Below are 47,047 nucleotides of genomic sequence, written 5' to 3'. Positions count from 1 at the left end.
GAGCTTAGAGCTTAGAGCTAAAGCCTAATACCAAGAGCTGTTAAGCTTTGTTTTGCTCAGCTTTACATACAGCCGCAGTGAACACGACGTCAGTTGAGCTGTTAAGCGCTGTTTCAGCAGAATCTTGAATCACACCAATGATGAAACCAACCGCTACAACCTGCATCGCTACATCGTTTGAGATACCGAATAGGCCACAAGCTAGAGGAATCAGTAGCAGTGAACCACCGGCAACGCCTGATGCGCCACATGCTGAAATTGCAGCAACAAGGCTTAGTAGAATCGCAGTGAAGATATCAATCTCAATACCCATTGTGTGTACAGCTGCAAGCGTTAACACAGTAATGGTGATTGCAGCACCTGCCATGTTGATGGTTGCGCCTAGAGGGATTGATACAGAGTAAGTGTCTTCATCTAGCTCTAGCTTCTTACAAAGGTTCATGTTCACTGGGATGTTTGCAGCGCTTGAACGAGTGAAGAATGCCGTTACACCAGACTCACGAATACATTGCAGTACAAGTGGGTATGGGTTCTGTTTTGTCTTTACAAAGACAAGCAGTGGGTTAACGACAAGAGCAATGATAAGCATTGAGCTTAGTAGAACCGCTAGCAGTTGACCGTAGCTTGCTAGTGCATCGAAGCCCGTTGTTGCGAATGTAGCCGAAACAAGACCGAAGATACCGAATGGCGCAAGACGAATAATGAAGCGAACAATGTGTGAAACACTGTGGCTAAGGTCTTCGAAAACCGCTTTGGTTGTTGCAGATGCGTGGTGCAGTGCAAGACCAAGACCGATTGCCCAAGCAAGAATACCGATGTAGTTCGCGTTCATTAGTGCGCTAACTGGGTTATCTACAAGCTTGAATAGAAGCGTATGAAGAACTTCTGCAATACCTTGAGGAGGGTTAGCACCTTCAGCGCCAGCAACCAGTGTCAAAGTGGTTGGGAACATGAAGCTCAGTACTACAGCAGTCAGTGCTGCAGAGAACGTACCAATCAGGTAAAGCACAATGATTGGACGCATATGAGTATGCTGACCTTTCTTTTGGTTTGCGATAGAAGCTGCAACAAGAATGAATACTAAAATTGGGGCAACAGCTTTCAGAGCACCAACAAACAGACTACCTAATAGGCCTGCATCTTGAGCTGCTGAAGGAGAAACCATGGCGAGAACGACACCGAAAACAATACCAGCAAGGATCTGTAGAACGAGATTTCCACGAGCGATGCGGGCGAGCATGTTGTGATTTTGCATAAAATACCTGCAATTGTTAATTTATTATAGTGATGTATTTTTTTATAAAGTTGTACCAAATCCAACTATACACTAGTGGAATGGGCGGTCATATTAGCGGGATCTAAGAGGGTGTCTAGGAATAGTTTACTTTTAGGGTGATTGTTTGCGCTACGTGGTGTTTTTAGAGCTAAATGTTAAATTTTTGTACTCTTGTTGAGATATAAATCTGCATGATAATACTCATTCGGGTCAATGTTCTGGTTCTGGTGCCGTCAGAGTCGATTAGCAAGATCATTGTGTGCAGAAATGATCCCATTGGGTTCCTGTTGATATAAAGAAGACCTGTTAATACAAAGAAGCCTCGCTGATACAAAAAAGCCCCAGCCCAATGCATTAAAGAGCTCAGGAATTAATGAGCTAATACGCGATAGGGACATGGGGCTTATTTACGTGTTGTAAACCTAATCCAATAATCGGCTATTTAGACGATTTCTTGATATTACGGCTCTCTGACTGCACGGTTTTGTACATTTTAGAAAGCTGTTTACTGTTCGCTCTCTGCTCTGCCAATGAGGCTCCATTTCTTGCTTGCTCTCTCAGTAGCTTTTGATAGTTAGTAAATCGTCTTTCAGACAGTTCACCACTCTCAATGGCAGCCCTTATCTTGCATCCCGGCTCTGATTCATGATGACAATCAGAGAAGCGGCAGTGCATTGCTAACTCTTCGACGTCTGAAAAAGTTTCACTCACGCCTTCAGCGCAGTCTGCAAGTTGTAGCTCTCGCATTCCTGGAGTGTCGAGAAGCAAGCCACCTGATGCGAGCAAGTGGAGTGATCGTGATGTGGTTGTATGACGACCTTTACTGTCGTCTTCACGAATACCACCAGTTGCCTGCGATGCTTCACCTAGCAATGAGTTAACCAAAGTCGACTTACCCACACCAGAAGAGCCCATTAGCGCGACGGTCTTGCCGATTTTACACCAAGGTGAAAGTACTTGGGTTGAGTCTTGATCTAGGCTGTTGACCGCTTCGATCATCAGCATCGGGTCTAAGCTTTGTACCTGTTGTACTTTGTCTTCGTAGTCGTCACACAAGTCTTTCTTCGTCAGGACGATAACCGCTTCAACTTGTGCTTCATTTGCGAGTGCCAGGTAGCGTTCAATGCGACTCAGATTAAAGTCGTTGTTCAATGAAACCACGATAAACACTGTGTCGATATTGGCTGAAATATATTGTTCAGCCACACGACTGCCCGCAGCTTTTCGGCTAAAGAGCGATTGGCGTTCTAGTAAGCGATCGAATTGCAGTTCAGAGTTCAATATTACCCAGTCGCCAACGGTCATTGCCGGTTGGTTTTGGTGGATGGGTAGAACAATTTCACCTTGCTCTGACGCTAATGTATAGCCATTGCGGTGATGTGCGACGATACGAGCAATGACGGAGTGATCATAGTCTTCGAGTGTCAGTTGTTGTTGGAATACAGGTTGCCATCCAAGTTGTTGAAGTGACATTGGATGAGAAAATGCGTTTTGTGAATTCATGTCTATTTACCCAGACGTGCGAGCTTTCTTTTCTTGTGAGAGCATTAAAGTCTTATGAGAGCATTAACGTCTTGTAAGATCTCAGGTTGTCGATGAGATCGAAAAGCGTTGGTCAGTTCAAAAAGCGTCGAGACGTCAAAAATGTTTGAGCTTGGGTCGAATTCAAAATCGATAGGACCCCGGATTTGAGTCATGCTTTACAGGCATGCAGATATTGATCACTTACGATCAACAGTAAACCGGGTAAAAGTGTGCGGTAGCCAGCTGATGGCTTAATGTTGGTAGTTCGAGATTAAAGTTGGTTTAACCAAACAAATTAACGCGTTACTTTTACTGCCAGTTTTAGTGTTTTCATTACAATCATCTTCTATTCTCCTTGGTTTATTAATGTGTTCAGGCTTTGAATAAAAAGCGCGCTCAGTTTAACAAAAAGCCACGATGGCGAGAAGTCATCGTGGCTTAAATTATTTTATCAATTGTGAATACGATTAATGATGGTCGTGATTCATCTTTTTCATGCTGCTCATCACTTTCTTCACTGGTGCGTCGAAGGTTTGCGTTTCACCGTTAGCGAAAGTCAGAGTCATCTCGATTTGCTCACCTTCTTTTAGACCGTCTTTTAGGTCGAACAACATAATGTGCAGGCTGCCTGGTTTAAGTACCGCTTCACCATTTGCAGGGATTGTGATCTCTTGAACTTGGCGCATTTTCATAACATCGCCGTCAACGATAACATCATGAAGTTCTACTTTACCTGCTGTAGGTGTTGTTGCAGAAACAATAGCGCGATCTTTATCGCTGTGGTTTATCAGAGTCGTGAACACCGCGCTGTTCACTGCTGAAGGCGGGGTTGCACGAGCGTACGCGTCATGAACCATAATATCGCTACTAGCCTGAGCAAAAGGGGTGAGCAATAAGCCCGCTAGAGCAAGTGCTTTTAACTTCATGTTGTTGTCCTTAATTTTTATGTTTTTGGTCTGGGACCTGACTTTTTGTTCGAACTTTATTAGTTAAGTTCTTTGTTTTTACGTTTTACTGCGTCAGCTTGTTGATAGCCTCAACAATTGGTGCTGGCGTTAACGTATGCGGCACTTTGGTAATCAAGGTACCGTCGGGCTTTAAAAAATAAAAATATGAGCTGTGGTCAAGGGTGTATTCCAACTCTGAACCTTCCAGCTTGGTCTTTCTGAAAATAACACCGTAGTTGTGTGCAAGCGTGGTTGTCACATCCAAAGGACCACTTAATCCTTCAATCATTGGGTGGAAGTATTGTGCGTATTCGTATGAGGCTTCTGCTGCATCACGCTCAGGGTCGAGAGAGACAAACATCGGGCGAATCTTGGCTTTTGCTTCATCAGAGACTTGGTTAAGTGCTCCGGCCAACATAGCCAAAGAAGTGGGGCATACATCCGGGCAACGTGTGAAACCGAAGTAAACGATACGAATTCTGTCATCGGTTTGGTCAAAGATTTCCGTTGGTTGGTTGTCTTTGCCGAAAAGAGTCGTTGCGGAGAACTCTTGTTTTGCAGCGTGTTGTTCTTGAACTTCGTTTTGCCCATCAAGATAGCTTTTGACACCAAAGCCAAGTACAAAAGCGACAACCAATGCTAACGACCAATTTCTACTCATCTTGCCATCCTTATTGCAGGGTTTACAGTATCGACACCATCAGTGAGTTCACCGATCCATGTCATTTTATCTAAAGTACATACAGGTAAAATCACATCACCTTCATAGGTATTGTTGCCAATGGTCTTTAATTGAAAACGCGCTGATCCCATTTCCATTTCTAAACCTGTGAGCGATAACATCAGTGTCTCAGATGCAGCACCTTCCCAAACTACCTTTATCTTTGTGGGTAGAAGAGGTTGCGCGGTTTCTCGGTCAAGCGACATTGAAATGGATTCCTGCTCACACGATGTGGTTGAAAGCATGCAGTAATCATCCAAGTTGACGTCGGCAGTTGAGTGCTCCATCGCTGATTTAAACTGCTGAATTGCTTGCGGCCCATAAAAGCCTGCCACGAGAGCGATCCCAACAGCAGCAACCTTTAATGCAGAGTGCATGTCGTGTTCTCATTTAATTTTATAAGAGCGGCGATGTTATCACACCCCTCAATACGTGCTTGTATCAAAAAGCAATTTTGTGCGTATGGTAGAACTAAAAAAGCGAAGCCATTGGCTTCGCTTTTGTCTGTTTAATAGATATGTGAGCTTAGTATTTCTAAGCATTATCCGTTCTAAACGCTTTCCAGAAGCTGGCTGAATGATTAGTCAGCATTACGCTCTGCAAACTTCTCTAGTCCTAGAACCAATGCAATCGCAACAAACATCATCACAATAGCCATTACCAGCTGAGAAGGCTGAGAAGTTACGGCTTCAAAATCAAACGGTGACAGGTTTTCTTGAATCAGAGGAACTTGTTCACCTTTTGAGTTTGTGCGCCAGCTGATGGTCTCTTTCCAAGGCCAGATCTTAGGCAGCGTACCGATCATCAAACCGGTTAAGAATACCAATGTGAAGTCGCGGAATGAACGCAATAGCCAAGACAGTACATGTGAGAAAGTCAGCAGTCCGATCACACAGCCCGCAAGGAATAGCGCAAGTACATCGACTTGAAATGATTTAACGGCGCCAAGCACGGGGCCATACATGCCAATCAGGAGCAGAATAAAGCTGCCTGAAATACCGGGTAAAATCATCGCGCAGATAGCAATCGCACCCGCAATCAATACGTTGATGCTGGTTGGTTCCATTTGCAGCGGTTTAAGCACGGTAATGCTATAAGCGAAAGCAACGCCAAGCAGCAAAAACACGAAGCGAATCATATCGCGTTTCTCTACTTGCTTAAGAATATGGAAAACCGAGACCAAGATCAGGCCGAAGAAGAAAGACCACAGTGGAACAGGGTGGGTGACTAATAACCAAGAAATCAATTTTGCGAATGTCGCAATGCTCGTGAATACGCCCGCGAACAGTGAAATTAGGAAGAAACCATTGATGTGATTAAACGCGGCTTTGAAGCCTTCGCGTTTCCATAAGCCAAGTACGCTAGGGTTAATTCTGCGAATGCTTTCTAGCAGCGTATCGTAGATACCAGTGATGAATGCGATGGTTCCGCCCGACACGCCAGGAACAACGTCTGCTGCGCCCATAGCCATGCCTTTGAAAAAAGTACTTAAGTAGTTCATTGCTTCATAGAGTTGAGGATGATTTTGTGCAGTATACAAACTTTAGTGTAAAAAAAGTATGGATATGCTTTTGGGGAAAGGCTTTTATTACTCTATTAATTGTAACGTAATAAGTTGAAGTGAATATTTGCCTAACATTTAATATAACAACCACTTAGTGATCTGTCATTAAGAGCAGCTATGAAACTGATCTCTTATCGATATTGCATCTTGGTTGCATTATGCAAATGCACTTTGCAATTCGCATGATGAATTCATGGTTTTTATGCGATGCAGGGCTTATAAAACGTCGAATAAAAGTTGGCACGCTAACTGCATTAGATACATTGACCCTTCTTAAGCCGAGGGTCACCTAGCCAACTGACGTTGTTAGTGAACTTATGATTTGTTCACAAATATATAGAGCCAATCGCGATTATTGCGGTTGGCTATTTTTTTTGCCTGTCGTTTGGTAAGTTGCTATTTTCCCATGTTCCAAGCAAAAAAAAGCTAGCCACCATTGGCGACTAGCTTAAACTTTTCTCGAATCTCGAATCTCGAATCTCGAATCTCGAATCTCGAACCCGCTTTAGTACCCCATCAACTGCAGCAAGTTCTCCGCTGTGCTGATTGCTTCTTTACGGTTAGCAATGTTGAGCTTTTGGTAAAGGTTACGGATGTGAGTCTTGATTGTGGTACCCGCTACATCGAGTTCTTGAGCGATCTGCTCATTACTGAATCCTGAGTAGATCAGACCAAGTACTTGCCATTCACGCTGGGTGAGTGGGCTAGTACGCACAAGCTCAGGAATGTTCGGGTGATTAACCAAGTTCTCAACAAAGTCTTCATCGAAGTGAACCGAGCGGCTGCGTTGGGTCGCGGAAATATCTTTCATGATTTGTTGTGCGCGGTGACGTTCTAAATCACCTAAGCCTGGCTTGTTGCTCAACTTATCCAAGATATGCCCGATAGTCCCACCGTCTACCAAGAAGTTACCGACCATACCGGTTTGGTTAGTCATATGAAGCGCTTCTTCGAGTAGTATTCGTGCGCTGTCTTCATCGTTAATTTGTGTACGTAACACGGCTTCAACGATCAAGTTGCGGTTGGTGTCTGTAATCAGGTGCGAACGCTGGGCTTCACTCTTAAGGAAGGTCAGCGCTTCTTCTGCGTCTTCATACTGCTCAAGGATGATGTGAGCACGAACGATGTTTCGCCACTGAAGTTGGCAGAAGTGGTTACTTGCCGATTCAGGTCGAACAGCCACACTCAGCCAATCACGGATAGCTTCTTTATCGCCTTTTACTTGCCAGAACAGAATCAAAGAAAGAGAAGCATTTGCCGTCCAATCTACGTGGTAAGTCGATTGACGCAATAGGTGCTGAATCTGGTCGATAAATTTCGACGCTTTATCAATCTCACCACGGCTCAATGAAATACGAGCCAACATAGAATAGCTGTGCAGGTGTTTACTCGGAGAGTGGTGACCAAGGATATCTAAGCCTTTGTAGCAACACTCTTCCGCTTCATCTAGTCGGTTCCAACACCAGAAGATCTGAGCGCGAACACGCAGCAAGAATTCGTGCAGAGGTACGTATTGCAGCTGATGTTCTTCAATCAATTTGAATGCACTGTCTTGTAGCTCAAATGCAGCTTGAACATAACCTTGAGCAATCAAGATTTCGCTTTGTTGCAGAATCGCCCACAGGGCCTGATGGTAAACCTGATACTGACGTGCCAGTTTTTCTGTTTGTTGCATCATCGGTAGCGCACGGCTTAGGTTACCCATTACGTGATTCACTTCGCCTACAACCGAGGTTGCGACAATGCGGCTACGATAAACGGTGGTGTTCAACTGACTCAACGAAAGCTCAGCCAATTCCAATGCTTTCTCAGGCTCATTGCTGTTGATGGCAACTTGTGCGCGTAAGGCGTTGTATTGGCCTTGCTGCTGAGTATCGAGTTCAATGTTTCGAGCTTGATATTGAGTCTCAGCCTCTTCCAACAAAGTACCCACTTGGTCATAACGGTGCTGACTTTGTGCAAGCCAAGCACGCAACATCGAAAGCTTTGGCTCACTGTAAAGTTGGTCGGTAGTCAGTTGCTTGATCGCCATCTCTAGTGACGACAGCTCACCTTGGTTGAACATCGGCCAACCGTGTTCAGTCAGGATTTGAATGATCAGTTCTGGATCTTCAGCGCGCTGTGCGTGACGTAGTGCTTGGTGCGGTGTGTTTTGCTTGATCCACGCTTTTGCAGCACTTCGATGCAGTTCTGCTTCTTGCTGAGGAATTCGAGCTTGGCGCTCATGTGCGAGGAATTCACCAAATAGATTGTGGAATCGGTACCAGTTTTTCTCGCCTTCAAGCGGGTAGATGAATAAGCCAAATCGGTTGAGTGATTCGATCATACCCAGTGCGTCTTCACGCTGTGTAAGCGCGCAGACTAATTCGTCATTGAAATGATCAAGTACTGAACACTGCATTAAGAACTGTCGGGTTTCTTTATCCAGTAGATCGAATACTTCTTCAACCAAGTAATCCCAAAGGTGGGCATGGTTAAAGTGAGAGAATGACTCTGCGGACTGTGCAAGAGTGCGTTTTTGGTGTTGTGCTTGTAGCGCGATAAGTTGTAGTGCAGAAGGCCAACCTTCTACATAACTACAAATGCTATCTGCCGTGGTGTCATCAATGCCGTCGGCTACGCGTTGGTTGAAAAAGCGTGTGGTTTCTTCGGTATCAAACGCCAACGAGTCATTACCTAATTCGATCATTAAGTCACGAACGCGCAGGTTTGCTGTACCAAGTGGTGGCGTACCACGACTGGTGACAACCAACGTTAGGTTATCGGGCATGTGTTTGAGGAAGAAGCGCATGGCTTCGTGGATGTCGTCATTGTTGACCAAGTGATAGTCATCCAACACCAGAAAGCACTCGTGATGGAATTCCGACATCTCGGCAAATACTTCACTTAATAAAGAATGCAGCGATGAAAACTGTCGCTTTTCTGCCAGTTTTTGGGCATTCGGACAGGCATTTTGAGTCGCTTTATTAAGTGATTGAAGTAGGTAGTTGATAAAGCGGAAGGCATCATTGTCGCTATCATCAATGCTGTACCAACCCACATTAGGTTTATCTACCAACCATTGTGCAGCCATGGTGGTTTTGCCGTAGCCCGCTGGAGAGCGGAACAACACAAGCTTATAGCAATCTGCATTGTGAAGCAGATCGAGAACCCTAGGTCGTAGGATTGCATTATGTAAGCGGCCGGGACGAGTCAGTTTCGAAGGGATCCACATATCGAAGTTTTACACCTATTCCGTGGCTATGTTCTGGAATATCCCAATCTATCGTTGAGTGCACTCCAATGACATGAGCCTAATTACTTAAGTCTTTACTCATATTACGTGAAGCCAAACGTTACCGACTACGATCCTCCTCAGAAACCTTGCACTCCTGCATGTTTTTGGGTGTCTACGCCCTTTATTTGAGACTTTGCTCACGTTGCGGGTTGGTTTGTGAATGTGACTTCGTTCATCCCTACACGGGAATCAATGCAAAAGATGAGAGTTGGAAATTATTTTCGTGATCTGAAACTCAGATTTGGCAATGACTTTAAATGGGTTAAATAAAAGTCACATCAATTGAAGTTAAGTTATCGAACGGGAGCTTGTGATCTTAGTCACTCCAAGTTTTTGTTCGCAGTCAGAACATGAGAGTCAGATCACTAACCCTAAGTCGGTACGCCCCCTACGCCCTCCCATCTACTCCTAGTCAGTTGCATTAGCGGGAGGATGTTTAGTTTATGGTGACCATGCACGATATGTCACAGATGAATTAGAACTATTAAAAGCGAGATTTCTGAAATGAAACCAACTCAGCAAAAAACTTTCGATAAAGTGTCATTCCAAGAGAGTGTTAAGAAACATTTATCTGCAACCTACGCAACAACGATTGAAAACGCAGATAGCCGCGCATGGTACCTAGCAATGGGGCGTGCGCTAGCAGAACTCACAACATTTGATCTGTTAGAAACTGAAAATGACGAAAAAATTAAGAACGCGAAGAGCGTTAACTACCTATCACTTGAGTTTTTGATTGGCCGTCTAACAGGTAACAACCTGATCAGCATGGGTCTATACGAACAGATCACTCATGCAATGGAAGAGCTAGGTCAAAACCTAACTGACCTTCTAGAAGAAGAACGTGACCCATCACTAGGTAATGGTGGTCTTGGTCGTCTAGCTGCTTGTTTCATGGATTCTTGTGCCGCTCAAGAATACCCAACAGTAGGCTACGGTCTTCACTACGAATACGGTTTATTCAAGCAGTCTTTCCAAGACGGTCGCCAACAAGAAGCACCTGACGCATGGCGCGGTGTTGAAGGTTACCCATGGGAAGTGGCTCGTCCAGAACTAGCACAACACATTGGTTTTTACGGTCATGTAGAAGTTGAATTCATCGACGGTAAAGAAGTACGTACTTGGGTTCCAGGTATGGAAGTGAAAGCAATGCCTTGGGATCTACCTATCGTAGGTTACGAGTCAAACACGGTTTACCCATTGCGTCTTTGGGAATGTCAGGCAATTGCACCATTCTCACTAGCAAGCTTCAACAACGGTGATTACTTCGAAGCGCAACACTCGCTAATCGATGCAGGTAACATCACTAAGGTTCTTTACCCGAACGATAACCACGAGAAAGGTAAGACACTGCGTCTAATGCAGCAGTACTTCCATTCAGCAGCGTCTGTTCGCGATATTCTACGTCGTCACGAAGCAGCAGGTTTCTCTCTAGAAGATCTGCCTAAGCAAGAAACGATTCAGCTGAACGATACACACCCAACGATCGCGATTCCTGAGCTAATGCGCATCCTGATTGACGAGAAAGGTCTATCTTGGGATCAAGCATGGGAAATCAGTGCTCACACGTTCGCTTACACGAACCACACACTACTTCCAGAAGCGCTAGAGACTTGGTCTGAATCTTTAATCAATCGTCTTCTTCCACGTCACATGGAAATCATCTTTGAAATCAACCACCGCTTCATGCAAGAAGTTCGCAAGATGTGGCCTGGTGATGGTGAGAAGCAAGCGAAGCTTTCTATCATCCAAGAAGGTTTCCACCGTATGGTTCGCATGGCAAACCTATGTGTGATTGGTTCTTACAAAGTAAACGGTGTAGCTGCGCTTCACTCTCAACTGGTTAAGAAAGACTTGTTCCCTGAATTCAACGAAATCTTCCCAGGTAAACTGACTAACGTAACGAACGGCATCACGCCACGTCGTTGGTTGAAGTTCTGTAACCCAGGTCTATCTGCGCTAATCACGGGTAAGATCGGCACTGAATGGCCAGCAAAACTTGAGCAGCTAGAAGGCATCGCTAAGTTTGCAACAGACGCGAAATTCCAAAAAGAATTCATGGCTGTTAAGAAAGAAAACAAACAGCGCCTAGCTGATTGGGTTCAAGAGAACATGGGTATCGAGCTAGATACTAACGCTATCTTTGACGTTCAAATCAAACGTCTTCACGAATACAAGCGTCAGCACCTAGATTTGCTACACATTCTATCTCTGTACCACCGTATTCTTAACGAACCTGGTTTCGAGTGTGAGCCACGCGTATGTTTCTTCGCAGCGAAAGCAGCACCGGGTTACCACCTAGCGAAAGAGATCATCTTCGCGGTTAACAAGATTGCAGAGAAGATCAACAACGACCCTCGCATCGGTAACAAACTGAAAGTGGTATTCATTCCTGACTACCGTGTAAGCATGGCTGAAATCATCATCCCTGCAGCAGACGTTTCTCAGCAAATCTCACTAGCGGGTAAAGAAGCATCTGGTACGGGCAACATGAAGATGGCTCTAAACGGCGCGCTAACTATCGGTACGATGGATGGTGCAAACGTTGAGATTCGTGAAGAAGTGGGTGATGAAAACATCTACATCTTCGGCCTAGACGTTGATGGTGTTCAAGCTCTGAAAGCTCAAGGCTACAACCCATACGACTACTACAATGCAGACCCACTACTGAAAGCATCTCTAGACCTACTGACTGGCGATGAGTTCACTCCAGGTCAACCAGGCCTTCTACGTGCAACGTTTGATAGCCTGCTAGACGGTGGTGACCCTTACCTATGTCTTGCTGACTTCGCATCTTACGTGAAAGCGCACGAAGACATGGGCACGCAATACAAAGACCAAGCAGGTTGGGCTAAGAAAGCAATTCTTAACACAGCATTGGTTGGTAAGTTCACATCAGACCGCTCTATCCGCGACTACGTGAACAACATCTGGAAACTTGAAGCGGTTAACCGTTAATACTTCCAAAGTAGCCAAGGCAGTTTCTGCCTTGGCTCAATTAGCTTGTGAGCAAACGAAAGGCTTAAAGGTTTCGTTTATAAACAAGCTGCTTACAAACCGATTGTCACAAGCTAATTGATTAGTAAAAATTAAATTAACAACCCTACAAAATAGAAAGCGTCAGAACGTTTTCGGAGAGAGCGATGAAAGAACAGACCGTATTAAAACAAGTCGCAGAAATGGCAAACATTGCCGACAGTTACGTTAGTGCGTGGGGCGATGAAGCACAAGTATCAGACGAGACGATCACGTCTCTATTGGCTTCGTTGGGCTACGATACAAGCAGCGATGATGCACTGCTTAAGTCAGCAGAAAGAAAACACAAAAAAGATGTACTAGACCCAGTTCTTGTCTTGCGTGACGGTGAGCCAGTAGAAGTGGCGCTTAATCTAGGTGTAAGTGCTCGTGAAAGTGAGTTCAGCTGGCGCTTAGAAACCGAGCAAGGAGAGGTACTTGAAGGCTATCTTCAATCTCAAGTCATTCGTGACGAGCGTGCCGAGGGTGGCCCTTTAGTGTTTGCATTGCCAAGTGATTTGGCATGGGGTTATCACAAGCTCATTGTGAGCCGTAAGCGCCGTAAGAAGCCTTACGAGATGACACTGATTATTACGCCAAAAGCGTGTTTCAAGCAGTCACCAATCGAGCAAGGCAAAAAGCTTTGGGGACCCAGTGTTCAACTTTATACCCTAAGAACTCAGCATAACTGGGGTATTGGTGATTTCGGAGACCTAAAACAGCTTGTTGCGGATATCGCTTCTCGTGGTGGTGACTTCGTTGGTCTAAACCCAATTCACTCATTGTTCCCTGCGAACCCTGAAGGTGCGAGCCCATATAGCCCATCTTCTCGTCGCTGGTTGAACATCTTATACATTGATGTGAGTTCAGTTCCTGAATTTGCACTAAGTGCAGAAGCACAACAAACAGTCGGCAGCGCAGAGTTCCAACAGCGTCTACAAAAAGCGCGTGAAGCACACTGGGTAAACTACACCGAAGTGTCTGAGCTTAAGATGAGCATCTTGCCTCTGCTATTCGCAGAATTTAAGACTCGTCATCTAGACAAAAACAGCGACCGTGCACAAGCGTTCTTAGCCTTCGTAGAAGAGGGTGGCGATAGCCTGATGCATCAAGCGGCGTTTGATGCTCTACATGGTGAACTGCATGCAGAAGATTCTGGCATGTGGGGATGGCCGGTATTCCCTGAGAAGTACCGTACATTCGACAGCCCAGCGACACAGAAATACATCAAAGAGAACTTAGAAAACGTTCATCTGTACATGTACCTGCAATGGCTAGCAGATTGCCAGATCAACGATGCACAGTCTCTTGCAGAAGAGAAGGGCATGGCTGTTGGCCTGTACCGTGACTTAGCGGTAGGTGTTGCAGATTCAGGCAGCGAGACTTGGGCTGACGAAGGCAACCTAGTGATGGATGCGAGCATTGGTGCTCCACCTGATATTCTTGGTCCTTTGGGTCAGAACTGGGGTCTACCTCCGTTAAACCCAGAAGTGCTTCAAGAAACAAGCTACGACGCATACATCAAGCTACTTCGTGCGAACATGAAGCACTGTGGTGCACTGCGTATCGACCACGTTTTAGGTCTACTGCGCTTGTGGTGGATTCCAAAGGGTGAGAACGCAACTAAGGGCGCGTACATCTACTACCCAGTACAAGATATGCTGTCTATTCTGGCGCTTGAATCTCACCGTTACCAATGTAGCGTTATCGGTGAAGATTTAGGAACGGTACCGGATGAGATTGTCGACATCCTTGCAGATGCTGGCGTGCACTCTTACAAAGTGTTCTTCTTCGAAACATCAGAAGATGACGGTGGTTTCATCTCACCAAAACACTACGCATCACAATCGATGGCGGCACTGTGTACTCACGATATGCCAACGCTTCGTGGCTTCTGGCACTGTGATGACCTGAAAATGGGCCAAGAGATTGGCTTATACCCAGATGCAGAACAATTAGAAACCTTGTTCGATGACCGCCTAGAGTGCAAGCAAGGTATCTTAGATTCAGTAGCATGGCATGGTTTCCTACCAGAAGGTGTGGGCCGCGATGCGAGCCAAGTACCGATGGACTCTTACCTTGCTGAGGCACTTCAACTGCACGTAGCGGCTGGTGGTTCAACACTACTGAGCGTTCAGCTAGAAGATTGGCTAGAGATGGACAAGCCAGTAAACATTCCTGGCACGGTTGATGAATACCCTAACTGGCGTCGTAAACTATCAATGAACTTGGACGAAATATTTGCTCACGAAGGCGTTAATCGTATCGCTTCTAAGCTGACTGACGTTCGAGAAAAAGCCGGTAAGTAATGACGTGAGTGACTTGAAATTAGGTGGTTTTTTGCTTACGCCGTACGAAACTACAACCTCGGTCACTCAATAATGAATGCTCATCTGGTAGAATAAACCGTCGTTATATTGCCCGCACTAATAGCGGGCATTTTTGTATTATGTTTTTTGGATGTTTGGTTAGGGAGAAACGTTTTGGAACTAAGTTCGATTTCAAAGCAAAAACAAATATATACCCAACTATCACAGGCTTGTTTCACAGACCCATTCGCGTTTTTAGGGCCATACCTACCTTCTGAGCAAGGTGCATTACGTGTGTGGATTCCTGGGGCAGATAAAGTCGAGTTGATTGTTGGAAAGGAACCTCGTATTGAGTTAGCGCGAGAGGGTGAAAGTGGTTTCATTCTTAAGCAAGAGAGAGACTTACGTTTTACTCACTATAAGCTTGCGGTTGATTGGGCTGGCGTAGAACAGATCATCGATGATCCTTACCAGTACCACGATCTATATGCGAGTTATGAAGATCTTCATACACCGAAAGATATGTATCATCACATGGGGGCTCAGTTTATTACGCTAGAGCGTGATGGACAGACGATTTCAGGTACGCGTTTCTTGGTGTACGCACCGCATGCAACTGCGGCAAGCTTGGTGGGTAACTTCAACGCTTGGGATGGTCGCCGCCACCCAATGCAACGCCTAGATTACGGTATGTGGGGCTTATTCATTCCTGAACTGGAAGAAGGCGCTCAATACAAGTTTGAATTAAAAGGACCAAATGGCGAAGGCTTACCACACAAAGCTGACCCATGGGGTTTCTACTCTGAGCAATACCCATCGTTCTCATCTGTAACTTACGATCACGCTCGTTACCAGTGGCAAGATACTCAATGGCAAAATCGCCCGGTAACGCAAAAGCGCAAAGAAGCGCTTTCGTTCTATGAATTGCATGCAGGTTCTTGGAAGCGTAACGCTGAAGGTGAATTCTTAAATTATCGCGAGCTTGCGGCAGAGCTGATCCCATACCTAACGGATCTTGGCTACACGCACGTTGAACTAATGCCAGTTTCAGAACATCCATTCTACGGTTCTTGGGGCTATCAGCCTGTTGGTCTTTTTGCACCGACTAGCCGTTTTGGCTCTCCAGATGATTTCAAATACTTCGTCGATCAATGTCACCAAGCGGGTCTTGGCGTTGTTCTGGACTGGGTTCCTGCTCACTTCCCAAGTGATGATCACGGCCTAGCAAACTTCGATGGTACGCCATTGTTCCATGATCCAGATCCACGTCGTGGTTGGCATCAAGACTGGAACTCGTACATTTACGATTTAGGCAAAGAGCATGTTCGTCGTTTCTTAGTTTCTAATGCACTGTACTGGTTCGAGCAATTCCACATTGATGGCATCCGTGTTGATGCGGTTGCTTCGATGTTGTACCTCGACTATTCGCGTAGCCATGACCAATGGATCCCGAATGCGGATGGCGGCAACGAAAACTACGACGCTATCGCAACCCTTAAGTGGATGAACGAAGAAGTGTATAAACACTTTCCGAATGCGATGACGATTGCTGAAGAATCAACGGCTTTCCCTGGTGTTTCAGCACCGACTTTTATGGGCGGCTTAGGCTTTGGCTTTAAGTGGAACATGGGTTGGATGCACGACAGCTTGTCTTACATTCAAGAAGACCCAATCAACCGTAAATATCACCACGATACGATTACCTTCCCACTGGTTTACGCACACAGTGAGAATTATGTATTGTCTCTGTCTCACGATGAGGTGGTTTACGGTAAAGGTTCTATCCACAACAAGATGCCTGGTGATGAATGGCAGCAAACGGCAAACCTACGTGCTTATATGGGTTACATGTATGCGCAACCAGGTAAGAAGCTGAACTTCATGGGTGCAGAATTTGGTCAGACGGCTGAATGGAACCATGACGACCAGCTGCAATGGTTTTTGCTGGATTACGAGCGTCATCAAGGTGTTCAGCGTTTAACGAAAGACCTGAACAATCTGTACCGCTCTGAAGCTGCAATGCACGATCTTGATTTTGATCCGAAAGGCTTTGAATGGCGTCTACAGGACTCTGCTGAAGCGAGCATTCTTGCGCACGAGCGTATCAGTGAGTCTGGTGAGCGTGTATTAATTGTCTCTAACTTTACGCCAGTGCCTCACGAGCATTTCCGCTTAGGTGTTCCTGCAAAAGGTGAGTACTCATTGCTGTTGAATACAGACTCTGTGGACTACGCAGGCAGCGGTTTTGAAGTGAAGCTGACTGCTGAGATTGAATCAGTAGAAAGCGAAGGGCTAGACACTTCGATTGAGCTACGCTTACCGCCGTTATCGACCGTTTTTTACAAGCTAAATTAGGTCTATAAGTTGAGCAAGCCATCGCTGCTCACTTTTCTTAAAATCTAAAAAGGGAACCCTAGGGTTCCCTTTTTCTATTGCAGTAAGTTGGTTAACGTTACTTGAAATTGGTGAGATAGAACATTGAGCGTCCGACTACCATTTCAAGGATTCGAACTGAGTCGTTGCCAAAACTATCCAACATCTTTTCACGAAATTCGCCGTTCGAGCTGAGATTAAATTGTTCAGGATTCTTTATTTGCGAAGCATGGAAGAACATCAATTTAATCACGTATCGAAACTGATCATTATCTAGAGCGGCTTGCCAGGACTGGATAAACAACGCTTCGGATGAAAAGTCTAGACTGTCTATAACGATCGATAACATGTGTCCGTGAAGTACTGAACGAATAGCGCGTGTCGACGGATAATAGCCCTGAAGCGTCGTTAAACTAATGCCAATTTCTTGAGCAATCCTTGCATAAGTTAGTGCTTCATGTCCTTCAGCCAGAAAAAGGTTTAGTACGATTTCATCGTAGTGTTTTTGGTTTTCTAGTTTCTGTACTTGAGTAATTCGAGCCATTACAAATCTCTATTGAGTGTAACATTCTGTAAACAACATATATTAAGAGTTTCTTATAGATATCTCAAACGCTAGAGGTAAAAAAGCGTTAGTTTATCGTCAAAAGTCGATAGCTATAGCTCGTTCGCTTGAATTTTGACCAGGCTTTGAGTCCATACAAAAACACCGCCCTATTGAGCGGTGTGTTATTTAAAGTCTTTGTTTATCTTTGCTAATTCAGATGACTAGAACGGATACCAAAATAACTGCGGCTCTAGAATGCGTTTCGCAATGGCTAACACCACGATAAAAGCGATGACACTTAAACAAACAAAATCGATACGTTTCAAAGGTGCATAGCTATACCAAGTGCGTGCTTTGTGTCGACCAAAACCTCGTAATGTCATTGCGTTAGAGATCTCGTCTGCGCGGTCCAAGCTAGAGAAAATGAGCGGGCCTAGAACCTTAGCTACATTTTTGATTCGAGTAATTAGGGGCGCTTTCTTTGAGAGCTCTACACCACGAGCTTGCTGTGCATGCATGATATTGATGAAGTCTTTTTTAACTTCTGGCAAGTAACGCAGTGTTAAGCTGACCGCATAGGCGATCTTGTAGGGAACACCGATACGGTTGAGGCTCGCTGCAAACTCAGTTGGATGCGTTGTGAAGACAAAAATCAACGCTATCGGGAACATGCTCATGTATTTGAGCGTCACAGTAACCAAGTAAAACAGAGTCTCTTGGCTCAACGAGTAGTTACCCGGCAATGTCAGCAATAAGGTTTCGCTGCCGATGAGCTCAGTACCTTGCTGTGGAGCCAGTAGGTACATGAACAGAGCATTTAGGCTTAATACACTCGCCGTTCCTAATAACAAAGGCTTGTACACGCGTACAGGCACATTGGTCAGCTTTAGCAGGTATAAACCAGTCACAATAAGCAGTGCAATCAATCTTAGGTCGAACGTAGTTAAGACCACGGTTACCCAAGCTAAGAAGAGCGCAAATTTGGTGATGCCGTTAAGTGCATGAAGCGGTGATTTTGTATCAATGTAATTGATGCCGAATTTTACTTTTGATGCGTTCATTGAGCGCTTCTCTCGTAGTCGATGAAGTACTGCATAAACGCATTGGTGTCGTCGATTTTCATCATAGTCGCGAGTTCATAAATGCTGGTGGTACAAAGATTTGCACGTTCTAGAAGTGATGGCTGACTGAATACTTCCGTCATCGCGGCATTGGCAATCAGCTTGCTGTCAGCAATGACAATTGAGCGTGTGGTGTACTCTAGAACAAGGTGCATGTCGTGTGAAATGATCACGACGGTGATACCTAACTCGCGGTTAAGCTTTTGGATAAACGCCAGCATTGAGGTGTAGTTGCGGTAATCTTGACCCGCTGTTGGTTCATCCAAGATCAGAAGCTCTGGCTCCAGCACCAAAATAGAAGCGATGGTTACTCGTTTTTTCTGACCGTAGCTCAGTGCTTCGATCGGCCAGTGGCGGAACTTACTCAGCCCACACAACTCAAGAGCATGCTCTACTTTTTCTGTGATCAGCTCTTCTGCAATGTTGCGGTTACGAAGACCAAAAGCAATCTCATCAAAAATCATATGATGCGAGATCATATGATTTGGGTTCTGCATCACGACACCGACTTTCTGGCTTCTTTCAAAGATAGAAAGCTCAGATAGGTCTTCACCATTTAGATAGGAAGAGCCTGAATCGGCATCGATCACACCCATGATGAGTTTAGTGATGGTAGATTTGCCTGAACCGTTTTTGCCTAAGATTGAAACGAACTCACCCTTACCAATCTTAAAGCTGACATCTTCGAGAGCGTTCTTTTCACCATCGTAAGAGTAAGTCAGGCCGTGGACCTCAAGCAAAGGTTGGTACTGCTTCTCGGCAACTGGAGTCGGGCGCTCTGCAAACCAAGCCTGAACCGCAGGGCGGAATCTTTTGTAATCGAGAGCTTTGAGGTTTGATAGCTTATCTTCACTGGTCAAAGGTGCTTTCGCTGCCTTCAGAGCAGATAAATAAAGTGGTTCACGAATACCGTGTGTTTCAAGCAGTTCAGAAGCTAAGATTTCATCGGGTGTCATGTCCGCGACAATTTCACCGCGCTCCATCAAGATCACTCGATCGATATCGCGATGTAGTACATCTTCAAGGCGATGCTCGATGATGACTATAGTCTTGTTGGTTTCTTTATGCAGTTGGTCGATGATTTCGATAGTCGCTTTACCCGTTTTCGGGTCAAGGCTAGCCAAAGGTTCATCAAACAACAGGATGTCAACGTCATCAACTAAGATGCCCGCTAATGACACGCGTTGTTTCTGGCCGCCGGATAAATCATGTGGCGAGCGATCAAGCATATCTGCTAAGTCGACCATTTTTGCTGTCGACTTAACCAGAGGGTACATATCAATGTTCGACACTAACTGATTTTCCAGTGCGAATGCGATGTCTTCGCCAATACTCAAACCGACAAATTGGCTATCAGTATCTTGTAATACTGTGCCAACCTGCTCGGTATAGTCGTGCATAGAAAAATCAGAAATGTTCTTACCGTTGATCTCTAGAGAGCCAGTCACCTCACCTTTGATAGCATGAGGAATCAGACCGTTAAGGCATTGACCTAGGGTAGATTTACCACTACCGCTTGGTCCAATAATGACGATTTTCTCTCCTTTCTCTATCCTTAGATTGATATTTTTTAGCGTCGGTTTATCCAGCGACTCATATCTAAAAGAGAAGTTCGAAAATGCTATAGTCATTATCGCTTATGCCTCAGTCAGGTTACGGCTTTGTTTGTTGCGTTTAGCGACTGATTTTAGGATCAGTAAGCCAACAACAGCGATCAGAACGGTGTTACCCGCAGCAATGATAGAGAGTTGAGTGAAGACTTTAGTAAACGGTTCTGCATAAAGGATGGTATCTAGGAATGCAGAGCAGCCGTAACCAACCACATTACCGGCAAGGGCAAGTACCACAAACAGCGCGAAGTCCTTCATAGGCAACTCACCTTGCTGAAGGCGGTTCTTGGTCAATATCGGGAATAAGCCGATAACCATGCCTACGATACCTGAGCCTAAAACCCAAGTTAACCACACACCCCAGCCTGCGAACAGATCCGTTACCCAGTGACCGATAAAGCCAACTAAGAAGCCAACAATAGGGCCGAACAAAACAGAAAACAGTGCTAGAACTGCCATTGCTGGTTTCAATGTCGTGTTAGCAAACACTGGGACACCAAACATAGGTAAACCACCAATGCCGTACAGTGCCGCGCCAATGGCAATAACGACCACTGTTTTAGCTGAAAAGTTCATAGATAACCTCGAATACTGAAAGATAAAGCTTAATAAAGAACGAATATTCACCATTATTAATATGCGTCTCAATGAGAACGTTTTTTGGGCAAATATAAAAAATAAGGCGCGCATTATACAGCAGAACGCTTCCATAAGGGAAGGTAAGTGTCTAGATGTCTAAAATTCCATCTGAACACTTAAATATCGTGTAAAAAGCGCAATTTTACGGTTAATCAAGCAACAAAAAAGCCAGAGCGAGTCTGGCTTTTCATGCGTCTTAACAATGTGTTAAGCGGGTTCGTCACATATCTACGACCGTTTAGTGGTCTAGGTATAGTTAGTGGTCCAGATATAGATAGTTTTGCCAACTCTTCATGCGAATAAGGACCTTGCGCATGATTGAAACGTGGGTGAAGCTGTCAGAATAAACGGCAACTTCAACCGCGGTACCCATAGGTAAATGGTAGTCAGACAGGTCATCAGTGATGGTCATTTTAGCAAATACGCGTCCATTAGTACGAAGTGCATTGGTACCAATAAGTGTCCCGCGCGCTTGAATTTGACTCTCACCAATAGCTGGGATTATTTCATCAATGCGTCCTTTGAAAATCTTGCCTGGTAGTGCTCTGAATAAAAATTCAGCTTCGAAACCAGGATGCAGTCGTTGCAATGAGTTTTGTCTGAATGCTGCGATGTAGTATTTTTCTTCCGTATGGACAAATGTCATCACAGGAGCAAGAGGTAGCGGTACAGCCATTACGCCTGGACGCAGTGCTAGTTGTGTAACATATCCATCCGTTGGTGCTCTCACGACCGTTTGGTCAAGGTTGAATTGAGCCTTACGTAAGTCTGCAAGTAATCCTGCCACTGCGGTGTTCTCGCCACCAATTTCAGAATTTAGAGCGATCTGAGCTTGTTGTTGACTTGCTTCTGCTACTTTTACTGCTGCTTCCGATGCCTTATAAGCTTGTCTACGAGTATCCAATTGTTGTTCGGTAAACGCACCACTTTCAAAGCCACGCTTATAACGAGAAAATTCGCGTTGCGCTTTGTCTCTTTCTGCAATCGCTTTGATTTTAGCAGCTTCAGCTTCAGCAACTTGAGATTCAAGCCCAAGTGCTCCTTGGCTTGCTTCTTTTACTTTCGCTTCGAGCTTAGCGACTTCTGCTTCAAAAGGGATAGGGTCAATTTTAAAGAGGATGTCTCCTTTCTTTAAAGGAGAATTCGCCTCAACAGGAACCTCAATGACTTTACCTCTAACGCCTGAAACAATTGGAGTCGTTGAGTAAACTTGGTTGCCAAGTTGTGTGAAAGGATGGTTGTAGTTCATTAATAGGATCAATGTTCCTACGATGACCACACCACCGAGCACTGCGGTAGGCACTGTCCATTTGTTTAGTGGGATATTAAATACTTTGAAAATAGTGATACAAAGTGCCGCGTAGGTCATTATCAGTAGTAAATCCATTACTTAGCCTCCTGATCTTGAACGTTGTTTGACTCTTTTTTTGTGCTGCTTTGTTTAGTATTTGCTTGTTTGAGCTGTGCGATCTCTTCTTGAAGGGTGCTAACTTGATCGATTAAAACATCCACTCGGTGATGAATATCGTGCTGCTCTTCTTCGAGTTTTTCGAAGCCCCAGCCTCGGTCTTTCCGCCATAATGTTGCCCAAATCCATAGAAAGGGCCAAATTGTGTGCAAAGTGAATAGGCTAACCCAGCCTGAGACGTGAATTGCGTCTTGGTGAGGATGATTACGTTCTTTGGCTATTTCATAAGGGATATCGTGAATAACGATGATGCCGTAAAAGATGACTAGAGCAACGAAAATGAGTAAGCCGAGTGCAAAGTAGTCTAAAAACATAACAGATCCTTGTAATGTTAGATGTTAGTTATAAATATAGTACGCTATCATCCAAGTAATTGTTATAAAAATGATTTGCTGAGTTATAAATGATGAGTGTTCGCTTCTAATGTGAGCAAAATTATTGACGAATCTTATAAAATCTCATCGCGTTTGAAGAGGCTATTTCGGCTTTCTGGTTGGTATTTTAGCTGAAATGATGACAGCTACGATTCTAAATGACGTGCACAACCACAAAGGATAAACACGGATGTATATAGGTGAATTGGCGGCTATTGGTGCTGCGATTGTGTGGGCGTGTGCGACATGGATTTATGGACAGTTTGGTCATCGCTTCTCTGCGATGCAATTGAACATTGTTAAGGGTGTAGTGGCGTCAGGGATGATGTTGCTGGTGATGCCTCTTATTCCGATGCCGGAGTTTGAACTGAGTACCAACCATTTTCTGATATTGGCAATTTCAGGTGTGATTGGCATTGCGATTGGAGATAGCGCCTATTTTGCGGCGTTGAAAAGAATCGGTGCCAATAAGACGCTGTTACTGGAATCTTTAGCCCCGCCTCTTTCTGGTGTGCTGGCATTAATGTTCCTGGGCGCTGTATTGACAGTGCAAAGTTGGCTCGGTGTCGTGATTACAACACTAGCGGTGACCTTCGTTGTCTTCCAGCCATCAAAATCGGCGAGCGGTGAATCGAATAACAAAGCGCAGTGGGGTGGCATTGGTTATGGGCTTGTGGCGAGTGTCTGTCAGGCATCTGGTGTGGTTATTTCTCATTACGCGTTAGTGGCGGGTGATATTCCACCATTGTTAGGTGCTTTGATTCGCCTGACGATTGGCGTGTTTGCTGTGATGCTGATTATCCCTTTCGTTGAAAAGAAGCCGTATTCATCGATAAAAAGAGATTTATGGGAAATGACCAAGCTCGATAAACTGTGGTTATTAGGAGCAATCTTTGTCGGGACGTTTCTCGCTCTATGGCTTCAACAAGTGGCGTTGAAGAATGCTAACCCTGCGATTGCACAAACGTTGATAGCGACCAGCCCGGTCTTTATTTTGGTGATTTATGCGCTGAAAGGGGAGAAGGTGTCAAAGCAAAGTATCATAGGCACACTTGCCGCCCTTGCTGGTATTTCTCTGTTCTTTTATCAATAAGCAGTTGGCCTAAGCTACAGAGCTATATGCCACTACTCTGTACACACTTGATTACGGCCGTTGGCTTTAGCTCGGTATAGCGCTTTATCCGCACGGTAGAAGGTGCGTTGAGTATTCTCTCCGTCACGATGCAAAGTGATACCAATACTCACGGTCAAACCACGCTCCCCAAGTATTTCATGCCATCCAAATTGGAAGATGCGCTCTCGATAATTTTCAGAGTGCATTTCTGCCTTCGGAAGATCAGTGTTCTCTAGAATGACGAGGAACTCTTCTCCACCAAATCTGACACATGACGCGCCTCTAAACTTAAAGTATGAACGTAGCTCTTGAGACACACTAACAATCGCTTTATCGCCCACTAAGTGACTCAGTTCATCATTGATAGACTTGAAGTGGTCAATATCAATAACCATCAGCGCGAAAGAGGTATCGTGCAGCAGCATGTCTTTCAGTTTCACATCTAACCAGCGGCGGTTGTGCAACCCTGTTAATGGATCTGTGAATACGTCTTGTTGAAGCTGAGCCACCGCATTCTTGTGTTGTTCGGTTGTCTCTTTGAGCTCTTTGTTCTCTTGTTCAGAGAGAATGAGTTTGAGTTGTAACTCAAAACGAGACAGTCGGCGTAGCTGGCTTGCACCGAGTTCACTGATCGGGATCTGCTTCATCAGATCGGTTTCAATTCGGTAGCCTTTTTTCTCATAGCTTAGCGCTTCTTGAAAACGCCCTTGATTCATACACACATCACTCAGCGAATCGTAGAATCGTTTTGCAAGTACTGGCGACGAGTAGGCTTTCACGCGTTTGTCTGTGCTCGACAAAATCATGCTCGCGTAGTCTTGCTTGCCGGTTGCACTTAGGCAATGTGCGAGCTCTAGACGAGTCATGGTTGCAAGCCAGCTTGCTTGAGTGCTGTTGGCTGGGTATTGAACCTTAGACAGACAGCGTAGCGCTTCATGGTGTTTTTTCTTAGCGCGCAGCACCTTTGCTTGGTAAAGCAGTATTTGAGCTGTGAGCAACTTGTCACTGACCAAAATACTCAGTTCTTCGCACTCATTCAGTAAATCGCTGGCTGCTGTAATGCGATTGAGTAGAAGTAGGCTTGCTACCATATGCAGCTTGAATTTGAGGCGAAGTGAGCGACTGCTTATCGCATGGTCTATGCTGCTGATTTTTTGGTAGTAACGAAGTGCTCTGTTGTGATCGCCATAGGAATCACACAGGTTGCCCATGCCTAAAATAGCTAATACATACTCATCGATATGACCGTGTTCAACCGCGATAGTCGATGAACTGACGAATTCATTGAGTGCTGAGGTGTAATCACCAGTTTCAACTAAGCGGTCACTTAAACTGGTTTTGACTGTCAGAATATCTTCGATATCGGCAGGAAGGTGGAGCAGATCGAGTGCTCGTCTCAACTCTTCGATACTGGTTTGATTTTGTTGTAACTCGGCACGGTATTCAGAGCTAATGATATAGCAGTGCGCTTGCTCTGTTTGCGTTGTCGAAACGTGCTGACGAATGTGGTTCCAGAAGATGATCGCTTCTTCACCTGATACTGATGAAGGGTCTAAACCGGCGTCTGTGATCTTGCTTAATAGAGTTTCCATTATTCTATTACCTCAGCATCGTCTTCTTCTAATTGTTCAAGCGTGAACGGGAACGTCAAAATATCATTGAGGCTGACGGTCGGTTTCGAACCCTTTAGTCCTTTTCTATGCCATGGATAGATATCAAGCATGGTGCTGAGAGTTTGGAAGGTTTGCTCTGCGGCTTCGCCTTTTTCGGAAAGCATAAGGGCCACACGTTCAGAACTTAGCCTTGCGATGAAGTCATTCTGGTTACATAAAGCATGAGCAATCTCGGTACAGACATCTAAGTAATCAGTATCGACATGATGGAACATAATGATGCTGTGGTTTGAACGTTTAAGCTCTGTCTTGAACAGCACCAACTTTTCCCACCAAAAGGTTTCAGAGACAACGTAAGAGAGGTGCTTTTCAGGATCGTACTCGTGCTGACCGCGAATACGATTAATCAGTTTTCGTGCTCTCTGTTCAAGTTGGCGTTTTGAACTGCGTGCTTTGTCCAAACCGACACGTGTCGTTTGCTCTTTGAGCATGCCGATAGAATATTGACGGTACTTTTTAAAGGCGACGAGCGCGGCTTGGAAGTCTTGGTTTTCTTCCGCCACCAAGGATTGTTGGTAACAGATTTGGCTCAGCAACTCGCCATTATCGAACTCGTTTGCGGATTGTTCTGCGAGCCTCAGTAATTCCGCCGCTTGTTCTGGTCTTTTTCTCAGGAGCTCCAATCTAGCTCGGCTGATGTATGAGTGCGCCTTCATCCAAACTAGGTTGTGTTCAACTGCCAGATTGTGCGCTTTGGCCGTGGCGCGCTCCGCGTCATCTAAGCGTTCAAGACCAAGTAGGGCAAGGCCTCGAAAGTCCCATACCTCTGCATGCCAAGTGTTATCTTTATGGTCTTTTAATGCTTCTTCTGCACCGTCCAATACCGACAGCATTTCAACATAGTTGTTGAGCAGGTAGTAATCCCACGCAAGCAGTATTCTGGCTTTACCCTCTAACCAACCAATGCGGCTGTTGTTAGCAACTTTAACGGCAAGCTGGTGGGTAGAACGTGCAAGTTTATATTCGTGGGTCATCCGCCAAATATTGCCAAGGCCAATGAGGCATTCAATTTGAATTTCGACTTCATCAACCAACGCGGACTGCTCCAAAGCATTGATCCAGAACTGTTGGGCGGAATAGTACTTGGCTTGTCCCCAGAACTGGAGCGCGTGTAAATGGAGGATTTCAGGGAGAAAAAGGTCGGTATCTAATCGGCTTTGGCGCTTGTAGGCTTCCTTGATGTATTTTAAACCTTTTTGGTAATCCATCAGGTTCCAGTTACATCTTGCCATTAACATTAATGACTGGATGGCACCCTCTTCAAACAGAACTTGCTCTGATCGGACTAGGCACTGTTGGGCAATCTCTAGGATCACCGATGGCTCAGAGTCGACACGAGTTTTGAGTTTTTCTAATTCTGTTTCAAGAAGGTACTGATTTTTGTCCAAGACTTACATCCATGATTATCGAACATATTGATAACACAATCATTATAAGAGTGTAATTTGAGATAAGCACCAATTATCTTTCGTAGAGCGTCAAAGGAACATCGATCTTTTCTAATTATGGGTGTTACCTCATGTTGTCGCTTTAAAATCAATGAGTTCCCGAATAATTACCTAGAGGCTTTGTTGCTATGAAAGTAGTTGCTTTAGAGTTAATGGCAGCTCCCCTACGCCTAAGCGTTGTGCTGCCGTGAGCCCTTGCTTATCTTGGTAGCACAGATTGTGCCAAGCTCTAAATATGTCGAGCAATGGAAGAATGCCCCCAGGACGAAGCTTACGTCTGGGCTCATTAATAAAGCTATCAAATAACAACTGAAAGCGCTGTTGATAGAACTTAGTTTGTTGAATTGAGGCTGTGTTAAACCACTGTTTTGGTTCTGGATTGTTACCGGTTAGGTAGCAGATACCTTTCTGGTTATCACCCTGATTGGCAATAGCCCAGCGATCTCGCCACCAACTCATGTGAACGATGTCGATCTTTTCAAAACTTTGGTCGTCTTGCCAGCCTGAATCTTCTTCGACATACATGAGGTCAATATTTTGACTCTGAATGCGCGGCAAACATACACTTAAAGCGGCAGATCTTAGTAATGGATCTTGTGGCATATAGATGGCGACATGCTTGTCTTCGTTACACATATCCAACACATGTAAGAAGTGAGCATAAGAGGTATAAGGCGGTCGAATGAGAGCGCCTTTTGAAGGGTAACTAAATGTGGTGAGGTTACCCATAGGGTCCTCAACGTTACCTCTCGCAAGAATCACTTGGTACTGCTGTTCAATGCGCTCTTTTAGTTTGTCAGAGGGCTGAGGCAGTTCGAGATTTGCTTCTGAAGAGTGCTCTTTGGATACAAATCGTGCCACATCATCATAAGGGTTATGGTCGACGTTTCCTGATGGTTCTTCATTTTGAGAGTAGTTAACGTGTTGGCAAAGTATATAGCCAGAATGCGCCTCGCCCGTCGCTATCCACACCACACCGTTGTTACTTTGTGGTTGCAGACGCTGGTAGTGAGATGCGAACTCGTAATCTTTCGCATGGTTAACCCATCGTGCATCGATCATCGCTAATTTACGACGACAACGGCTCGCGATATGGTCAACATGATCATAGAAAGTCTTTGGGTTGATCTCTAATTTTCGGCAGATTTCACGTACGGAATAGCCCATGAACAGTAAGCCCATGAGGTTCTCTTGAAATTGGAGTTTTTTATTGGATCCAGACCATTTATCAACGAAGGTTGTTTGGCAGTCTTTGCATCGATAACGCTGCCTGTCGCCACTGTAGCCGAAGGCATGATAAAGATGTTTATGGGTATGAACCGATAAGCCGAAGTTATCGCAATCATCATTACGACAAGCAGGGAGCCCGTCGCTGTGAAGTTGTCTTAGGCGATGAAGTTCGCTTAACACTTCACGATTGTTAAGTAAGGGGGGGAAAGCTCCACATTCACGACAAACCATCGCTGGACGCTTAGGGTTCGCGTGTTGCAAAACATACCGTTTTGCATCGCTCAAGCCAAAGTTGTCACACGCCAATGTTTTACAAAAGTTGAGTTGCAAACCATCCGCATCTTTTGGCAGCTTGTCGTTAGACACGATCTCCCCCTCGGGATTATTTGAGCAGCCAAGCGAGCCTGGCTGCGGGGTAACGCTTTTCAATGTATCTTTTATCAAATCGTTAGATGTTGATTGCTGTCTCTAGAGCAACTTTCATCATGTCGTTGAAAGACTTTTGACGCTCTTCAGAACTTAGTTTTTCACCACGGATGATGTGGTCAGATACTGTTAGGATAGTTAGTGCTTTAGCACCAAGGTCTGCAGCAACGCCGTAGATACCAGCCGCTTCCATATCAACACCTAGGATGCCTAGCTTTTCCATTTTTTCGAAAAGGTCAGCTTCTGGAGTGTAGAAAAGGTCTGCAGAGAATACGTTACCAACTTTAACTGGAACTTCTTGTGCACGAGCTTGGTTTACTGCTTCTTCTAGAAGACCGAAATCAGCGATAGCAGCGAAGTCGTGGTTGTTGAAACGAATGCGGTTTACTTTTGAGTCAGTAGATGCACCCATGCCGATAACAACGTCCATTAGTTTAACGTCGTCACGTACCGCGCCACAGCTACCTACACGAATAACGTTTTTCACGCCGAACTCAGCGATTAGCTCGTGTACGTAGATGCAGCATGATGGGATACCCATACCGTGGCCCATTACAGAAACTTTCTTACCTTTGTAAGTGCCTGTGTAGCCAAACATGTTGCGAACGTCACAAACTTGCTTCACGTCATCAAGGAATGTTTCTGCAATGTATTTTGCGCGAAGCGGGTCGCCCGGCATAAGTACTGTTTCTGCGAAATCACCAGCTTGAGCATTAATATGAGGTGTAGCCATGGTCGTTCTCCAAAGTTTAGACGGTAATTATAGGAACAGGATTTAATCAATTACCGATTCTGTTGAATTGAATTCGTTTTGTTGAGGCAATATTAGCGAGTTAGAACGTGGCTCCATGAGACTTTAGTCACAAAATAGGTCTGCCATTATAGTTTTATTAATATTGATAACCAAATATGTTGAAAGCGTAAAGGCAATCGATTTTGTATGGGTAAATTGCAAGTGAATGAGAAGAAAAGGCTTACATATAAACTTGTTGCCTATTAGTTTCGAGACAACAATACGTTGTAGAGACGTTTGATCAGAGATAATCTAAACTTTGATAAAAGACAAACCAAGGATTTGTATGTCGTATTGCGTTAACTCGACGCCTTTGCAGTCAATGAAAACACGACTCCACAGGGCGGCGTCGCTTGTTGTAAGAACTACTTTGCTTGCCAGCGGGATAGCTTCATCGTGGGTGTCTGCTGCAACCTTTGAATTGCCACCAACGGAAAGCCGCATTGTGGGCAGAATCCAGCAGCATGAAGTGGCGGCGGGCGAAACCTTGGCCATCATTGCCAAGCAATACGATATTGGTTTTCTCTCTTTAATGGCAGCCAACAAAGGGGTGGATCCTTTTCTTCCCGCGGAAGGCTATGTGTTAAGCATTCCAAGCCGCTTGATTTTGCCTGACACCCCAAGAAAGGGGATTGTCATCAATCTTGCTGAGTTAAGGTTGTATTACTTTGAGCCTGAGAAAAATCAGGTGCATGTTTTCCCTGTCGGCATCGGTCGAGTGGGGCGTGATACTCCCGAGATGATCACCAAGATAAGCCAAAAAAGACCGAATCCAACATGGACGCCACCAAATTCAATCCGCAACGAGTATCTTGAAAAGGGCATTGAATTACCGAGAGTGGTTCCTGCCGGGCCGGAAAATCCATTGGGAGAGTACGCTTTGAGGCTTGCTTATGGCGCTGGCGACTATTTGATCCATGGTACAAACAAAGATTTCGGGATAGGTTTACGAGTTAGCTCTGGTTGTATCCGAATGGAACCTAAAGACATTGAGTGGCTGTTTGAGCAAGTGAACCGTGGTGAACAGGTCACCATTATCAATGAGCCGATTAAGGTGTCATTAGAGCCTGATAGAAGTGTGTTTGTAGAAGCGCACGAGCCATTAACTCGAAGTGATGGTTCAAAGAAATCATTACAGATCCCTGTGGAACTAAAATGGTGGCTTGAAGACGCAGAACTGCCAAATTCAAAGGCGAAAGCGGTTATCTTTGCTCAAAACGGCGTACCTGTAGAGATAGCACCACCTGTGATTGAGTTTTAATTCGATTGCCTCTTCTGCAACAAGGGGCGGTTTTATCTTGTTTACTCGCATTAGTGTCACCCAAAAAAAGCACCACATCCGATAAGAAGTGGTGCTGTCTATATACTGCTTTTTGCGACTTATTTAATCTACAGCTTAATCGCGATTAGATCTCAAACTACTTAGTGTAAGACTCAGCGATGTTGTCGATGCGTTCGTTAGCACGATCCGCTTCTTCTTTCGCTGCCATAGCGGCTGCTTCTGCTTCTTGAGCCTTCATTTCTGCGGCTGCTTTGTCACTCTTAAGTGCTTCAACTTCGCTTGTAAGTTGAGCCACTTGGTTAGTTAGTTGATCCATTTCTGACACTGCAGCTTCTTCTGGTTCTGAAGAACAACCGGCTAAAATGAAAACTGATGCTGCAGCTGCGATTAACGTCTTATTCATAAGAACTCCTTGCTTATTTATCATCAAAAGATGCGCTATACATTCTTTATCATATAGTCGCTTCATTAATGATTGTAGCGACTAATTTTTTAACTGCAAAAACAATAACTAAAGAAATTGCTAAATTTTTGAGGTAATTAGCTAAGTATCACGTTGTGTCTCATTTATGAGATGAAGGATTTAGAGACGACTTGAAGGTGTTTTTGGAGAGCTATCCCTTTGCTAGCAATGCATACGTTGTTCTAGCTAAAGATAGATAAAGGGATAAATTTACTGTGATCTCTATCCTTATAAAGTACTTTCGCGGTATCATGTCACGTTAAATTAATTTTATTCAATACCATCATGACTGGAGAGTCCTTTGCACTTTAAAGATTTAGGCTTAGATAACCGCTTACTGAAGAACTTAAAACATTACGACTTCAAGAAGGCGACAGAGATCCAATCAAAAGCGATCCCTGTTGCTATTGCTGGTAAGGATCTATTGGCTTCATCAAAAACGGGATCAGGAAAAACATTGGCGTTTGTGTTGCCAATGATACATAAAGCATTAAAAACAAAAGCGTTTTCTGCTAAAGATCCTCGTGGTGTAATTTTGGCTCCTACTCGTGAGCTAGCGAAGCAAGTTTACGGCGAACTGCGTAGCATGCTTGGTGGTCTGTCTTATGAAGCGGCGCTTATCTTAGGTGGTGAGAACTTTAACGACCAAGTTAAAGCACTGCGTAAGTACCCTCGTTTTATCGTTGCGACTCCAGGCCGTCTTGCTGACCACCTAGAACATCGTTCATTGTTCCTAGATGGTGTTGAAACGCTAATCCTTGATGAAGCGGACCGTATGCTTGATCTGGGTTTCGCTCCAGAACTTCGTCGCATTGCCAATGCAGCTAAACACCGTCGTCGTCAAACGTTGATGTTCTCTGCAACGTTAGATCACGCTGAAGTAAATGGCATTGCAAATGAAATGCTAAACGCACCTAAGCGTATCTCTGTTGGTGTTTCTAACGAGCAACACTTAGATATCACACAGAAATTCTACTTATGTGATCACCTAGATCACAAAGAAGCGATTTTAGACCGTGTACTGGAAGAAGCTGAATACCGTCAGGTAATGATCTTCACAGCAACACGCGCTGATACTGACCGTTTAACAGATAAGTTGAACGAGAAGAAGCTTAAAGCGGTAGCACTGAGTGGTAACCTAAACCAAACGCAACGTAATGCTATTATGAGCCAGTTCGAGCGTGCGGTTTACAAGATCTTGGTAACTACCGATGTTGCTTCACGTGGTATTGATATTCCAAACGTGAGCCACGTTATCAACTTTGATATGCCTAAGCATACGGAAGAGTACGTGCACCGTGTAGGTCGTACTGGCCGTGCGGGTAACAAAGGCGATGCGATTTCTTTGGTTGGTCCAAAAGACTGGGACAGCTTCAAGCGTGTTGAACTTTACCTTCAACAAGATTTGACCTTCTCTGTACTTGAAGGCCTAAAAGGTAAATTCAAAGGCATTAAGCCACGTAAACCTGCGTTTGCTAAAGGCGGTCCTGCTAAGAAGAAGACCAACACTCAAGCGAAGAAAACGCCGAAGAAACCAGTTAAGCGCGATAAGAGCTTCCACCAAAATGTGGCCGTGGGTGATACCGTGTTTATCCCTAAGAAGAAAGTCGCACCAAAAGTGGACGACGAGTAATCACCAGCCAGTTTTAAAGCGTTTGCTAGTAAAACTGACATTAATAAAAACCGCCAATATTAGGCGGTTTTTTTGTATCTCGACCTTGGCTCAGCCATTACTTTTCGATATTTAGTTAGAAATTGAACGTCGAGAACGAATACGCCAAGATGTGGTCGGCAATGTATTTGTGTGTGGCGGTGGTTGGGTGCGTCACGCCCCAGAATACATAACTGTCTGAACCATAGGTCGCACAATCATTAGTTAAGCTGTGGCTTCTTAAATAGTCCGCGGCTGAGCTTCGATTGATATTAAGACAAGCATCACTCGCGTTTCGAAAGCCATGTTGTTCTGGGTTATCGGTAATGCTGGCGAACAACGCACTTGCATCGAACAACACCACGTTTTTCCCTATACCTTGGTAATACTCGGCTTGAGCTTTGATGAACTGGTTGAATTCTAAGATCTTGCCACGAACTTTTATTATCTCTTGTTCGGTAGAGTATTTGAATTGAGGGGCTTTGGTTGCATCGGGTAAGGTGAACAGCAGGATATTGTTCGCACCAGATTCTGTTAAGCGGATCAGCGCGCTGCTAAAGTCAGCCTTTACATCGGCGACTTCTCGGTTGTAATTCATGAAGTCATTGAGGCCAAACTCTAAAGTAAACAGTGAGTTTTCCGGACGATAGTTTTTGGCGACTTTCATGTAGGTCAGATAAGAGGTGACTTGATCATATACACCAGTCAATGCCACGTATTGGTTGGTACCTGCGGCGCCACCCACAGCCCAGTTATACAGAGGGACATCTTTCGCTTTTGCTAAATACTCCGTCCAGACTAAACCATTCGAAAAGTGCCCTAAAAACCACGAATCTGCGTTCGGAAAAAACCATTGTGAGCCATTAAATAGATTACCAGTGTCGGACAGGCTATCACCAAAGGTGACAATACGATTGATGCTATTGGCCTGGAACGCGTTATCGTTGGTCCAGATGGAGTGGTTGTAAGAGAAGCGATTATCTGCGGCAAAGTAGGTGATGTCAGCGGCGTCATGTTGGATGTCGAGCGTCTGTTCGCAACGCTGTTTGATTTCAGATTGAGGCGCATCACTGTAGAACATGTTTTTGAAAGAAACAGAAGACCACCAATATCCGTTGATCGTGTAGTAATCACCACTCTCTTTCTTTGCCCACTTCCAGTCGGTGGCTAGGGAATCATGAGAGGCATCGGTTCGATACCAACATCTAACATATGAATAGGTCTCTGAGCCTTGTGCACTGAGTACTTGTGCAGATGTAATTGATTCAGGTGTTGGTATTGAGTCTTCAGCGGCATAAGCGCCAAAAGGCAGGGCTAACGTGAGTATTAAAGCCGTATTTTTCATCACTGTATTCTCTTTTATATTTAGATGAGCCAAACAGAAACGCTGTTGCTTGTTGCTTGTTTCTTGATAAGTGGATAAGTAAATAACTGGTACGACCTATATCTAAAATCAATAATTAGCGTCAATATATTCAGGGTTGTGGTGTGTCGTTAATGGAATAAGCCTCAAGTTATCAATGAGTTTTTGGTTGAAAAATACCTGTTTCCAAACGGTTATTTGTCGAATAATTTTGGTTTATTGAGAATGTTGAATTGATATTTGAGTCGGGATATTGAAAGAACAATCTCATCAACCTTAGTTAAATGTTAATTTAATCAATTGCTTATGTTTTGTTCTCCTGATTCTGTTTGCCTGATGTTCATCGCACCTGTTTAATTCAAGTTCGCCATCACAAATATGAAGTCGTTACTTTCTGTTTTATAAAATCATCATCTACGGTTCTTTTACTCATCAGAGGTCTAATCTGTTTAAGGAAAGAGCATTGAAAAAGATATTAATTTGGACGATAGCCTGCCTATCCAGTTTTGGCGTATATGCCGGAACGAGCGCATCAGCATTAGAAGCCAGCGGATACACTGAAACGAAATACCCCATTATGTTGGTACATGGTCTGTTTGGTTTCGATACATTAGCGGGCGTTGACTATTTCTATGGCGTACCTGAATCCCTAACCAAAGATGGCGCGAACGTATATGTCGCTCAGGTCTCTGCAACCAACAGTTCAGAGGTCCGTGGTGAACAGTTACTCAGCCAAGTTGAAACGCTGTTAGCTGCAACAGGAGCAAGTAAGGTGAATCTGGTTGGTCATAGCCACGGTGGGCCTACGGCTCGTTATGTTGCGTCAGTTCGACCTGATCTTGTTGCTTCAGTGACCAGTATTGGCGGTGTGCATAAAGGTTCTAAGGTCGCTGATCTCGTTCGAGGGAACGTATCTGAAGGCTCTGTCATAGAAGGTATCGCGGTTAAATTAGCAGGTGGATTAACGACACTGATTAACCTTTTATCTGGTGGAACGGATCTCGACCAAGACGGCCTCGCTTCTCTTGAAGCATTGACCACAGAAGGCTCGCTAGCCTTCAACCAGTTTTACCCTGAGGGCGTTCCGACGTCTGAGTGTGGCGATGGTGAGTGGCAAGCAAGTAACGGCGTTTATTACTATTCATGGACAGGGTCTTCCACTTTTACCAACCTTCTTGATCCTACCGACGGAGCGATGACAATCCTAGGCTTAGCCTTCAACGAACCTAATGATGGCTTAGTAGGAGCATGCAGCGCGCATTTGGGCAAAGTGATTGGTGATGATTACAAAATGAACCACCTAGATGAGATTAATGGGTTATTGGGAATTCACCACTTGTTTGAGACAGATCCTGTAACTCTATATCGTCAGCATGCCAATCGATTGAAGTTGGCTGGCTTGTAGTCTGCAAAGCCGTTTAACAAGAAAACAAGGGAAGTATGATGAAAAAGACCGCCATTTTGTCGATAACCACGATAGCCCTGATGAGCACAGCGGCGGTCTTTTTATATCTAAATAATCAAGATACACATACTGACGACGAACAACGCGTCTCCTCATTGAAAGTCACCTCTCAGCAAGATACCGACATCGATAACGCATCAGCAAAAGACATGATGGAATATTTCGTGTCAGGTAATACAGAATTAACCCTTGAAGATATTCGAGACAACGTGGCGAAACACCACGAACAATCATCAACAACCGTGGTTGATGAAGCACTGTTTGCCAAATATCTTGAGTATAAGTCGGCACTGACATCGTTGGACGTGCAGTTCGGTACCACATCCATTTCCGCTGATGATCTACGTGCACTCAATCAAGCGCTCCTTGACCTCCAAGCTCAGTTTTTCAGTGAGAGCGAGATAAGTATTCTGTTTACGCACGACAACAGAATGAGAGAAATCGCCTTAGAAAAGTTACTTCTGAAACAGGAGGGATTAGAGGATGAAGAATACCAACAAAGACTCGAATCCTATCTATCTGAGCAACCTGATTATGTTCAGTCGAGTCACCAGAATCAGGTGTTACTCCAACAGCTCTCTAGCTCTGAAGGTCTCGATGAACAGGGTAAATACTTAAAGAGAAGCGAACTTGTCGGTGAAGAAGCAACCCAGAGACTTGAAGCACTTGATAAACAAAGAGCGGCCTTTGAAGACTCGTTAGAGGTCTACTTCGCAGAACGAAATGATGTCTTGAAAGATTCATTCCTATCAAAAACCGAACAACAAGAGAAGATTGCGCAACTTAGGACTGAACATTTCCTACCAGAACAGCTTAGAAGGGTAGAAGCGATTGAAAGAATTCGAGCGGCTGAATCTCGTCAGTAGTGTCTAAAAGCGAAAAACCAGCCATGATGGCTGGCTTTTTGTTTATCGGCGAGTTCTAAAGAGCATACAGCCTGAATCTGTTTGCCTTGAACTTCGTACCTTGAAGCCTATACCTTAAAGTAATCCAACTGCTGCTTCTGCTGTTCTGCTAGGTTAGAAAGCTCGTGGCTTGCTGCAGCGGCTTGAGTAATGCCTGTAACGTTTTGGCTTACTAGGCTGTAGATGTTTGAGATGTTACGGTTGATGTCTGAGGTTACTTGGCTTTGCTCTTCGGCGGCAGAGGCAACCTGAGTGTTAATCTCAGTCATGTCCGTTACCGAGTTAGCAATGCCTGAAAGCGCCGCGCTTACTTCACCTGCAAGAGTTTGGTTGTGTTCCAGCATAGATAATGAGCTGCTCATGCTTTCATTCGCGTTACCGGATTGAACCTGCAAACCTTCTATGATGGTTTGGATCTCTTTGGTTGAATCTTGTGTACGTGCCGCTAGCATTCGAACTTCATCAGCAACCACTGCGAAACCACGACCGCTTTCACCTGCACGAGCGGCTTCGATTGCTGCGTTAAGCGCCAGCAGGTTAGTTTGTTCAGAGATACTTTGAATTACCTCAATCACTTTACCAATCTGTTCAGAGTGCTCTTTTAGCGTGCCCACAACATTTGCGGCTTCGCTTAGCTGAATCGCCATCTGTTCGTTAGCTTTGTTGCTTTCATTAAACAAGCTCATGCTGTGTGTCGCCATTTCGTCAGCTTGCTTAGACGCTGAGTCGGCTTGTACTGCGTTCTCATTAACGTGTGCTGCTGTGCTTTCCAATTGGTTCACAGCAGAAGCAACTTGCTCCACCTCTTGCTTCTCTTGGTCTGAGTTAACGCTGGACTGTGTCATTACAGCCGCTAGCTCTGTCGACGCAGAAGCCACTTCGATACTGATTCGAGACAGCGAGCTTACCGTGTCACGCAGCTGTTCAACAGACTGGTTTACGTCTTGCGCTAGGCGTGAGATTTCGTTGTCGCCATACTCTTCTGCTTTAACTAACAAGTTACCTTTTGCTACTTCCCGCATCGTTTCTTGAATGTTGCTGATCGGCTTAACAATGATACCAGCCAGCGTCCAACTGATAATTAGAGCTACAGACAGGATCACCAACAGTGCAATGGTCGCAGTAGTCAGCGTGCTAGCGTGTTGCTGGCCGTTGATGTCGACCTCTTGAGTGGCAAGCAAGTTCAGCTTTTTAGACAGAGTATTGATCGCTTGCACCATTTCATTACCCGCATGTCGGTATTGGTCGATTGCGATCTGGTAGCGGTTTTCAAAATCTGAAGATAGTGATGCATCGCCGTGTTTCGCTCTTAATAGCGGAAGCATGGTGGTACGAGAAAAATCGACATAGTGATTCATCGCTTTGTTCATCGCGGCCACTTCATCTTGCATGCCTGGCACTGTGTCTAATGAATTCAGTAGGCGAGTATTCTGATCGCGTTTTTGGTTTAGTGTTTCAACCAGTGTTTTTACGTCATCAGCATTGAATAGACTGTAAATCGCTTTGATACGCATGCCATAGCTGTTGTCGACGATTTCGCTGAGTTCTTCTTTATGTAAGATTAATTGGTCGGTTGCTACTGACACATCTTTGAATGCACTTTCTAGCTTTTCACCACCGATAATGACACCGGCTAAAAGTAAAACGACGGAAAATAATACGGGTATAAGAATTTGTATTTTGATTGATAAGCCACTGAGAAGTTGGCGCATGTAATGTCCTTTTTTGAATAAAATAAATAGATGAGAATTATTATTATTAGAATTAATTGGCGATTCTAACTAATGAGACTGACAATTCAATCAATAAAGGCTTTGATTTCGTTATATGCGATAGGTATTTGATATGGATGGTTGTTTATTGTTCGAAATGGCGATAAAGGTGCATCTTTTTATCCATCGTCTTAGGGCCACTTCATTGATAAATAGAGAAATATATTGGTTAGTATTCGATATAAATAGGGAAGGAAATCTAGCTTTTTGGTGCTCAAACGATGGTGAGACCTGCATTCACTAACTGCATCTGATGGGGGCGCGACTATCAATTCATCGAGTAGGAGAGAAATTAGCCATTAATTTGTAGTTGTCATATAGGCTTCAATTAAGTGAAACACAACTGTCACATTCGGATTCTAAAGTAGGCCTCGTTCAAGCAAAACATTACGGCAATAACGCCACTAAAGGAAATTTGTGATGAAAAAGACAGTTATCGGTGCAATCGCACTACTAGGCGCTCTAACAGTGAATACAGCTTCAGCTAAAGAAACTATCTCTGTAGTTGGCTCTAACAGTGCTTCTCCACTGGTTGAAGTTTTTGCAGAAACCTACATGAATAAAGGCGAACCAGTGTTCATCGAAATTCAAGCACCAGGTTCTTCTGCAGGCATCAAAGCAGCAAAAAATGGAAGTGCTGACCTTGGTATCTCTTCTCGTGACCTAAAAGAAGAAGAGAAAACAGCTGACCTGAAAGAGCTAGTTATCGCTCGTGACGGGATCGCAGTTGTTGTAAACCCAAATAACGAAGTATCTGCTCTTACAGCTGAGCAAATCACTTCAATCTACAAAGGCGATATCACTAACTGGAAAGATGTTGGCGGTGCTGATAAGCCAATCGTAGCAATCACTCGTGATACTGCATCTGGTACACGTGGCGCATTCGAAGACATCATGAAGCTTAAGAAGAAGATTGGCGATAAGAAAGTATCGGCTATCTCTCAACGTGCACAAGTTGCAAACGGTAATGGCGCACTTAAAGTTTCTGTAGCAAGCAACCCATACGCTATCGGCTTTATCTCTCTAGGTACAGTTGACGAATCTGTTCAAGCTCTAACTATCGACGGCGCTGCTGCGACTGTAGACAACGTTAAGAACGGTTCTTACAAAGTTGCTCGCCCATTCCTAGTTCTTTACAAAGCCGGTGCTCCAACAGCTGAAACTCAACAATTCCTAGACTGGATGGTTGCAGATGAAGCTCAAGCTATCGCTGGTAAGAAAGGCTACATCACAGTTAACTAATCTTAACTGACTCAATCTTAATTATTGCTCAGCCTGCTTTAGGCTGAGCCTTTTCTTTCAACTTTGTTTATTTCGAGCTCTTATTGAGCCACAAAGTTTGAGATTTTATATATGACCATCGCAAATAGTGAAAAGCTTATGAATACTGAAGCGACTCAAATCAACAAGCCAAGTCTACGTGCTAAGAAGCGCATTGACTGGAGAGAAAGAATCTTCCACGGCTTGTTCTTATCGAGTGCTATAATCGGCATCGTATCACTAGCCGTTATCGCTTACTTTATCGTTGCAGAGAGTATCCCTGCATTCCAAGAGGCCGGTGTTTCTGGCATCGTTCTGGGTGTTGACTGGTTACCTCCAGCTCTATTCGGTGTTGCAACTATGATTGTTGCATCGATTGTTTCGACACTTGGAGCTGTAGTTGTTGGTGTACCAGTTGGTGTATTAACCGCTATTTTTATTGCTGAGATTGCTCCAAAGCGTCTTGCCGATATTATTCGACCTGCAGTTGAGCTTCTAGCGGGTATCCCGTCGGTAGTTTACGGCTTCTTCGGTCTAGTAATTATCGTTCCAATGATTCAGAACATTTTCCAAGTACCAGCGGGTAACACTATCTTCGCGGGTATCATTGTTCTGGGTATCATGATTCTTCCTACCGTTATTACGGTTTCTGAAACTTCGATCCGCGCTGTACCTCGTACGTACAAAGAAGGTTCACTTGCACTGGGTGCTTCGAAAATCTACACGATTTTTAAGTTACTCGTTCCTGCTGCACGTTCAGGCATTATGACGGGTGTGATTCTGGGTATCGGTCGTGCACTTGGCGAAACGATGGCAATCATCATGGTGATGGGTAATGCGCCAGCAATGCCAGAAGGTATTTTGGATTCGGCTCGTACTTTAACCGCAAACATTGCTATTGAAATGTCTTACGCAAGTGGTATTCACGCGAGTGCACTGTACGCAACCGGCGTTGTGCTTCTGGTATTCATCATGATGTTGAATGGTGCTCTACTTTATCTTAACCGTGAAAAAGCGAAGTAGGCGAGGATAAGTAATATGGATCGCGTAAAACTAAAACAAGCACGTCAAACCAAAGATAACATCCTAAAAGGTTTTATCTGGGCAGCTGCAGCTGTAACCGTTGGTTTCTTATTCTGGATTATTTGGTACATCCTATCGAACGGTCTGCAATATGTAGATTGGAACTTCATCACTGACGATTACACTCGTACTGGTGAAGAGCGTGGTATTTTTCCAATGATCATTGCCACGATCTACATGGTAATTGCATCGATTGCGGTAGCCGCACCACTAGGCATCATGACGGCGATATACTTAACTGAATATGCGAAAGTAGGTAGCCGATTGGTGAAAGTGATTCGATTCTGTACTGAGTCGCTAGCTGGTATCCCATCGATCATCTTTGGTCTGTTCGGTATGACCTTCTTTGTTTCGATTCTTGGTCTTGGCTTCTCGATTCTGTCGGGTGCACTAACGCTAAGTATCCTGATTCTTCCTGTAATCATTCGTACTACAGAAGAAGCATTGATGGCAGTGCCACAAACTTACCGCGAAGGCTCATACGGCCTTGGCGCTTCAAAAATCTACACTATCTGGCGTTTGATCTTACCAAGCGCAATGCCAGGTATCTTAACTTCGGTCATTCTTAGTATTGGTCGTGTAATTGGCGAATCAGCACCTGTATTTTTAACAGCAGGTATGGTGGCACGTGTTCCTGAGTCGGTATTCGATTCTGGCCGTACACTAACGGTTCACCTATATAAGCTGACAACAGAGCTATTTACTATCGATGAGTGGAACCAAGCCTACGGCACGGCGACAGTCCTAATCGTACTGGTTCTCTTGATCAACATGGTTACAAAACTGATTGCGAGACGCTTCAACACGGCAACTTACTAAGCTCATTAGCTGGCTCATAAATAAAGCGAGCCCCCGTGATAAAGAAAGCATCAAGTTAGACACGAATTTAAGAATTTAGAGATTACGAACATGAATAAATTTGATATTGAGAACCTAGATCTGTTTTACGGCGACAACCAAGCGCTTAAATCTATCAACCTGCCAATTCCAACTCGCCAGGTTACTGCTCTGATTGGCCCGTCTGGCTGTGGTAAATCAACACTATTGCGTTGTTTGAACCGCATGAATGACCTAATTGAAGGCGTTACGATTAAGGGTAAGCTGGATATGGATGGCACTGACATCTACGGTAATATCGATGTCGCTGACCTACGTATCCGCGTAGGCATGGTATTCCAAAAGCCAAACCCGTTCCCAATGAGCATCTACGAGAACGTGGCATACGGCCTACGTGCTCAAGGTATCAAAGACAAAAAACACATCGATGAAGTGGTTGAGCGCTCGCTACGCAGTGCTGCACTGTGGGATGAAGTAAAAGACCGTCTTAAAGCGCATGCATTTGGTCTGTCTGGTGGTCAACAACAGCGTCTATGTATCGCACGTACCATTGCAATGGAACCAGATGTAATCCTGATGGATGAACCAACATCGGCTCTAGACCCAATCGCGACACACAAGATTGAAGAATTGATGGAAGATCTGAAGAAAGACTTCACTATCGTTATCGTAACGCACTCAATGCAGCAAGCGCGTCGTATCTCAGACCGCACGGCTTTCTTCCTAATGGGAGAGCTTGTAGAGCATAACGAAACCAGCGTTATCTTCAGTGAACCAAAAGATGATCGTACTAAAGGTTACGTAAACGGTGACTTCGGTTAATCGACGATTTACGTGTGGTAATTAAGCGATTAGATACCTTTACACACTAACTGAAACGCAGGTTAGATAATCGAATAGAACAACAGAATTATCACTATAACTATAAGCGATGGAAGTTTTGCCCCACTATAGGTGGGGCTTTTTTATGTGTCTAAAAAATCCCCAATGTCGATGTGATTTTGGGCAGAGAATCCCATTTTTGTCGTCCTTCTCATGCTTGTGATAATGTTAAAGGTGAAACTGCGACCCGCTTAACATCTCATTTTTACTTACATTGATTGCATATCAAGCCTTCTGTATTTTTGCTTTATTCTTAATCGCCAATGGAAGGAAGCTGTGCCTGTTAAAGCCTTTGCAAAACAAATATCTGCGACACGCGACCATCGTCTGTTGGCTGAGTCTCTTTTTGACTATCTGGTTAAGGTACTTACTCCAAAAGGGATAGGAATATTTGCTGAACCGACGCCGGAGAGCGACGCATTACCGCTTTTTTCTTATGGCGACCTAACCTCATTGGCGAGCTACCCCTCTACATTTTGGCCGTGGGTCTCACAGTTTGATACCGCAGACGGGGTTTTGCCAATGGCTATCAACACCTGCAAGTGGGAACACATGAAAGTGCTTGGTGGGGAGTCGTTTATCATGATGCTCGACAACGCACCTGCCTCCAGAACTTATTTAATTGTTCAAAATTGTAATGCTGAGAAGGTTAATCAAACCTTTGACCAAGATCTTGATGTGTTACAGCTCGCGGCTGCCCGTTGGCAATGTATTCGTGCCGAAAAGAACGCGGCGCTAGAAATCAAACACAGAGACACACGTGAAGCTCAATACTTAGATGAGATAAAGTTACGTGAGCTGTTTGTAGAGAACATGAAGCTGGTTCATCAGGTCGCGCTTGAGCTTTCTAACCCTGAGTCACTCGATGCTTTGTATAAAGCATCGGTTGAGGCTGTGCGAGACAGGTTAGGGTTTGATCGTGCGATCTTCATGTTGCTTGATATGAAAAAGCGTTGTTTCAGCGGCACTTATGGCACTGACGAAGCGGGTAAAACCAACAGTGAACACCACACTCAATACGATTTGCACCAACTTGAAGCGGAATACATTGAAGCGCTGTCTGATAACCATACTAATCTAGTCATCATCGATAATGCGCCCCTGTATACAGAAGGTAAGGTGGTCGGGCAGGGGTGGAATGGCATGCTTATCTTGCGTGAAGGCGACAAACCTGTCGGCTGGATCGCCATGGATAACTACATTCATCGCTCACCGATTACTAACTATCAAAAGCAGATGCTTGAGTCTTTTGGCTCTTTGCTTTCTCAAATCTATATTCGCAAGCGCCAAGAGCAGAACATACGTATGTTGCACTCGAGTATGGTTGAGCTGTCTCGATGCGATAGCGTCAGTGAAGTCTGTAAGTCCGCGGTTAGTTTTGCGATTCAACATCTAGGTATCGATCGACTGGCTGTTTTCCTAACAGACAAAAAGTGCAGTTACATGCAAGGTACTTGGGGCACTGACATCAAAGGCGATATTGTCGATGAGTCCTATTATCGCTCTGAGCTGGTGGAACGTGACATTGTAGCCGCAGCTCGTGCTTGCCCTAATCAAGTTGCCTTTGAAGAATCAGTTCCTATCTATCACGATTTCAATATTGTGGGAGTCGGTTGGACGGCAATGACCATGCTCACCACCAATACGGGTGAGCCGATTGCGTTTATCGCTGCTGATAACCTATTAACTCGCAGTCCTTTAACCTCACAGCTTCGTGAGGTAATACGTATCTTTGCTTCGAGCCTTGCTGAGGTGCTGCAAAGAACCATGGCTCAAGAAGAACTGAAAAAGCTCAATGAAACATTGGAGCAAGAAGTCAGTAAGCGTACCCAAGAGCTAGAGTTGGCGAATGAGCAATTGGATATCATTTCTAAGCTAGATCCTCTTACGCGCCTTGGAAACCGCCGTATGTTGTCGCAGGTTCTAGAAGACTTGAACGGTGACGATCAAGGTGCCTTTGCCTTACAGAACGAAATTACATTTGGCTTGATTCTTGTCGACCTCGACCACTTTGGTTTGTACAACAGTGTCTATGGTCATACTGAAGGGGATGCGGCTCTGAGGACGGTAGGTGAGATACTGAATGCCCATGTTCACAATGATAAAGAAACCTTCTGCCGGATTGGCGGAGAGGAGTTTATGTTGTTGATGATTGGCACGAATCACTCAGAGACAAAGCAACGTGCAGAGTCGATTAGAAAATGCATTGAAGAGGCAAAAATCCTCCATTGTGAAAGTAGTACCAGCCCATATTTAACGGCATCCGTTGGCTATGCCTCGATAACGTCTGATCAGCATCAGTTCGATTTTGATTTGTTGTATGGCAAGGCAGATAAAGCCTTGTATCAAGCCAAAGACTCGGGGCGAAATCGAATTGTTTCTGCCTTAAAACGTAAAAAAGTCACAGCCTCTCTTTCTTAAAATAAAGGCCGTTGATCTCAAGATGATCAACGGCCTTTGTGTTTTACTGTTCTTGATGAACAGCGTCGACTAAAGATTTTCTAGCGAACTATTATGCTTTTTACTCGCAACTCTCTTGGGCTTCTTCACCGTTTTGATTGCCAGCTCAGGGCTCCATGTTTGGGCTGGTGAACCGGCTTCACCATAAAGGCTTTGGTTTAGCTTGGTGAGTTCGGCTTCAACGGTTTGTAACGTCTCATCACTTAGATCTGTATTTTCAGATTTCCATTGCTCAAATAAGGTTCTGGTCATCACGCCATCTTTCGTTCTTAGAGCTTCAATAAGCGCTTCTGCGGTATCTGATTGACGTTCAACAGTGTGTGTTGGTTTTGTCGTTACACCGCGGCGTGACCAGAAGTAGAATGCCAATGCTGAGCTGATTAGCCACAAAGCTGCAAATAGGGCGGTGAGATAAGGCCAGAATCCTGGGCTATCGACGTTAATCACTGTTGGTGCTGTTTGTTGGAGCGGCGCGCTAGCAACAGGAGGTGTGCTTGATACAACACGATCACTTGCTGTTACTGTTAGCTCTAGGCCCTGAGCTTTACTGGTTTGTTCTGATTGGGCATCAGTATTGAACCAAGCTTGGGAAACATCCGGAAGTGAGATGTTTCCTGCCTCTTTTGGGATTAGAACCTGTTTATGCACCACCACCGCATCGCCGGACTGTGTTGTGCCAAATTGCGGTTTTTCTTCATAAACACGAACCGATTTAGGGTAGGTGATATTCAGTTTTGGTAGTTGGTGCTGCGTTAAGTTACTCGCCGTCATGGTAATAGTACGAGTTAAAGAATCCCCCGCTTCTATTTCGATGGCTTGCTTGTCGCCTTCTAATCCATTGGTACTGGTTAATTCGTTACCTTGGCTATCCGACCATTGCTGTATCAATTTGAAGTTTGATGTTGGTAACCACTCACCCTTGTAGCCTTTTGGCACATCCTTTACGGTGACATCTAAGGTTTCAACGGGTGTGTCGAGTTGGAACAAACGTGTTGTACTAGAGTTATTGGTTGAGTAGACAACAGCTCCTGTTAGCTTCGGCCCGTTCAGCTTAAATTGACCTGCTTTTTGTGACGAGATACGGAATGACTGTTGAACTACCGTCACCTCCTTTCCATTGAGAACGTCTTGAAATTGCTTCGATTCACCAATAGGTTCCACATCTAAGCCCGGCGAGCTCGGTGGCGCTATTTTAGGATCTTGCAGCCTTCTTGGGTCAGCTTTGATGATGAGTTTTACATCAAGCTCAGCCACTTCTTCTGGGTACAGCGAGTTCTTGCTGAGATTAAGCTGGAACTCTGCCATATCATGTTGAGTTGGAGCGGCTTTGTTAATTGCAACATTGATGGTGATAGGCTTGGTTTTTGCCCCTTCAATATCAAAACTCGGGATTTGCAACTTACCCAAACGCAGTGGAGCAAGGCTAATGTTCCATTCACTTGATACCGAACGGCTGCCATTGACGATTCGCATCGACGACCCAAAGTTTGGTGTGCCAACATAGAAATCCTGCTGGAGCGCTGTTAGATCTAGAGCATCAGAGGAGACCTTTTCATCGGTTGCAACTCTAAGAAGGAACACTTCATCTTTGGTGACACTGTTATGTGAAACGCTCGCCACGGCGTTTGCAGCCAATACTGAGAAGGACGAGAAAGCTCCCAACAACAATGTTAGGAGTACGGATAAAAATGGCTTGTTTAAAAATCGCATGGTTACCACTTTTTGTTCTGGTTGTTAGGAGCACTTTTTTGTCGTGCTTGTAAAATCATTTGCGCTTTAAGCAGTTGGCTCGGGTCACGGGCGCTTTCTACTTGCTCAAGTTTTCGCATGTCAGGGTCGCTCGACAGAGGTTGATCTGAGGTTTGTGCTACAGCTTGCTGACTACTTTGCTCACCATCTTCTTTTGAAGCTTGTTGTGCGCTAGCACTTTGAGGTGTAGCGCCTTCTTGGTCACTCTGTTTCGGCTGATCACTGTTACTTTGTTGCGTGGCTTGCTTGTCGTCTTGTTTAGACTTTTCAGAGTCAGAGTGATTTTCAGGTTGGCCTTGAGATGAGTTTTGGTCTTGGCTACCGCGTTGATCTTGGTTACTGCTTTGATCTTGCGACTTGCCACTGGAGCTTTGTTGTTGATCCTGAGAGCTTTGCGAAGAATCATTTTGCTGACCTTGCTGACCT

34 protein-coding genes and 1 pseudogene are annotated in these 47,047 nt (G+C 44.7%); 13 read left to right on the top strand and 22 right to left on the bottom strand.

From position 1 onward, the window contains the following. Positions 1–40: 40 nt before the first annotated feature. From sstT to malT, 7 genes are all read right to left on the bottom strand, one after another. Positions 41–1,255 carry a serine/threonine transporter SstT gene (sstT, locus tag AB4133_RS12060; RefSeq protein ID WP_017068938.1) on the bottom strand — a complete coding sequence of 405 codons (1,215 nt, stop codon included), beginning with the start codon at positions 1,253–1,255 and terminating at the stop codon, positions 41–43. Positions 1,256–1,714: 459 nt separating this feature from the next. Continuing rightward, positions 1,715–2,779, bottom strand: coding sequence for a ribosome small subunit-dependent GTPase A (gene rsgA / locus AB4133_RS12055; RefSeq protein ID WP_372224581.1), 1,065 nt, complete (start codon positions 2,777–2,779; stop codon positions 1,715–1,717). Between the two features lie 488 nt (positions 2,780–3,267). After that, entirely contained in the window at positions 3,268–3,726 is a 459-nt protein-coding gene (locus AB4133_RS12050) for a copper chaperone PCu(A)C (protein WP_372224579.1), read from the bottom strand. An 85-nt stretch (positions 3,727–3,811) separates the two neighbouring features. Beyond that, complete coding sequence (locus AB4133_RS12045) at positions 3,812–4,408, bottom strand: SCO family protein (RefSeq protein WP_372224577.1); 597 nt, start codon at positions 4,406–4,408, stop codon at positions 3,812–3,814. Then, positions 4,405–4,845, bottom strand: a complete 441-nt coding sequence (locus tag AB4133_RS12040; RefSeq protein WP_372224575.1) for a hypothetical protein — start codon at positions 4,843–4,845, stop codon at positions 4,405–4,407. The genes AB4133_RS12045 and AB4133_RS12040 overlap by 4 nt, the downstream gene beginning before the upstream one ends. A 203-nt stretch (positions 4,846–5,048) precedes the next feature. Next, positions 5,049–5,969, bottom strand: coding sequence for a DUF368 domain-containing protein (locus AB4133_RS12035; protein ID WP_017066617.1), 921 nt, complete (start codon positions 5,967–5,969; stop codon positions 5,049–5,051). Between the two features lie 568 nt (positions 5,970–6,537). Next, complete coding sequence (gene malT / locus AB4133_RS12030; RefSeq protein WP_017061867.1) at positions 6,538–9,246, bottom strand: HTH-type transcriptional regulator MalT; 2,709 nt, start codon at positions 9,244–9,246, stop codon at positions 6,538–6,540. 567 nt (positions 9,247–9,813) lie between these two features. On the opposite strand from malT, the gene AB4133_RS12025 reads away from it, so the two are divergent. From AB4133_RS12025 to glgB, 3 genes are all read left to right on the top strand, one after another. Next, entirely contained in the window at positions 9,814–12,267 is a 2,454-nt protein-coding gene (locus AB4133_RS12025; RefSeq protein WP_017064238.1) for a glycogen/starch/alpha-glucan phosphorylase, read from the top strand. A 185-nt stretch (positions 12,268–12,452) separates the two neighbouring features. Continuing rightward, a complete protein-coding gene (malQ, locus tag AB4133_RS12020) occupies positions 12,453–14,633 on the top strand; it encodes a 4-alpha-glucanotransferase (protein ID WP_017067441.1) in 2,181 nt (726 codons plus the stop codon). 174 nt (positions 14,634–14,807) lie between these two features. After that, a complete protein-coding gene (gene glgB / locus AB4133_RS12015) occupies positions 14,808–16,988 on the top strand; it encodes a 1,4-alpha-glucan branching protein GlgB (RefSeq protein ID WP_372224573.1) in 2,181 nt (726 codons plus the stop codon). A 97-nt stretch (positions 16,989–17,085) separates the two neighbouring features. Here the strand turns inward: glgB and AB4133_RS12010 are convergent, their stop codons facing one another. The 6 genes from AB4133_RS12010 to AB4133_RS11985 all read right to left on the bottom strand — a co-directional run bounded on the left by AB4133_RS12010 (position 17,086) and on the right by AB4133_RS11985 (position 22,705). Next, the gene (locus AB4133_RS12010; RefSeq protein ID WP_372224571.1) at positions 17,086–17,550 is read right to left on the bottom strand and encodes a TetR/AcrR family transcriptional regulator; all 465 of its coding nucleotides are present in this window, start codon (positions 17,548–17,550) and stop codon (positions 17,086–17,088) included. A gap of 224 nt (positions 17,551–17,774) precedes the next feature. Further along, complete coding sequence (locus AB4133_RS12005; protein WP_048609820.1) at positions 17,775–18,614, bottom strand: energy-coupling factor transporter transmembrane protein EcfT; 840 nt, start codon at positions 18,612–18,614, stop codon at positions 17,775–17,777. Then, positions 18,611–20,305: an ABC transporter ATP-binding protein gene (locus AB4133_RS12000; RefSeq protein WP_372111993.1), complete on the bottom strand. Its 1,695-nt coding sequence runs from the start codon at positions 20,303–20,305 to the stop codon at positions 18,611–18,613. Before AB4133_RS12000 ends, AB4133_RS12005 begins: the two co-directional genes overlap by 4 nt. 6 nt (positions 20,306–20,311) lie before the next feature. Further along, positions 20,312–20,860 (bottom strand): ECF-type riboflavin transporter substrate-binding protein, encoded by a 549-nt coding sequence (locus tag AB4133_RS11995; protein WP_372224569.1) that lies wholly within the window; start codon positions 20,858–20,860, stop codon positions 20,312–20,314. Positions 20,861–21,179: 319 nt separating this feature from the next. Then, positions 21,180–22,310: an HlyD family secretion protein gene (locus AB4133_RS11990; protein ID WP_017061874.1), complete on the bottom strand. Its 1,131-nt coding sequence runs from the start codon at positions 22,308–22,310 to the stop codon at positions 21,180–21,182. Beyond that, a complete protein-coding gene (locus tag AB4133_RS11985; protein WP_017061875.1) occupies positions 22,310–22,705 on the bottom strand; it encodes a DUF3302 domain-containing protein in 396 nt (131 codons plus the stop codon). The genes AB4133_RS11990 and AB4133_RS11985 overlap by 1 nt, the downstream gene beginning before the upstream one ends. Before the next feature lie 250 nt (positions 22,706–22,955). Here AB4133_RS11985 and AB4133_RS11980 point away from each other — a divergent pair, with 250 nt between their 5' ends. Beyond that, complete coding sequence (locus tag AB4133_RS11980; protein ID WP_017061876.1) at positions 22,956–23,858, top strand: DMT family transporter; 903 nt, start codon at positions 22,956–22,958, stop codon at positions 23,856–23,858. A gap of 32 nt (positions 23,859–23,890) precedes the next feature. Here AB4133_RS11980 and AB4133_RS11975 read toward each other — a convergent pair whose 3' ends face one another. The 4 genes from AB4133_RS11975 to deoD all read right to left on the bottom strand — a co-directional run bounded on the left by AB4133_RS11975 (position 23,891) and on the right by deoD (position 29,389). After that, positions 23,891–25,471 carry a GGDEF domain-containing protein gene (locus AB4133_RS11975; protein WP_017072413.1) on the bottom strand — a complete coding sequence of 527 codons (1,581 nt, stop codon included), beginning with the start codon at positions 25,469–25,471 and terminating at the stop codon, positions 23,891–23,893. Further along, complete coding sequence (locus tag AB4133_RS11970) at positions 25,471–26,940, bottom strand: hypothetical protein (protein ID WP_372224566.1); 1,470 nt, start codon at positions 26,938–26,940, stop codon at positions 25,471–25,473. The genes AB4133_RS11975 and AB4133_RS11970 overlap by 1 nt, the downstream gene beginning before the upstream one ends. 186 nt (positions 26,941–27,126) lie before the next feature. Next, positions 27,127–28,596: a lactate dehydrogenase gene (locus AB4133_RS11965; protein ID WP_017061879.1), complete on the bottom strand. Its 1,470-nt coding sequence runs from the start codon at positions 28,594–28,596 to the stop codon at positions 27,127–27,129. Positions 28,597–28,678: 82 nt separating this feature from the next. Next, positions 28,679–29,389, bottom strand: a complete 711-nt coding sequence (deoD, locus tag AB4133_RS11960; protein ID WP_017061880.1) for a purine-nucleoside phosphorylase — start codon at positions 29,387–29,389, stop codon at positions 28,679–28,681. A gap of 346 nt (positions 29,390–29,735) precedes the next feature. On the opposite strand from deoD, the gene AB4133_RS11955 reads away from it, so the two are divergent. Further along, the gene (locus AB4133_RS11955; RefSeq protein ID WP_029235199.1) at positions 29,736–30,710 is read left to right on the top strand and encodes a L,D-transpeptidase family protein; all 975 of its coding nucleotides are present in this window, start codon (positions 29,736–29,738) and stop codon (positions 30,708–30,710) included. 157 nt (positions 30,711–30,867) lie between these two features. On the opposite strand, the gene AB4133_RS11950 is transcribed toward AB4133_RS11955, so the two are convergent. Further along, positions 30,868–31,134, bottom strand: coding sequence for an Lpp/OprI family alanine-zipper lipoprotein (locus AB4133_RS11950; RefSeq protein ID WP_017061882.1), 267 nt, complete (start codon positions 31,132–31,134; stop codon positions 30,868–30,870). A 361-nt stretch (positions 31,135–31,495) separates the two neighbouring features. Here AB4133_RS11950 and AB4133_RS11945 point away from each other — a divergent pair, with 361 nt between their 5' ends. Continuing rightward, positions 31,496–32,827 carry a DEAD/DEAH box helicase gene (locus AB4133_RS11945; RefSeq protein WP_372224563.1) on the top strand — a complete coding sequence of 444 codons (1,332 nt, stop codon included), beginning with the start codon at positions 31,496–31,498 and terminating at the stop codon, positions 32,825–32,827. Between the two features lie 115 nt (positions 32,828–32,942). Here AB4133_RS11945 and AB4133_RS11940 read toward each other — a convergent pair whose 3' ends face one another. After that, positions 32,943–34,190 carry an SGNH/GDSL hydrolase family protein gene (locus AB4133_RS11940; RefSeq protein WP_372224583.1) on the bottom strand — a complete coding sequence of 416 codons (1,248 nt, stop codon included), beginning with the start codon at positions 34,188–34,190 and terminating at the stop codon, positions 32,943–32,945. A gap of 481 nt (positions 34,191–34,671) precedes the next feature. On the opposite strand from AB4133_RS11940, the gene AB4133_RS11935 reads away from it, so the two are divergent. Beyond that, positions 34,672–35,613, top strand: coding sequence for a lipase family alpha/beta hydrolase (locus AB4133_RS11935; protein ID WP_372224561.1), 942 nt, complete (start codon positions 34,672–34,674; stop codon positions 35,611–35,613). 38 nt (positions 35,614–35,651) lie between these two features. Then, on the top strand, positions 35,652–36,539 hold the full coding sequence (locus tag AB4133_RS11930; protein WP_065583797.1) for a lipase secretion chaperone: 888 nt from the start codon (positions 35,652–35,654) through the stop codon (positions 36,537–36,539). A gap of 107 nt (positions 36,540–36,646) precedes the next feature. Here the strand turns inward: AB4133_RS11930 and AB4133_RS11925 are convergent, their stop codons facing one another. Beyond that, positions 36,647–38,290, bottom strand: a complete 1,644-nt coding sequence (locus AB4133_RS11925) for a methyl-accepting chemotaxis protein (protein ID WP_017064253.1) — start codon at positions 38,288–38,290, stop codon at positions 36,647–36,649. Positions 38,291–38,770: 480 nt separating this feature from the next. Here AB4133_RS11925 and AB4133_RS11920 point away from each other — a divergent pair, with 480 nt between their 5' ends. The 5 genes from AB4133_RS11920 (at position 38,771) to AB4133_RS11900 (ending at position 44,833) form a co-directional block, all read left to right on the top strand. After that, positions 38,771–39,592, top strand: coding sequence for a phosphate ABC transporter substrate-binding protein (locus tag AB4133_RS11920; protein WP_017064254.1), 822 nt, complete (start codon positions 38,771–38,773; stop codon positions 39,590–39,592). 111 nt (positions 39,593–39,703) lie between these two features. Continuing rightward, on the top strand, positions 39,704–40,633 hold the full coding sequence (gene pstC / locus AB4133_RS11915; RefSeq protein ID WP_372224559.1) for a phosphate ABC transporter permease subunit PstC: 930 nt from the start codon (positions 39,704–39,706) through the stop codon (positions 40,631–40,633). 15 nt (positions 40,634–40,648) lie between these two features. Then, positions 40,649–41,512 (top strand): phosphate ABC transporter permease PstA, encoded by an 864-nt coding sequence (gene pstA / locus AB4133_RS11910; protein WP_017064256.1) that lies wholly within the window; start codon positions 40,649–40,651, stop codon positions 41,510–41,512. 90 nt (positions 41,513–41,602) lie between these two features. Beyond that, positions 41,603–42,352, top strand: coding sequence for a phosphate ABC transporter ATP-binding protein PstB (gene pstB, locus AB4133_RS11905; protein WP_004737715.1), 750 nt, complete (start codon positions 41,603–41,605; stop codon positions 42,350–42,352). Positions 42,353–42,688: 336 nt separating this feature from the next. Continuing rightward, a complete protein-coding gene (locus AB4133_RS11900; RefSeq protein WP_017064257.1) occupies positions 42,689–44,833 on the top strand; it encodes a GGDEF domain-containing protein in 2,145 nt (714 codons plus the stop codon). Between the two features lie 69 nt (positions 44,834–44,902). On the opposite strand, the gene AB4133_RS11895 is transcribed toward AB4133_RS11900, so the two are convergent. Both AB4133_RS11895 and AB4133_RS11890 read right to left on the bottom strand, forming a co-directional pair. Continuing rightward, positions 44,903–46,582, bottom strand: coding sequence for a BatD family protein (locus tag AB4133_RS11895; RefSeq protein WP_372224557.1), 1,680 nt, complete (start codon positions 46,580–46,582; stop codon positions 44,903–44,905). 2 nt (positions 46,583–46,584) lie between these two features. Next, positions 46,585–47,047 (bottom strand): annotated as a pseudogene (locus AB4133_RS11890) (hypothetical protein); the annotation flags it as partial.

The sequence above is a fragment of the Vibrio sp. 10N.286.52.F8 genome, from assembly GCF_041468745.1.
GTDB classification, from domain to species: domain Bacteria; phylum Pseudomonadota; class Gammaproteobacteria; order Enterobacterales; family Vibrionaceae; genus Vibrio; species Vibrio crassostreae_C.
The sequence above is the reverse complement of the archived record's forward strand: the minus strand, read 5'-3'. Positions and strand labels throughout refer to the sequence as shown.

Bases quoted from the DNA above. Each gene is read 5' to 3' on its own strand.
- pstC (WP_372224559.1), top strand. From the start codon at position 39,704: ATGACCATCGCAAATAGTGAAAAGCTTATGAATACTGAAGCGACTCAA.
- AB4133_RS11930 (WP_065583797.1), top strand. From the start codon at position 35,652: ATGAAAAAGACCGCCATTTTGTCGATAACCACGATAGCCCTGATGAGC.
- AB4133_RS11925 (WP_017064253.1), bottom strand. From the start codon at position 38,290: ATGCGCCAACTTCTCAGTGGCTTATCAATCAAAATACAAATTCTTATA.
- AB4133_RS11895 (WP_372224557.1), bottom strand. From the start codon at position 46,582: ATGCGATTTTTAAACAAGCCATTTTTATCCGTACTCCTAACATTGTTG.
- AB4133_RS12035 (WP_017066617.1), bottom strand. From the start codon at position 5,969: ATGAACTACTTAAGTACTTTTTTCAAAGGCATGGCTATGGGCGCAGCA.
- malQ (WP_017067441.1), top strand. From the start codon at position 12,453: ATGAAAGAACAGACCGTATTAAAACAAGTCGCAGAAATGGCAAACATT.
- AB4133_RS11920 (WP_017064254.1), top strand. From the start codon at position 38,771: ATGAAAAAGACAGTTATCGGTGCAATCGCACTACTAGGCGCTCTAACA.
- pstB (WP_004737715.1), top strand. From the start codon at position 41,603: ATGAATAAATTTGATATTGAGAACCTAGATCTGTTTTACGGCGACAAC.
- AB4133_RS11995 (WP_372224569.1), bottom strand. From the start codon at position 20,860: ATGAACTTTTCAGCTAAAACAGTGGTCGTTATTGCCATTGGCGCGGCA.
- AB4133_RS12045 (WP_372224577.1), bottom strand. From the start codon at position 4,408: ATGAGTAGAAATTGGTCGTTAGCATTGGTTGTCGCTTTTGTACTTGGC.
- AB4133_RS12010 (WP_372224571.1), bottom strand. From the start codon at position 17,550: ATGGCTCGAATTACTCAAGTACAGAAACTAGAAAACCAAAAACACTAC.
- AB4133_RS12005 (WP_048609820.1), bottom strand. From the start codon at position 18,614: ATGAACGCATCAAAAGTAAAATTCGGCATCAATTACATTGATACAAAA.
- AB4133_RS12040 (WP_372224575.1), bottom strand. From the start codon at position 4,845: ATGCACTCTGCATTAAAGGTTGCTGCTGTTGGGATCGCTCTCGTGGCA.
- sstT (WP_017068938.1), bottom strand. From the start codon at position 1,255: ATGCAAAATCACAACATGCTCGCCCGCATCGCTCGTGGAAATCTCGTT.
- rsgA (WP_372224581.1), bottom strand. From the start codon at position 2,779: ATGAATTCACAAAACGCATTTTCTCATCCAATGTCACTTCAACAACTT.
- AB4133_RS12050 (WP_372224579.1), bottom strand. From the start codon at position 3,726: ATGAAGTTAAAAGCACTTGCTCTAGCGGGCTTATTGCTCACCCCTTTT.
- AB4133_RS12000 (WP_372111993.1), bottom strand. From the start codon at position 20,305: ATGACTATAGCATTTTCGAACTTCTCTTTTAGATATGAGTCGCTGGAT.
- AB4133_RS11950 (WP_017061882.1), bottom strand. From the start codon at position 31,134: ATGAATAAGACGTTAATCGCAGCTGCAGCATCAGTTTTCATTTTAGCC.
- malT (WP_017061867.1), bottom strand. From the start codon at position 9,246: ATGTGGATCCCTTCGAAACTGACTCGTCCCGGCCGCTTACATAATGCA.
- AB4133_RS11975 (WP_017072413.1), bottom strand. From the start codon at position 25,471: ATGGAAACTCTATTAAGCAAGATCACAGACGCCGGTTTAGACCCTTCA.
- AB4133_RS11980 (WP_017061876.1), top strand. From the start codon at position 22,956: ATGTATATAGGTGAATTGGCGGCTATTGGTGCTGCGATTGTGTGGGCG.
- AB4133_RS12025 (WP_017064238.1), top strand. From the start codon at position 9,814: ATGAAACCAACTCAGCAAAAAACTTTCGATAAAGTGTCATTCCAAGAG.
- AB4133_RS11985 (WP_017061875.1), bottom strand. From the start codon at position 22,705: ATGTTTTTAGACTACTTTGCACTCGGCTTACTCATTTTCGTTGCTCTA.
- deoD (WP_017061880.1), bottom strand. From the start codon at position 29,389: ATGGCTACACCTCATATTAATGCTCAAGCTGGTGATTTCGCAGAAACA.
- AB4133_RS11940 (WP_372224583.1), bottom strand. From the start codon at position 34,190: ATGAAAAATACGGCTTTAATACTCACGTTAGCCCTGCCTTTTGGCGCT.
- AB4133_RS11955 (WP_029235199.1), top strand. From the start codon at position 29,736: ATGTCGTATTGCGTTAACTCGACGCCTTTGCAGTCAATGAAAACACGA.
- pstA (WP_017064256.1), top strand. From the start codon at position 40,649: ATGGATCGCGTAAAACTAAAACAAGCACGTCAAACCAAAGATAACATC.
- AB4133_RS11990 (WP_017061874.1), bottom strand. From the start codon at position 22,310: ATGGATTTACTACTGATAATGACCTACGCGGCACTTTGTATCACTATT.